Here is a 57,671-nt window from a genome sequence, read left to right as displayed (position 1 = left end):
CCTGCGCTACCTGGCCTCCCGGCTGGCCCAAGGACTGCTCGTCCTGTGGATCGCGTTCACCTTCAGCTTCTTCCTCCTCTATTGGCTGCCCGGCGATCCGGTCATCACGATGCTCGGCGCCGGGGGAGAGCTGCAGAGCTTCGACCCCGCCGAGGTGGCCAGGCTTCGTGCCGAGTTCAACCTCGACCAGCCGCTGCCCATCCAGTACCTGCTCGCCCTCCTGGCCGTCGTTCGCCTTGACTTCGGCACCTCGATCCAGGCCGGCACCCCCGTCACCGAGGCGATCGCCGCCGCCCTGCCCCCGACGCTCGCACTCGCCGCGTTGGCCTTAGGTCTCGCGTTTGCGGTGGGGATCGTCATCGCGGTTGCCGCGACCCTGACCCGCCGCCCGTGGCTGCGCGACACCCTCGCGGCTCTGCCGGGACTGGGAGTGGCGTTGCCGACGTTCTGGGTCGGGCTGATGCTGCTGCAGGTCTTCTCCTTCCGCTTCCCGCTCTTCCCTGCAGTGGGCACCGGTTCCCCGGCCGCGATCGTGCTGCCGGCCGTGACCCTGGCGATCCCGCTGTCGGCGATCATCGCCCAGGTGCTCTTCCGCTCGCTGCAGAACGCGTGGATCCAACCCTTCGTCACGACCTTCCACGCCTCCGGATACACCCGCCTGCGGCTGCTGCTGCGCCAGGCGCTGCCCGTCGCGCTGCTGCCGGCGCTGACGATGGGCGGGGTGCTCTTCGGACAGGCGCTCGCCGGGTCCGTCGTCGTGGAGAACGTGTTCTCCCGCCAGGGCCTCGGCCGCCTCGCACAGACCGCTGTGACCGGGCAGGACATTCCGCTCGTCCAGGGCATCGTCCTCTTCGCCGCTGCAGTGTTCGTCCTCGTCAACCTCATCACCGACCTCCTGTACCCGCTGCTCGATCCGCGGCTGCGGGCCGCTCGCCGGAAGTTCGAATCGACGACTGGGCACACCCTCGCCGAGGCGGCCGACCGTGAGAACGCCACCGCCGGTGTGAACCCGGCGGGCTCGACGGCAGAGTCCGCATCGACGACGACCGAAGGAGGGCGCTCATGAGTCTGGTCACCGAACTGCAGAAGAACGATCAGATCGCACCGACCGGGCCCGGTGCAGACCGGCCCCACGAGGACCGGGTCCCCGGCGGCGGCACGCCCGGTCGGCTGCGTCGACTCACCTCGGCGGTGGGTTCCACCCGCATCGGGATCGTCGAAGTCATCGCGATCATCGTCCTCGGACTCGCCGCACTCGCCGCCGTCTGGCCGACCCTGCTCACCAGCGTCGATCCGCTCACCGGCAACCCGACCGACCGCCTCCTGGCACCCAGTGCCGAGCACGTCTTCGGCACCGATCAGCTCGGCCGCGACGTCTTCGCCCGCACCATCCACGGGTCCGCGCAGACCCTGTCGGCCAGCCTCGCCGCCGTGCTCATCGGGGTCGGCGCGGGCGTCCTCATCGGCCTGCTGTCCGGCTTCTTCACCGGGGTGCTCGACGCGGTCTTCATGCGCACCGTCGATGTCCTCCAGGCCGTGCCCGGCCTGCTGCTGTCGATGGCAGTGATCACCGCGCTCGGCTTCGGCACCCTCAACGTCGCCGTGGCCGTCGGCGTCGCGGCCGTGCCTTCGTTCGCCCGGCTGACCCGTGCTGAGGTGATCCGATGGCGCTCGACGGAGTTCGTCCGCGCCGCCCGCGCCGACGGACTTTCGGCCGCATCGGTCCTCGCCCGGCACATCCTGCCCCAGGTCAGAGGCCCGATCGGGGCACTGCTCGCACTCGAATTCGGGTCCGCTGTGCTCGCCGTCTCCGCCCTGAGCTTCCTCGGCTTCGGCGCCCCGCCGCCGCAGCCGGAATGGGGTCTGCTCGTCTCCGAGGGCCGCGACTTCCTCGCCGCAGCCTGGTGGATGACGACCTTCCCCGGACTCGTCGTCGCTGCGGTGGTGCTCGCGGCCAACCGTCTCTCCCACGCCGTCAACTCCGAGAAGGAATTCCGATGATCAACACCGATCTCCTCGCCTGGCCCGCAGCCGGTGCCGGCACCGAAGTCATCGACGAGGCCGGTCTGGAGACCACCGAGGCCCAGCCGACACCGATCCGGGCCCGGTCGACCCTGTCGCCTCAGGACCCTGAGGTCCTTGAGGTTGCGGGACTGAGCGTCACCTACCCCGGTGCTCCCACCCCGGCGATCGCGGACATCAACCTCAGTCTCGCCCCCGGGGACACGCTCGCGATCGTCGGCGAGTCCGGATCCGGCAAGTCCACGACGGCCGCGGCGCTGACCGGACTCCTCCCGGCTGGGACGAAGGTCCACGCGCACACGCACAGCCACCTCGGCGAGGACCTCACCTCGGCGAAGCCGCGCACCTGGCAGCGGATCCTCGGTACGGGAATCGCGTACGTGCCGCAGGACGCGGGCGCCGGGCTCAACCCGGTGCGCACGATCGCCTCCGCCCTGGCCGAGACCCTGACCGTCAACGGTTATGCGAAACCGCAGATCAGACCCCGCATCGCCGAGGTTCTCACCGCCGTGGGACTCGACCCGCAGACCCACGGACGGCGGTATCCGCACGAGCTCTCCGGCGGGCAGCGGCAGCGCGTGCTCATCGCCAATGCGATCGCCGCCCGGCCGGCGCTCATCATCGCCGACGAACCCACCTCGGCGCTCGACGCGACCGTGGCCAAACAGGTCCTCGACGTGCTGAGCGGCCTCGTCGCCGGTTCGCAGACCGCGCTCGTGCTCATCACCCACGACCTCGGCGTCGCGAAGGAACGCGCCGCAAAGCTGCTGGTCATGCAGGCCGGCCGCATCGTCGAAACCGGGCCCACCGAAGCCGTCCTCGCCGACCCCCAGCATGCCTATACGCAGTCGCTCCTCGCCGCGGCCCCGCACCTCGGGTGGGGGAGACTACGGCCGAGCACCGACGCTGGCGCCACCACGACCCACACCGGCGCCGAGGCGGTCCTGTCCGGCCGTGCGATCGTACGGAACTTCGGTGGGGACCGTCCCGCAGTTCACAGTCTCGACATCAATCTGCGGGCAGGATCGACTGTGGGAATCGTCGGCGAATCCGGGTCGGGGAAGACGACCTCGGCGAGGATCCTGCTCGGCGCCGACCGGGCGGATTCCGGAGTTATCACCCTCCACGGAAAGCCCGTCAGTGACTATCGGCGGAAGGACCTCGGACGGCGCATCCGGTACGTCCACCAGGACTCGAGCGCGGCTCTCGACCCGCACTACACGGTCGAGCGGATCCTCACCGAACCGCTGCGCGGCCACCGCATCGGCACCCGAGCCGACCGGCCGGGACGCGTGCGGGAGCTGCTCGACTCCGTCGCCCTCGATCACAGCCTCCTCAAGCGCACCCCGCGGGAGCTCTCCGGAGGGCAGCGGCAGCGGCTCGCGATCGCCCGTGCGCTGGCCGTCGACCCCGAGGTGATCATCCTCGACGAACCCGTCTCCGCACTCGACGTCGGCGTGCAGGCGCAGATCCTCCAGCTGCTCGTCGACCTGCAGGATCGCCTCGGCGTCGCCTACCTCTTCATCTCCCATGACCTCGCCGTCATCGAGCAGATCGCCGACGAGGTGATCGTGATGAAGGACGGACTTGTCGTCGAATCCGGGCCGACTGCTCGTGTGCTGCACGAGAGCCGTGACGACTACACGCGGGCGCTCATCGACGCAGTGCCGTGCTTCGACGACTCCGCCGTGCGCACAACCTCCACCATCAACCCCACCGAACTGACAGGAGCATCCCATGCCTGAATTCGACAGCAGCATCCCCGGCCAGCCGCGGCAGGTCCACCTCGCCGCGCACTTCCCGGGCGTGAACAACACGACCGTATGGTCCGATCCTGCCTCGGGCAGCCACATCGAATTCGACTCCTTCGCTCATCTCGCACAGACCGCCGAGGCTGGACTCTTCGACTTCTTCTTCCTCGCCGAAGGCCTGCGCCTGCGCGAACACCAGGGAAAGATCTTCGACCTCGACGTCGTCGGTCGTCCGAACACCACGGCCGTGCTGTCCGCGCTCGCCGCCGTCACCAAGCGCATCGGGCTGGCCGGAACCCTGAGCTCGACGTTCAACGAACCCTTCGACATCGCCCGCCGGCTCGCGACGATCGACCACCTCTCGAACGGTCGCGCCGCCTGGAACGTCGTCACGACCTCCAACGCCTTCACAGGCGAGAACTTCCGCCGCGGCGGCTACCTCGACTACGCCGACCGCTACCGCCGCGCCGAAGACTTCATCGACGTGGCTCGGAGACTCTGGGACACCGCCGCCGGTGACGGGTCGTTCACGCATGCCAGCGACTTCTTCGACATCGCCGGACGCTTCCCCGCCGGCCCCCTGCCCGGCGGTCACCCCGTCGTCTTCCAGGCGGGGGACTCGGACTTCGGCCGCGACTTCGCCGTCGGCTCGGCCGACGTCATCTTCACCCGTCACTCCGACCCCGAATCCGGCCGGAAGTTCTACGCGGACGTGAAATCCCGGCTGGCCCGCTACGGACGAACCGAAGACTCCCTGAAGATCTACCCGGGAGTCTCCATCATCCTCGGCGACACCCCCGCCGAGGCGGCCGAACGCTCCCGCGAGGTCGCCTCCCAGCAGGTCAGCGAGGCCGGTGCCATCGCGTTCCTCGAACGCGTCTGGGACCGCGACCTCTCCGCCTTCGACCCGAACGGACCTCTGCCCGATGTGCCGCCGGCCGGCGACTCGATCTCCCAGGGCAGGGTCAAACACATCAAGGACGCGGAAGCGACGATCGCCCGCTGGCGGAAGATCGCCGAGGCCGAGAATCTCACCGCCCGAGAACTCGTCATCCGGGTCTCGACCCGTCACTCCTACGTCGGCACCCCGCACCAGGTCGCGACCGACCTCGCCGAGGCGGTCCGCACGAAGGCCGCCGACGGCTTCATCCTCGTCCCCCACCTCACCCCCGGCGGACTCGACGAGGTCGTTGAGAAGGTCGTGCCCGAACTCCAGGAACTCGGCGTCTATCGCACCGAGTATCCCGAGGGGTCCTTGCGGGAGAACATCGGACTGCCCGCCGCCCGCACCGCCGCCGACTGGGCCGAGGCCCGCCGCGAAGCCCGCAGCACCGCCGCCGCAGAAACCGACACCACAGAGATCGGTGTCGCCGGCACCCCCGACGCTCCGACCCGCGAACTCAAGGAGGTGGGCTGACATGTCGCGTGTCGTCCTGATCTCGGCCAGCCCCGCGGAGAACTCGAAGACCGAGGCACTGCTCGAGTTCATCGCCCGCAGGCTCGGCCAGTACGGCCACCGTACGGAGTTCATCAAACTCCGCCACCTGCCCGCCAGCCCCCTCCTGGCCGGTGACGGCAGTGACGGTCTCATCTCCTCGGCGCGGGCCACGGTCGCCGCGGCCGATGCCGTGGTCGTCGGGTCCCCGGTCTTCAAGGCCACGTACACCGGTCTGCTCAAGGTCTTCGTCGATCTGCTGCCGATGGACGCCCTGCACGGCAAACCTGTGCTGCCGTTGCTCACCGGCGGATCCGCCGCCCACGTCCTCGCCCTCGACTACGGCCTCAAACCGCTGCTGGCCACGCTCGGGGCGAGCTCGATCGGCCGCGGACGCTTCGTCGTCTCGAGCAACGTCCTCCCGGCCACGGACACGACCCCGCCGCGCATCGATGAGTCCGTCGAACGCGATGTCATCGATGCGATCGACCAGTTCGATTCGGAACTGACCGTCCGTGCGCGGTCGTGCTCCCACGCCGAGGCGGCCGCCGCCGAATCCCTCATCACCGCCCCGATCACGACCGAACGGAATCCCTCATGAGCGTCATCATCGCCACCACGCTGACTCCCGATCCGATCTCCGGCCCGGCGACCGCGAAGACCCTTGACGGGCATGCGGACTTCGCGCTCATCCCCGATGACTTCACCGGGCTCGACGCGCTCGAGTTCGCCTCCTGGCTCGGCCCGCTGACCAGTCGGCTCGGGATCGTCCCCGAGGTCCGCGCCACTCACCTCGAGCCCTTCCACCTGGCGACCGCCTCGGCGACGCTTGACTATACGGCCCGCGCACGTGCCGGACTGGCCGTGGGAATCTCATCCACCCCCGCCGAGGCGGTCCTCTTCGGTCGACGCGGCCCCGCCCCGGCACCCGCTGCCTGGGCCGAGGCCGCATCCGTCATCGACGTCATCCGCCGACTCTGGGACTCCTGGGACAACGACGCGATCATCCGCGACGAGGCCACCGACCGGTACATCGATCGCGACCGCCTCCACTACATCGAAGCGCAGGTCCAGGACTCGACGGGAGTCGACTACTCGGTGCTCGGCCCCTCGATCACGCCGCGCCCGCCGCAGGGCCACCCGCCGATCATCGTCCGTGCGGAGGCCGGCAACGAGGCGGCCCGCGGCGCCGCCGACGTCGTTCTCGCCGACGAGGCCGCCGGCACCATCTCGCTCGAGGATCTGCGCACCGAACTCGACCCCGGGGTGCCGGTGCTCACCGTCCTGCCGGCACCGACGAACCGCGCCGAGGTGGCCGAGCTCGTCAGCTCCGTGCGCATCCTCGTCGAACGCGGGGCCTCGGGGGTGCTGCTGACCGCGTCAGCTGAGAATCAACTCGACTTCAGCGTCCGCCTCGTCTCCGAGATCCTGCCCGCCCTGCACGCGGCGGGACTGCGTGACACCCCTGAGGTCGTTGCGGCACTGGGCGGCGGCAACGACGCGAGCGATCTGCGCGGCCGCCTCGGACTCGCCCCGGCCGTGAACCTCTATGCCGATGCGTAAGACGTCGGCTGCGGCGGACCTCACGACCGGCGGTGATGCGTCGACGGCATCCGATTCGGGCGGGCACCGCGCCGACCTCACCTTCATCGGGGCCGGGCCGAAGACCCTGGGCATCCTGCTCGCGATCGCCGCGAACACGGACGCCGGGGCAGGCCTGCGCATCCACCTCGTCGACCCGTATCCGGCCGGAGCCGGGCGGATATGGCGGACCGAACAGTCGCCGCACCTGTGGATGAACTCGCGCACCGAGGACATCACGATCTTCCCGGACGAGTCCTGCCTGCTCGAGAATCCCGGCATCATGGGACCGACCCTGCACGAGTGGATCCACGGGCCCGGTCGGGAGCGCCTGACGCAGGCTGGCCTCGGCGCCGAGGCGGCAGGGCTCGACTCCCAATCGTTCGCCAGCCGCCGGGTCCAGGGACACTACCTGTCGGCTGCCTTCGAGCTCGCTCTCGATCGGCTCGGCACCGAGGTGCACATCCACCGTGCCCGCGCCGAGGCGGTGCGCCGCGGCGAAGGCGACCGCGGCTTCGTGGTCACCACCTCCGACGGTGCGGAGATCGCCACCGACGTCCTCGTCTCGGCTCAGGGGCATCTCGATATGCACACCGCCGAGCTGGATGCGGTCCTGGCCGACCGCGCTGCCGCCTCGGCGGGACATGACCTGTACTACCAGGCTCCCGGATACACGGCCGACCTCGACTTCAGCGGCATCCCTGCCGGCGCAGAGGTGCTCACTCGCGGCTTCGGACTCGCGTTCCTCGACTTGATGGTCATGGTCACCGAGGGTCGCGGCGGTGAGTTCGTCGACGACGGGGAACGGCTTCGCTACCGGCCCTCCGGCACCGAACCGGTGCTGTGGGTGGGATCCTCCCGCGGGGTCTCCTACAGTCCGAAGCTCGGCTACAGTCAGGTCGATGTCCCCGGCGCACCGGCCGTGGAATTGCGGTACTTGGACCGCGTGGCTGAGAGAACCGGCAGCGTGGGAGGGGACCGTCGCGGAAGCGGGCAGCGCCTCGGCGAGAGTTCCCGGTTCATCGAGTTCGATGCGGTGCTCGGTCCGCTGTTCGAACTCGAACTCACCTATGCCCACTACGAACACGTGCTGTGGAAGCGCGGCATCGACGCTCCCGAACTGCTCGAGCGCATCGATGCAACCGCCGAGCGGGTCCGCGCGGGCCGCATCGGTGCGGACGGGGCAGAAGCCACCACCGGCGCCGTCTTCGAGACCATCGCCGAGGCCGCCCGCGACGTCATCACAGACGAGGCCGATCTGTTCGACCTGGACCGCATCAACCGTCCGCTGGCCGATCTGCGCTGCGATGATCTCTCTTCTGCAGAGGCGAGCGTGCGCGACCACATCTCCGGGCAACTCAAGCGCAGTGCCGATGTGCACCACTCTGCCGACCTCGCCGTCTTCACCGCTCTGGTCAAGGCATATGTGCAGATCAGGATGCTCGTCCGCGACGGTCGAGTCAGCAATGGCGATCGCACGGAGTTCGTCGAAGGCAGCTTTCATTCCCTGTTCTCGTTCATCGGCAGCGGCCCGCCGCCGAAGAGAGTCAGACAGATCCTCGCTCTCCACGAAGCCGGTTTCGTTCGGTTCCTCGGTCCCGGGTTGAGCATCGACGCCGCTGCTGCCGGTTTCACCGCCCGCTCCACCGCTTACCCGGAGGCGAAGACCTTCACTCATCTCGTCGATGCGCGCCTGGCTCGGCAGAGTGCGGAGAAGGCAGCCGATCCGGTCCTCGAAACACTGCGGGCGGACGGCCGACTGCTGCTCGAGACCGCGGCTCACGCGAAGCTGCGCACCGACGGTGCCGGTCGCGCGCTCGACGCACATGGTCGGGCACAATGCGATCTGTTCCTGCTCGGTCCCGCGGTCTCCGGATCGACCGCCGAGGCCTTCACCCGACCGCAGACGGGCGCCCCCGTGTTCGCTGACAACGAGCGCATTGCCGGAGCGATCCTCGACGCCGTGGCGGCAGGGTCCGACCGGCGGGAGCTCCTGGCCGGGTGACCGGCGACCGACAGTGGGACTGCTCGATCGTCACAGAGAGCTGCCGCGGTGGGAACGAACGACGGTCACGTCGCGTGCGTACGAGTCGGCGGACCGCCTCGGCGAGGGATGCCGACTTTCTACGTCGAAAAATGACATTCATCGACGACATATGACGCGACGTGACCATCCGAGACGGCGCGTTCGCGCGAGCGCATCTGGGGCACTCACACTGAATCACACCGCAGATGCAGCGGTGCCCATCAGTGAAGGAAGGATCCGCCGTGAGTTCACCCCGTTTCGAACCCACCACACCTGCCGGAATCTCGACCCGATCGGTGCACTCGGGAGCCATGCCCGAGGCACACACCGGTTCGGTCGTGGCCCCGATCTTCCAGACTTCGACCTTCATGATGGACACTCCGGGAGAGACTCGCGCCGGCTTCGACTACGCGCGCACGGGCACGCCTAACCGCAGCGACCTCGAACAGGCTCTGTGCGAATTGGAGGGCGCGTCGTTCGCCGCGGCCGTCAATTCCGGAACCTCGGCCGAGGTGGCCGTGTTCTCTTCTCTGCTGCGTCCCGGGGACGAGGTCATCCTGCCCCGCGACGTCTACGGCGGGACCTTCCGGCTCCTGCAGAATGAATACGTCCGCTGGGGCGTGGTCATCCGCACCGTCGACCTCACGGACACCGCGGCGCTCGCCGCCGCCATCAACGACAACACCGCGATCATCTGGGTCGAGACCCCGAGCAACCCCGGGCTCGACATCATCGATATCGCCGAGGCGGCCCGCCTCGCCCACCGAGCGAACGCGCTCCTGGCCGTGGACTCGACCTTCGCGACCCCGGTGCTCCAGCGTCCGCTCGAGCTCGGCGCCGATATCGTCGTGCACTCGACGACGAAGTTCATCAATGGCCACTCCGATGTCATCGGCGGGGCGGTCCTCACCGGTGACGGGACGAGCTGTCCCCGCGCCGCCGAGGTGGTCGACCGTCTCGAAAACCACCTCGCTTCCGTCGGGCTGGGCATCTCCCCGTTCGACGCGTGGCTGACCAGGCGCGGGATCAAGACCCTTCCGGTGCGGATGAAGGCGCACTGTGCCAACGCGCAGGCGGTGGCCGAATGGCTCGAGACCCGCGACGAGGTGGCCGAAGTGATCTATCCGGGGCTGCCCTCGCACCCGGGGCACGAGGTGGCGAAGCGGCAGATGAGCGGGTTCGGAGGAGTGGTGTCCCTGCGCACCGACACCGAGGAGCGGGCACTGTCCCTGGTGGCGAACACGAAGCTCGTCACTCTGGCCGAATCGCTCGGAGGAGTCGAGTCCCTCATCGACCACCCGGCGACGATGACGCACCTGTCCGTGGCCGGCAGCGAGGTGAGCGTCTCCGGCAGGTTCATCCGCCTGTCCGTCGGGATCGAAGACGTCGAAGACATCCTCGCCGACCTTGCGCAGGCGCTCGACGCCACGTCCGGTGATGCGGGCACGAGTTCTGCCGACGGAGCCGCACATACCGCTCCTGCGGGAAAGCACCACGTCTCGTCTCGAGCGGCTGCGGTCCCCGTATAGCCGACGGCATCACGTACCGGGAGCGACACTTCCTCCCGGTACGTCGGCACACCTCACCCTTCGTGGCAGACCACCTCGTTGCAGCGGGGTGATTCGTCGCGAAGGGTGAGGGACGCTCAGACACGTCGTGCGCAAAGGCGCGGCTGATGCGGTCCGGGGCTCCAGCGCCCACCTGGAAATCCAGTGGGGCCGGTCACAGGGTGTCGGGAAAACCCGACGTGGGGTCGGAGGTCTTCGTGCTGTTCGCGAGCCCGCGGCTCCCGTAGCGTATTTGCTATGAGTGAGAAGACCCCCGAGAACCCGCAGGATCAGGAGCCGCTCGGCCCCGATCCGCAGGAGCCTCAACCCCCACAGCGCGAAGAGTCGATCAGCGCCGAAGCGATCGTCAATGCACCGCCGACCACCGAAGTCGACGCAGCAGCGGTCGACGTACCGACCGCTCGCGAAGCAGGAGAGTTCCGGACGAAACCCGTCGACCTCGACGTGCCGTTCGCGACGGGCTCGACCCGAGTGATGGGAGCCGGCGAACAGGCCCAGCGTCCTGACTACCCGCCGATGAACCCCACCAGGCCGGTCACCTACACTCATCCGACGGCTCCTGCGCAGCCTGGCCCCCGCACCCATCCCTCGGCGCAGGCCGCACCATCCGGGTACGCGCCCTCAAACAACGCGAACTACCCCACCCCGCCCGGCCACGCCCCTCAACCCGGATCGCGCCCAGCACCACAACCCGGCCCCCAGTTCGGTCGGCCCGCGCCGCATGCACAACCCATGCCGACAGCGCAGCCCATGCCGATGCCACAGCCGATGCCGCGTCCGCGGCCGCCTCGGCGGATGAAGCCCAAACGTGACCCTGTTGCGTACGCACCGGTCACCGGCTCACTGCCGCTGAGCCGGGACGAGGTCACCGAGATCCCCGCCGACGGGCCCATCACCTGGCCCAAACGCCCCACCGGAATCATCGGTGTCGCGAACCTCGTGCTCTCCGCCGTCCTCGCCCTGATCTGGGCGTGGATCCCGCTGGGTCTGCTGTTCACCGGAATCGGCGGCATCTTCGCCCTCGGTCTCGGCGTCCTCGCCCTCCTCGTCTGGGTCCTCGTCCAGCAGGGCGCGAACAACGCCGAACGCTACCGGGCCGAACTCATCTACTCCGATAAGATCCCCGTCCCGAAGATCGAAAGCAGCAATCGCGATCCCGGCATCGGCCGCTTCCTCCACAACCGTTGGCTGCAGGTGAAATCCGGTGCGTTCTGGCGCTCGACCGCCCACCACTACATCAAGATGCTCCTCGGCCTGATCGTCGTCGCCGGCACCATCGCCGCAATCTGCGGATCGATCTTCGGCATCTTCGCAGCCATCAACCCCCATGGAGTGAATACCTTCTTCATCGGCGAAACCATCGACGGACCGGCCCGCATCGGTGTGGCCATCGGTTCAGTCATCGTCCTCGCCAGCTCCCTGGCCATCCTGTGGTTCGCCCCGCTGCTCGACCGCGCCCTCGACCGGGCGTTGCTCGCCCCGGCCCGCACCGTGGCGCTGCAGGCCGAGGTCACCGAACTCGATCGGGCTCGCATGGCCGGCCTCGAGGCGGCCGCGGCGGAACGTCTGCGTATCGAACGCGACCTCCACGACGGAGCCCAGCCCCGCCTCGTCGCCCTGACCATGACTTTGGGAATGGCGAAGACGAAGATCGACTCCGATCCGGAGAAGGCGAAGGAACTCGTGGCCGAAGCCCATACCGAAGCCAAGGGCATCGTCAACGAACTCCGCCAGCTGGCCCGCGGAATCCACCCCGCTGTCCTCACCGACCGCGGACTCGACGCCGCCGTCTCCGCCCTGGCCGGACGGTCGACGATCCCCGTCGACGTCGATGTCCGCCTCGAGGGGCGGATCGGACGCGAAGCCGAGGCCGTGTCCTACTTCGTCGTCGCCGAATGCCTGACGAACATCGCCAAGCACTCCGGTGCCACCCGTGCCAGTGTGTTCATCGCCCCGACCGAGACCGGTGTGCAGATCGTCGTCACCGACAACGGCCACGGCGGTGCACGTGTCGACCGCACCGGGCGTCACACCGGGATCGCCGGTCTCATCGACCGGGTCGAAGCCGCTCGTGGCACACTGAACCTGACCAGCCCCGCAGGTGGGCCAACGACTGTAGTTGTGGAGGTGCCATGCGCATCGTAATCGCTGAAGACTCTGCCGTCCTGCGGGCCGGACTCGAAAGGCTGCTCGCCGACGCCGGACACGAAGTCATCGCCGCCGTGCCCGACGCCAATGAACTCCTCGCCGTCGTCCACAACGATCCACCGGACCTCGCCGTCATCGACGTGCGCATGCCCCCGACGTTCACCGATGAAGGCATCCGCGCCGCCGTCCTCATTCGCAAGCAGAACCCGGACGTCAAGGTCCTCGTGTTCAGCCAGTACGTGGAGGAGCAGTACGCGTCCGAACTCATCGCCGAGAACACCGGCGGCTTCGGCTACCTGCTCAAGGACCGAGTCGCCGACGTCGAAGACTTCCTCACCGCCGTCGACGAGGTCGCAGGAGGCGGCACCGTTCTCGACCCGGAGGTCGTGTCCCAGATCCTCGTGCGCACGCGCAAGAAGGACGGACTCTCGACCCTGAGCCCTCGCGAGATCGAAGTCCTCCAGCTCATGGCCGAAGGCAAGTCCAACGCCGCGATCGCCGGCACCCTGTACCTCAGTGCCGGTGCCGTAGAAAAGCACATCTCCTCGGTGTTCACGAAGTTCGGCCTCACCGCCGACACCTCGGAGAATCGCCGAGTCCTCGCCGTCCTCACATTCCTCGGAGCCTAGAATGCCTGCCACAGTGCGCATCAGCGAATCCGCCCGCGTCGGTCTGCGCGCGGTCCTGATCATCCTCGCCGCCGTCGTCCTCCTCGTCCCCGTCATCGTCAGCACCGCCCAAGGTGCTTCCCGCCTCGACTACGGGCGGATCGAATCGTCCGAACCGCTGCCGAAGGCGATGAAGGAACTCAAGATCGGCCTCGACTCCGGTGGTGCTGTCGACATCAAGACCGCCGACGTCGCCGAGGCGACCGTGAAGCTCACCGGCACCGGTCCCCGTGACAGCTCCGCGACCCTTGAGGTCGACAGTCGAGCCGATACCGCCGAGGTGGCCGTGAAGAACGGCGGGAAACTCGAGAACACCAGGTTGACCGTCACCATCCCGACCAGTGAGGCGAAAGACCTTGCGCTGGACTTCGACGGCAACTACGGCCGGTTCGATGTCACCGGCGACTTCGCCGAGATCAACGCCGATACCGGCGGTGGAACCGCGAACGTGACCGGGTCGGCTCAGAAGGTGCGGACCACGAGCGATTGGGGTGCCACCTACCTGGACGGAGACTTCGGGACGGTGTCGGCCAAGACCGGGGTCGGTGCCATCGAAGGCGAGAACCTCACCGTCAGCGACCGCATCGACGTGGTCAGTTCGACGGGAACCGTCGACCTCGACTTCACCAATCAGGCGATGCCCACCGGCGGAATCATCGCGAAGACAGAAGAAGGCTCGATCGATATGCGAGTGCCGAATCTCAAGCTCACCTCAGAAGAGCTGGATAAGGACTTCTTCTACCGGATCAACGCGAAGTCCAATGACGGCTCCGTCGACCTCGCTTCCGATCTGAAGAAGTACGATGTGGCGGACGACCCGAAGGAAGCCAAGGGCAAGATCCTCGTTCCGATCTCGGCCACAGCCGATACTGGTACCGTCACAGTCAACCAGAACTGAGAAACGACCGGCGCACGGGCGGGCTCGACTTCGGGCCCGCCCGTGCTGCGTCTGAGGGGTCGACGATCATGCAGATCACCGTCTATGGAGCCACCGGAACCTTCGGCGCGCAGTTGGTGCCCCAGCTGCGCGAACGCGGACACACTGTCATCGCCGCCCATCGCGGGAGCGGGGTCGACACGGTGACCGGTCAGGGAGTCGCCGAGGCGGCCGAGGGCAGCGACGTCCTCGTCGATTGCGTCAACCGGCTGACGATGAACGCCCAGAAAGCCATCGACTTCTTCTCACGCAGCTCCCGTTCGATCGCCGAGGCGGCCGTCGAGCAGCCCGGCACCTCCGTGGCCGTCCTGTCGATCGCGTTCCGCCCCGAGGCCGCCGAGTCACGGATGATGGGCTACTACCAGGGCAAAGCCATGCAGGAGCGGATATTTCGCCGGCTCGTCCCAGACGAGCAGCTGCTGATGTTCCGGTCGGCTCAGTGGTTCGAACTCGTCGACACGATGACGGTCAGGGCCGGGCCGCTGCGCTTCGTGCCGAAGATGCGCGTGCAGGCCCTGGCTGTCACCGAGGCGGCCCGCATGATGGCCGAAGCCATCGACGCACGCGAGCGCGGCACCATCGAGGTCGCCGGTCCTGAGATCAGCGACTTCGCTGAGATCGCCCGCCGACTTGCCGTGGCACGTGCCCGGAAGGCGGGTGTGAAGCCGTCGAAAGTCGTCGGCATTCCCCTGCCCGGGCCGATGGCCCGCGACGGCCTCATCCCACCGTCACCGAGGATGTCCGATAAGACCGTCGACGAATGGCTGCGCTCGGTCTGAGCCAGCGCCGTACGCCGTCAAGTAAGGGCCGAAAGCACTCACTTTGCCTGCCAATTTTCCACCTAACCGAACTATCCGATATTTCGGACGAAAACTATGTGATCTGGAAGACATACTCTAGTCGCGTGAAATAGCGTCTTCTCAACATGGTCACGTGCGCGTCGACCATCCGGAACTCAGCCCGACCCCTCCGGGAAGGAAGACGATGTCGTTGCCCGACCACTTGACCCTGACTGCCCTCATCCGGTTCGCTCGTGACGGCGACACCCTGACATTTGCCGATACGACGGCGATGACTGCCGCTCACGACTTCGCCATCGAAGCAGTTGACACCGTTCCGATCTACGGCCGCTCGACCGGCGTCGGGGCGAACAAGGCGGTCGAACTCGACGAGAGCAACTCAAGCGATCAGGATCTTCGACTCCTCCGCAGTCACGCTGTCGGCGCCGGCGACCTGGTCGACGATCAGACGGTGCGGATGGCCATGGCCATCCGCACCAACCAGCTGCTGCGCGGCGGGTCCGGAATCTCTGTCGACGTCGTTGCCGCACTACGTGATCTTCTCGACAGCGGGCACCGCCCGATCATTCGCGAGGTAGGATCCCTGGGCACAGGTGACCTCTCCCAGATGGCCGAGCTCGCTCTCACACTCATCGGGGAGAAGCCGACCGCTGACGGCACCTTCCGCGCCCTGTGGACTCCGCATGGCGGGGATGCGCTTCCGTTCATTTCGAGCAACGCCTTCACCCTCGCCTCAGCCGCGCGTGCGGTCGCCGAGGTGGACCGCTTCGTGGATCACTTCGTGCACATCGCGGCAGCGTCCATGAAGGTCACCGGAGCCAATCTCGAACCATTCGCTGCGGCCGTTCAGGCCGCGCGGCCCGAGCCCGGGCAGAAGGAAGCGGCAGCACGCATCCTCGAGGTCATCGGCACAAATTCGTGGGAGGCTCGCAGACTTCAGGACACTTTCGGCTTCCGCGCGATCACCCCCGTTCTGTCCACTCTGCTCACCGCGCGTTCACGATTGGCTGAGGCTGTCGAGGTCGAGATGAACGCGAGCCCGGAGAACCCGCTCATCGACGTCGATTCGGCGTGGATCTATCACAACGGCAACTTCCACTCCCAGCAGCTGATGATCGAACTCGAGGCGACCACACTCGCGCTCTTCGGAGCCGCCCAGCTCTCCTTTGACAGGACGATGCGCCTATCCGAACCTGAGGTCACTGGACTCGAGTCCTTCCTCGCCGATTCCACGCCAGGCAGCAGCGGGATCATGATGGCTGAATACGTGAGCGCCTCGGCTCTCAATGAACTCCGAATCCAGGCGCAACCAGCTTCGCTTGCCAACGTCGTGGTCTCCAGGGGAATGGAGGACCACGCCCCGTTCACGGCCCAGGCCGCTAGACAACTGCGTGCCGGCCTCGAACAGGCGCGGAGAGTCCTCTCCATCGAGCTCCTCGGCGCCGCCCGCGGAGTGAGGATGGACGAGGCTGAGCGCCCCGACACAGGCTCGATCCCCTCGTCGCAGTCGCTGGACTACCTCGCCCTCGCCCCAATCGGTCCCATGATTGCCGATCGCCCGCTCACTGACGACATCGCCGCACTTGAGCGGTTCGTTGCCACCGACCTCGAGACCCTCCGTTCGAAGGACACCGCATCATGACCGCATCCACTCAGCCCACGGCTATCGACGATGTGCCGTTCGGGCGGTTCCACGCCCGCATCACCGCGATGACGTTCGGCGCGAACTTCTCCGACGGATACGCGCTCGGGATCATTGGCGCACTCCTGCCTGTGCTCGGCACCCAATGGGGACTCAACGGGGTCGAATCCGGACTGCTCGGCGCTTCGGCGCTCATCGGACTCTTCTTCGGCAGCGTCATCCTCGGTCGTGTGAGCGACAGGATCGGGCGGCAGAAGGTCTACGTGCTGAATTTCCTGCTCATCGCTGTCGCCTCCGTCCTCCAACTGTGGGCACCAGAGATCTGGACACTGTTCGCCCTCCGCGTGCTCATCGGCTTCGGACTCGGTGCCGACTACGCCGTCGGTCCGACCTTGCTCTCTGAATTTGCGCCGAGGCGGCACCGCGGCATGATGCTCGCCTCACTGACAGTTATGTGGACAGTCGGCTACGTGGCAGCCAACGTGCTCGGCGTCTACTTGGTCGGCGACGGCGACTCCTGGCGCTGGCTGCTCGCTTCGGGAGCGATTCCCGCACTCATCGTGCTCATCGTCCGGATCGGCGCCCCCGAATCCCCGGCCTGGCTCATCAGCAAGGGTCGGATCGACGAGGCGAAGGCGATCGTGCGCAAGTACATCGGCATCGAGATCACCCCTGAGCAGTTCCCGGCAGTGGCCACTGAGGAGGTCAATGCCGAAGACTTCAAGGAGCTGTTCGGCAGTCGAATGCGGCGCAAGACCTGGTTCGGCGTGATCTTCTACAGTGCACTCGTGCTGCCGTATTTCGCGATCTACACCTTCGTGCCGACGATCTTCACCAGCCTCGAGGTTGAGGACGAGGACCTCCAATATCTCATCCTCAACCTCTTCCTTCTCGCCGGCGGCATCGCCGGACTATGGCTCGTCCAGAAATTCCGCAGACGGCCGGCAACGTTCTGGTCGTTCGTCGTCCTAACGGTCTCATTAGTGCTCCTCGGCGTGTTCTCCGGGGCGAACCTCATCCTGTTGATGATCCCTTTCGCGATCTACACGTTCGTTATGTCGGCGGCCTCGAACCTCACCCAGGTCTACCCTCCCGAGCTCTTTCCCACGAGTCTGCGTGCCTCTGGCGTCGGACTGCTCAACGGGCTCAGCCGCATAGCTTCGGCGGTGGGCACCTTCGTCCTCCCGATCATGCTCGAAGGCTGGGGGATCGCAGTGTCGATGTACGTCCTCGCCGCTGTCCTCGCAGTGGGCGCAGTGTTTACGTGGCTGTGGGCTCCGGAGACCGCGAAAGATCACATCGTCTGACTCAGCGCAGAACCCCGAACACGGGGCAGGCGTATCATCCGTTCCGGAGGTTGTCATGGATTGGATGGAATACGGGCTCAACTGGGTCGACGCAGTCAGGATCGTCGTGTCGTGCGTGGCCTTCTACTTCGGGATCATTCTGCTCTTGCGCATCTTCGGCCAGCGCACTCTGGCGAGCCTGTCGAGCTTCGACGTGGCCGCGATCATCGCGATGGGAGCGATCATCGGGCGGTCCATCCTCGGCGATACCCCGACCCTGGCGGCCGGAGTCCTGGGTCTGGCGACCCTGCTGATCCTGCAGGCGCTCAGCGGATTCGGCCGACGCTTCGGATTCGTGCGCAGCGTCGTCAACTCCCCGGCGGTGGTGCTCATGGCCGGTCGCGAGATCCTCACAGACAATCTGTCGAAGAGCCACGTCGACCACGACGAACTCATCGCCAAACTGCGATCTGCCAGCATCCGCAACCGCGATGAGGTGGCATGCGTGATCCTCGAATCGACCGGTCAGATCAGCGTCATCCGACGCGGCGCACCCATCGCCGAGGAGATGCTCACCGGGGTCGTCGGTGCCGACCGAGTGCCCCGCGACGGCTGAGACTCAGTCGAGCCCGAGCACCTTCGCGCCGTTGGTCCACAGCACCGAGCGCATCCAATCATCGCCGAGGCCCAGGGCGGCCAGGCCGGAGATCTGATCGACATAGGGATAGGGGATGTTCGGGAAATCAGAGCCGAGGATGACCTTGTCCTCAAGCCTGGCCAGTCGTTCGCGGTAGGCGGGGGTCACCTCGGCGGGGGTGGAGAAATACCCGGACGCGAACATCGTCGTATCGAGATAGACGTTGTCGAAGCTCTCGGCGAGATCGGCGAACTCATCGTACTCGGGCATGCCCATATGGGCGATGACGAACTTCAGCTGCGGGAATCGCTCGAGGACGTTCGCCACCGCCTGCGGACCGGTGTACGTGCCCGGCAGGGGGGCGGATCCGGCGTGGATGACGATCGGCACGCGGGCCTCCTCGAGAGCCTTCCACGCGGGGTCGAGGACCTCGTCGTCGGGAGAGAACACACCGACCTGGACGTGGACCTTGAACAGCTTCGCACCGGCGGCAAGTGCGGCCGGGACGTAGTCGGCTGATTCGGGTTCGGCATAGAGGGTGCCGCAGTGGATGACGTCGTCGTGGGCGACGGCGAACTCGGCGTTCCATTCGTTGAGCCACGCGGCCATTCCGGGTCTGTGCGGGTAAGTCAGGGCCGGGACCGCGCGCAGGCCGAGATCGCGGACGATATCCAGGCGGGTATCCGTGTCGTACCGGTAGTTGATCGGCCAGTCGCGGCCGTAGTTGTCCGAGGCGTTGTCGAAGTACTCCCACACCTTGTCGAGCACGTTCTGAGGAAGGAAGTGGACGTGGATGTCGGCGAGTCCGGGTAGGCCGAGGGCGCGGACGTAGTCGGGGACTTCGGCATCGGTGCGCGGAGGAGCAGTCATCGTGTCCGGGACCTCGAAAGTCCGACCGATCGTCGTCCCCGGGGCAGGGTTCGCGGTTGGGAGAGTGGGTGCGGTCTGGGAAGCCGAAGGGGTCTGAGTCGCTACGTCATCGGAGTCGTTCATGGCCCCACTCTATGACCTCGCCGCCCAGGTCTTCAGCGCTCGCCCATGCCCGACGCATAGACTGCCCGCATGAGCCTGCGCGATCCGTTCACGATCCCCACTCCGTCCCAGGTCAGACCCGTGGGGAAGGCGCCGTACTGGACTCCGGGGCAGACCGTGACCTGGACGTTCCGTCGATTCGACTTCGACCGCGACCTCGCCGAGGTGGCCCGCCCGATGCGTGTCATCGCTGATGGGCCGTCCGGTTCTGTTCTGTGGTTGGCCGGGGGTACGCCGACGCAGGAGACCCGCATCTTCGGGTGGGAAGACACGAACGCCCACGATGTGCCGTTGAAGGCACGGTTCCGACCGCCGGCCGAGGCGCCGACGAGGATCAACGTCGAGGGCACGTGGCGGGGTCGCGGGGTGCTCAAGATCGTCCCGCCCGAAGCTCCGTTCTCCGTATGGGTGCTGCTCAAAGATGCTGGGGACGGTGCCGATCGTCCGGAGTCCGGCGGCGTGCGGGTCGAGTGGTACATCAATCTTGAGACCACGCATCAACGCACCGATGATGCGCTGTTCACCAGCGACCACATCCTCGATATCACCTTCCCGATCGCGTCAATGCCCCTGCACGCCGAGGACGGACGGCTCGATCCGACCGGCGCCGTGTTCAAGGACGTCGACGAACTCGCCGCGGCGGCGAACTACGGGGCGTGGCCGAAGGAATGGTCGGAGATCATCCGGGACAATGGCAGCCACCTGCTCGACCACCTCGGCGATTTCGGTTGGGCCTTCGATCCCGAATGGGAGACGGCGGCTCGCGATCTGGTGGGGAAGGCTCGACTGGGTGCCGCCTCGGCGTCAGAAAAATCGTTCGATCAGGAACATCGGGCGATCCCGAATGGTTGTTATGACCGACAGCATCGGTGATCGTCGCGGATGCACCTGTCGCCCCAATGAAGCACACAAGCGAAGAATGATCTGCTGCTGAAAGGAACCGTCTCCATGACGACCAACCATCGGATTCGCCTGAACTCGCGCCCCGTGGGCGCTCCCACTGCAGAGAACTACCTGCTCGACGAGGTGCCTGTGCCGACCCCGGGCGAGGGGCAGGTGCTGCTGCGCACCCTTTATCTCTCGCTCGATCCGTACATGCGCGGGCGGATGTCGGACGCGAAGTCCTACGCCAAGCCCGTCGAGGTCGGCGATGTCATGGTCGGCGCCACCGTCTCCGAGGTCGTCGAATCCAATGCCGAGGGCTTCACCGCTGGCGAGATCGTGCTCGGCTACGGCGGTTGGCAGGAGTATTCGGTCGAGTCGACCGGACACCTGCGCAAGATCGACCCGGAGATCGCACCGATCTCCACCCACCTCGGTGTGCTCGGCATGCCCGGGTTCACTGCGTACGCGGGTCTGCTCGAGATCGGTCAGCCCAAGGCCGGCGAGACTGTGGCCGTGGCCGCTGCGACCGGTCCCGTCGGATCCGTCGTCGGCCAGATCGCAAAGATCAAGGGAGCGACCGCCGTCGGCATCGCCGGCGGACCCGACAAGGTCGCTCACCTGCGAGAGCTCGGTTTCGACGTGGCACTCGACCACCGCACGGGGAACCTGCGGCAGGAGCTGAAGGAGGCGGTTCCGCAGGGCATCGACGTCTACTTTGAGAACGTCGGCGGGGAGGTCTTCGACGCTGTGCTGCCGCGGCTCAATACGTTCGCTCGCGTGCCCGTGTGCGGTCTCGTCGCCAACTACAACCTCACCTCGCTGCCCGAGGGGCCGGACCGTTCGGGAGCGCTCATGGGGAACATCCTGACGAAGTCGCTGCTCGTGCGCGGATTCATCCAGACCGAGTTCGCCGAGCGTCTGACCCCGCAGTTCCTTGAGGACATGAGCGGTTGGCTCAAGGAAGGCAAGGTTCGCTTCCGCGAGGATATCCGCCCCGGACTCGAGAAGGCTCCCGAATACTTCAACGACCTGCTCACCGGCGGAAACTTCGGCAAGATGGTCGTCGCCGTGGGCGCCGAGAGCTGAGTCTGTCGGTTCATCCCTGAATCGGAAACGAGGCGGCGGCGTCGGCCAGTTCTGGCCGACGCCGCCTCTTTCTTGCGTTGCAGTTCGCAACGCTGTTCAGCCAGGCAGGTATTCGGTGACGGAGAACGAGTTCCTCACGACCTGACGCAGCTCGTCCAAGCTGCTGGCCGGATCGACTTGTCCGACTGCTCGCGCCTGAATGAGCAGATTGCCGATCGCCGTCGCCTCGACAGGACCGGCGAGCACTCTGAGGCCGGAGTGATTCGCGGTGAGCTGGCAGAGCAGCCAGTTCTGCGAACCACCGCCGACGATGTGGATCGTCTCCACACTCCGTCCCGTCAGCTTCTCGGCCGTCGCAATGGTCTGAGCATAAGCGACGGCAAGCGATTCGAGGATGGACCTGACCACCTCGGCGCGGGTGTGCGGAGGTTCGATGCCGTGCTCACGGCACCAGTCGCGGATGCGGGTGGGCATGTCCCCGGGCGGGGTGAATCGGTCATCGGACGGGTCGAATACGGCGACGGGAGTCTCGATCGCCGCGGCCTCGGCGAGCAGGGTCTCGAGATCCGAGCTGCGCTGAGCATCGGTGGCGTCGTGTTCCCACTGGCGCATCGATTCGCTGAGCAGCCACAGACCGGACACGTTCTTGAGGAACCGGATCGTTCCGTCGACTCCGCCTTCGTTCGTGAAGTTCGCTCGGCGCGCCTCCTCGGTCACGACCGGGTCGTCGATCTCGAGACCGACCAGGGACCAGGTTCCGCTGGAGATATAAGCAGAGTTCTGCCCCTCCATCGGCACGGCCACCACCGCCGAGGCGGTGTCATGGCTGCCCACGGCCGTGACCTGGATCGGTTCGACCGCACCGAGACGTTCAGCCACCGGTGCTCTGAGTTCACCGATGCTCTCACCGGGAGAGACGAGAGCGGGCAGAAGATCGGCCGGCAGTCCGAGCCGTTCCATGAGGTCGGCGTCCCAGTCTCCGTTGCGGACCGACAGAAGCCCGGTCGTCGAGGCGTTCGTGCGTTCGGTACGCATCTGCCCGGTCAGCCAGAATCCGACGAGATCGGGAACGAGCAGTGCCGCGTCGGCGAGGTTGAGGAACCCGGATTCGGCTTCGACCGCGAACTGGAACACGGTGTTGAAGTCGAGGTGCTGGAGGCCGTTGTGGGTGAAGAGCTCATCAGGGGCGACGAGTTCGTGGACGATTTCGACACCGCGCAGATTCCGTCCGTCCCGGTAATGGTGCGGAATCCCGAGCAGTTCTCCGCCGCGGAGCAGCCCATAGTCGACGGCCCACGAATCGATGCCGATGCTCACGAGTCCCGGACTTCTGAGGATGGCTTCCCGGAGGCCCGTACTCAGTTCGGCAAACAGCGACTGGATGTTCCAGTGCATGCTCTCGCCCAAGAACTGCGGCACATTCGCAAACCGTGCCACGGGTTTCATCCGCAGCACACCGTCGGCGACCCCGCCGAGGATGACACGTCCGCTCGTGGCGCCGAGATCGACCGCGGCGAGAGTGAGACCGGCAGCAGATTCAGTGGTATCCATATGTATGAGGATCTCCGTTCGCGTGCGGCTCAGCGCAGGAACGCTGCGGCGACTCCGGCGTCGACGGGCACGTGCAGGCCGGTCGTATGCGAGAAGTCGGAAGTGCACAGCGCATAGACGGCGTTGGCCACGTTCTCCGGGACGACCTCACGGCCGAGGATGGTCCGCTGAGCATAGAACTTGCCCAGGTCCTTCTCCTCCACCCCATAGGTCTTCGCGCGCTGCGCACCCCAACCGCCGGCGAAGATTCCTGAACCGCGCACAACGCCGTCGGGGTTGATGCCGTTGACACGGATTCCGTGTTCGCCGAGCTCAGCCGCGAGCAGACGCACCTGATGAGCTTGATCGGCTTTCGTCGCCGAGTAGGCGATATTGTTCGGTCCAGCGAAGACGGAGTTCTTCGAGGAGATGTAGACGATGTCACCGCCGAGCCCTTGGTCGACGAGGATCCGGGCGGCGTTCTTCGACACGAGGAACGACCCCTTGGCCATCACGTTGTGCTGGAGGTCCCAATCGGCTTCGGTCGTGTCGAACAGCGACTTCGACAGGGACAGCCCGGCATTGTTGACGATGAGATCGAGACCGCCGAAGGCGAGGACCGCCTCGTTCAAGGCCGCCTGCACTCCGGCCTCATCGGAGACATCGGCTGCGACGCCGATGGCGACATCGGTCGGCCCGAGTTCGGTCGCAACCTCCTGTGCTTTGGTCCGGTCGAGATCGGCGATGACGACGCAGGCCCCCTCGGCGACGAGGCGAGTGGCGATCGCCTTGCCGATCCCCGAAGCGGCGCCGGTGACGAACGCGATGCGACCGGCCAGCGGCTTAGGTGCAGGCCTCCGCTGCAGCTTGGCTTCCTCGAGAGCCCAGTATTCGATGCGGAACTTCTCCGCCTCGCTGATGGGAGCGTAGGTCGACAGCGCTTCGGCTCCGCGCATGACGTTGATGGCATTGACGTAGAACTCGCCGGCCACCCGCGCCGTCTGCTTGTCCGCGCCATAGGAGAACATGCCCACCCCAGGAACGAGGATGATCGCCGGATCAGCCCCGCGCATGGCGGGTGATTCAGCATCGGCGTGGCGGTCGTAATAGGCCGCATAATCGGCTCGGTAGGCCTCGTGCAGTGCCGGGAGTGCGGCGATGGTCTCTTCCACCGAGGTGGCCGCCGGCAGATCGATGACCAGCGGCTTCACCTTGGTGCGGAGGAAATGGTCCGGGCAGCTCGTGCCGAGTTCGGCCAGAGCGTTGAGCTTCTCCCCGGCGAGGAATTCGAGCACCGCCGGTTCATCGGTGAAGTGCCCGACCATCGTCCTGTCCGCAGAGGCGAGACCACGCAGGTGCGGAGCCAGGGCCGCGGCCTTGGCCTGACGCTCATCGGCAGGCAGAGCGGCGAAGTCCGTGCGCTCTGCGCCGAAAGGTTCGGGGCGGCCGTGTTCGGCGATATAAGCGGCCGCGGTGTCGATGATCCACCGTGAGTTGGCTTCGGATTCCGCCGAGGTGGCTCCCCAGGCCGTGATCCCGTGACCACCGAGGATGGTGCCGATGGCCTGCGGGTTCTCCGTCTTGATCGCGGCGATATCGAGGCCGAGTTGGAAACCGGGACGGCGCCACGGCACCCAGACGACCTTGTCGCCGAAGATCCTTGTGGCCAGTTCCTCACCGTCTGCCGCAGTGGCGATGGCGATGCCCGAATCCGGGTGGAGGTGGTCGACGTGGGCGGCGTCGACGAGTCCGTGCATGGCGGTGTCGATCGAGGGTGCGGCACCGCCCTTGCCGTGCAGGGTGTAGTCGAAGGCCGCGACCATCTCGTCTTCGCGGTCGACACCGGGATAGGTGTTTTCCATCGACCGCAGCCGGTCGAGGCGGAGGACCGCGAGACCTTCGGGAGTCAGCGTTCCGAGGTCTCCGCCGGAGCCTTTGACCCACATGAGTTCGACGTCTTCGCCGGTCACCGGGTCGATGTCGGTGCCTTTGGCGGAGGTGTTGCCACCGGCAAAGTTCGTATTGCGACGATCGGCGCCGAGCGAGTGCGAGCGGGTGATGAGTTCGTTGACGGTCGGATGGGTCATGGTTCTCCTTGAAAAGGATGGTGCGGGTGTCGAAGTGCGTGATGCAGCGAGGTGGGTCGAGACAGTGGGCGCCGCGATTTCGGGACGCCCACTGTCTCCGAGTTCAGGCGCCCCAGCCGGCTTGGGTGCCGCCGACGCGGTCGACTGCGATCTGCTCCTGGTAGCCGGATTCACGGAGGGCACGGATGGGGTCGGCCGGCAGTCCGCGGGAGACGCGCCAATCAGCGAGGTCGCTGCGAACATCGGTGTAGAACGCATCCATGAAGATGTCGTTGGCGGTGATGACATCGCCTGCTCGCTGAGCCGCAGTGAGCGCCTCGGTGTCGATGAGGAGGGCTCGGGCGGTCATTTCCTGGACATTGAGCACCGAGCGGATCTGTCCTTCGATCTTGTTCTCCACGTTGTGGCACTGGTCGAGCATGAACGCGATATCGGGACTGTTGAGGCCGCCTCCGCGAATCACTTCGTGGATGATTCGGAAGAGCTGGAATGGATCGGCGGCACCGACCATGAGGTCGTCATCGGCGTAGAAGCGGGAATTGAAGTCGAACGAGCCGAGCTTGCCCAGGCGCAGCAGCTGCATGACGATGAATTCGATGTTCGTGCCCGGAGCGTGGTGGCCGGTGTCGAGGCAGACCAGCGCCTTGTCGCCCAGGGCTGCGACCTGGGTGTAGCTAGTGCCCCAGTCGGGGACGTCCGTGTGGTAGAACGAGGGCTCGAAGAACTTGTATTCAAGCACCATCCTCTGTTCCTCGCCGAGGCGGTCGTAGATCTGGGAAAGTGACTCGTGGAGTCGATCTTGCCGACCCCGCATGTCCGCTTGGCCAGGGTAGTTCGAACCTTCGGCCAACCAGATCTTGAGGTCCCGTGATCCAGTGCGATCCATGACGTCGATGCATTCGAGATGAGCGTCGATGGCCTTGGCGCGGATAGCCTCGTCCTCGTGGGTGAGGGCACCGAATTTATAGTCGTCGTCCTGGAATGTGTTCGAGTTGACCGTGCCCAAACGGACTCCGAGTCCGGCAGCGTGGGCAGCCAGCTCATCGAAATCGCAGAGGTCCCACGGAATGTGCAGGGCCACCTGTGGAGCGAGTCCGGTGAGTTCGTGGACCTTTGCAGCATCGGCGATCTTCTCGAACGGGTCCCGCGGAGTGCCCGGGGTGCCGAAGACCTTGAAGCGGGTGCCGGAGTTGCCGAACGCCCAGGAGGGCAGCTCGATCTCCTGCGCGGCGAGCTTATCGGTGATGTCGGAGAAGGTGGGGCGAGTGCTCATGAGAGTTGGTATTCCTTAATGTTGCGGTGGTGCTGGGTGCATTGTGGGACTGAAGAATCAGCGAGTCGCTGGATCCGATGCAGTGGTCACTCGGGGTGAACTTCGGCCCGGGCCGCAGCGAGTTGGTCCTCGAGGTGGAAGACCTCGCGGATTCGTTCCGGTCCTGCGTCGAACGACCCGCCGGCAGCGAAGTACGGAGACATCGACTGCTGCCAAGCAGCGTTGATCTCCGTCAGCTCCATCCCCTTCTGCGCGGCCTCGTAGTCGTCCGTTTCGAGATAGCCGATGACCATGCCGGTCGGATCCGCGAACAGGGAGTAGTTGCGCCACCCGGTGGATTCGAGAGCCTCGAGCATGTCCGGCCATACGGCCCGGTGTGCCGCGACGTACTCATCGAGGCGGGCAGGATCGACCTGCATGCGGAAACACACCCGCTCCATCTCAGCGTTCCCTGACTGAGGTGGAATCGGTCGAACCGGATGTTGCGGTTCCGTCGGTGTGGATATTGCCCGCGACCACCTCGGTGGCGTGATCGGCATCGAGGAGTCGGCCGTAGCGTTCGATCTCGATCTCTTCGAGGGTCTTGTTCTGGGTGTTCGGGGCCCAGATCATGCCGATGAGCAGGGCGGCGACGAGGAGTCCGACGATGAGGAATCCGACGCCGTGGATGCCGGTCTTCTCGAGCATGAGAGGGAACCACAGGGACAGGACGCCGACCATGACGCGCACGATCATGAACATGAAGCCCTGTGCTGAGGCACGGTAGCGGGTGGCGAAGAGCTCGGCTGCCCACAGCCCGTAGAAGGCCTGAGCGCCCAGTCCGGACGAGATGCCCCAGCCGATGGCGAAGACGAGGAGGGAGAACCAACCGGCCGGTCCCCAGATGAGCACGGCCCAGGCGATGACGCCGAGTCCGGCGCCGAAGCCGTAGAGCCAGCGGCGGGAGACCTTGTCGCCGTAGCGCATAAAGCCGAAGAAGGTTGCGGCGCTGGTCAGACCCCAGACGAGGACCTGCAGCAGGTATTGGGAGCGGGCATCGGTGAGTCCGGTGGCCTCGTAGATGCGGGGCTGGAAGATTCCGGCCTGACCGGCCACCGTGTTCCACAGGCCGTAGACGCCGATGAGGAAGAGGAGTGCTGTGATGTTCTTCTTCTTGGTGAACATCTCGAAGATTCCGCGGTAGGTGCCCACGGTGTTCGGGTTGGCCTGCTTCTTCGTCCAGCGACGCGATTCGCTCAGTCCGCGGCGGACCCACCAGGTGATGAAGGCGACGACGAAGAGGTGGGCGAAGATGATGCGGGAGCCAAGCAGACCCATCGGTTCGAGCAGGGCGGCAAGGAGGAAGCCGATCATCGGCCCGATCGACCAGGCCAACTGGGCCACACCGACATGGCCGGCCCTACGGCCGTCGGGGGCTTCCTCGGCGATATAGGTCCATGCGGCGGTGACACCGGCACCGACGGCGATGCCTGTGAGGACGAAGCCGATGAGCAGCGAGGCGAAGTTGAACGCGAAGATCGCGAACAGCGTGCCGAACATGTACAGGAGCAGGTCGTAGGTGTAGATGAACTTCCGGCCGTAGCGGTCACAGAGCGGACCGCCGATGGCTGCACCGATCGCAGCACCGAAGGCGTTGGCACTCAGTGCACTGAGCAGGCCGACGGCCATGCTGTCGAGGCCGAATTCCGTCTGCCACAGGCTGATGCTCGTGGCGATCGCGATGATCGAACCGGCTTCGATGTAGTTCGACATAGCCACGGCGACCGTGGCCTTCCATTTGGACGACGTCGTTGTGTCCTTCATAGGTTCCTCCAGGATGGCTCGGTGATCGCGACTTCGCGAATCCGCCGGGTGAGATGAAGTGATTGAAACGTTTCAATATTGTTGCTCGGAACATTAGCATGTCGTTCGGGTCACATCAAGACCGCCGTTGGCGGTTGTGGAAGTTGGGGTGGGAGCGGCGGCCGGAATGACGGTGCGTCAGGCACAATGAGACATGCCTGCCCGCGAAATTGCGGAGTGCCGCGGAGCGGATAACGGACGGCACAGCGCAGGTGACGTAAGTACAACGGATGACAGAGGGAGACTCATGGCGAAAGTGAGCATGCGCGAAGTCGCCGACCGCGCAGGAGTCTCGGTCGGCACGGTCTCCCATGTCGTCAACGGTTCGTCGAAGGTCGCCGAGGCGACGGCGGCGAAGGTCAACGCCGCAATCGAGGAGCTTGGTTTCGTTCGCAATGCCGCGGCCAGGCAGCTGCGATCTGGGCACAGCAGCAGTTTGGGCCTCGTCGTCCTCGACACCGCGAACCCGTTCTTCGCGTCTGTTGCGCACGGGGCCAGACAAGCCTGTGACGAGGCAGGACTGTCACTGCTCATCGGAGACTCGGGGACCGATGAGGCCCGGGAATCGAAATATGTCGACCTCTTCGCCGAACAGAGAGTGAACGGTCTGCTCGTCACCCCGACTGGCTCAGACCTGTCCGGGCTCGAATCGATTGCGTCCAGAGGCACGCCCGTCATGCTCGTCGACCGTGACTCGGACGGCTACGCCCTGTCGTCAGTGACCGTGGACAATATCGCCGGAGGGCGGTTGGCACTCGACCACATCATCGCCGGTGGCTGCACGAGACCAGCGTTCATCGGCGGACAGCAGTCGCTGCCGCAGGTCGCCGACCGTTTGACCGGAGCGCGAGAACGAGCCGGTCAAGCAGGACTCGAGTTGCCGGTCTTCGACACCGCCGAACTCACCATCCTCGCCGGACGGGACGCGGGGGAGAAGGTCGTCGCACTGCCCGACGATCAGCGGCCCGACGCGGTCTTCTGCGCCAACGATCTGTTGGCGGTCGGATTCATGCAGGCAGTCATCATGTTCAGCGATCTGCGGATCCCCGAGGACATCGCGATCGTCGGCTACGACGATATCGACTATGCGTTCTCAACGATCGTGCCCTTGACTTCCGTGCGGCAGCCGGCGGAACTGCTCGGACGCACGGCGGTGGAGGCACTCCTGCAGGAGAACGCATTGGCCTCGGATGAACATCACGACCGCCAGTTCACCCCGGAACTCGTGGTGCGGGGGTCGACCAGGCCGGTGTGAAGCTCAGTTGAATTGACCAAACACCTCGGCGGGGTCAAGGCCGAAGCTCAGCGCCAGGTTGAGCACGATGCGGGCCTTGCGAGCGTCGAGGATTCCCGCGGAGAAGAGCCCGGAATCGAGCAGGCCGATCTCGCCGCCCGGATAGCCGTAGGTGCGGTGCAGGCTCGCACCCGAACCGGTACGTGAGGCCAGCACCACGGGCATCCTCTCGGCCAGTCGGGCCACGGCGGGCATCAGATCCTCGGGGACGTGACCGCCGCCGACTCCGGAGATCACGGCTCCGGCGAACCCGGACCCGTCGATGAGATCAAGGGTCTCTTCCGGTTCGCCCATCCCCACCTCGGCGAGGGCGACCTTGCTCAGTTGAGACGGACGGGGAAGTCCGGCGAACGGTGATTTCGGAGGCTGGGGTGCGTGCGGGAGATGGAGATCGTCTTCGCTCAGCCATCCGATCGCGCCGAGGATGGGCCCGGAGGAGAACGCGGCCGTCGAGGTGGTGTGCGACTTCGTCACGAACCTCGGATCGTGGACTTCGTCGTTGAAGACCAATGATGACGGCAGATCGCTGACCTTGTCGGACAGAGCAGTGAGCGCGGCGGAACGGACGTTGGCCGGTCCGTCGGCGCCGGGCAAGGTCGGATTGCGCATGGCCCCGGTGACAGAGATATGCGTGCCAGAGTCATTGAGCAGCCAGAGCCCGAACGCGGACTCTTCAAGAGTGTCGGTGCCTTGGGTGAGGACGATTCCATCGGCCTCGGATGAGCGGGCAAGCTCGACGACGTCGAAGAGCATCTCGAGGGTGACATTCGCGCTCGAAACCTGAGCAACCTGAGTGAAATCGGCCTGCAGATCCGGCCAGACCTGATCGAGACCCGCGGCCGCAGCGATCTCTGCCCCACTGAGTGCTGGAGCAACCCCACCTGCGGCATTGGCGGTCGACGCGATGGTCCCGCCGAGAGCGGTCAAGAGCAGGTGAGGGGCGGTGTGGAGTGGGGTCTCAGGCATGATTCGAGTCTAACGTCAGTTCCTACGTCAGTGGCCTTTGCTAGTCTCCACGCATGGACCCCGCCACCGTGCTCCGCTTGGCCAACGACCAAGCCATGCAGTACCCCTCGGTCGAGCTCGACCACCCGTTCGGGCCGGACAATGCCGTGTACAAAGTGCGCGGAAAGATGTTCATGATGGCATACGAGCTGCGGGGAGTTCCGAGTCTCAACCTCAAGATCGATCCCCTCGACGGTGAGGTGCTGCGCGACGCCTATGCGGAGATCTCACCCGGCTATCACATGAACAAGAAGCATTGGATCACCGTCGCAGGGGATGGAGGCGATGACGGCGGCGAACCCGGCGCCGCAACTGCCGGCGCTCGTCTCGATCCCGATCTTCTCCACGACCTCGTGCTCGAGTCCTATTGTCTTGTCGTGGCCAAGATGTCCAAGAAGGACCGACCTGTTGACCCTGACACCTTCGGCGGGAGGAACGACAGCCGTTGACCTCACCCGACTCTCGAATTGGCGCGCACCCGCCTAGGCGCAGAGAATAGTTCCTATGTCCGCCCTGTCATCCGCGCTCGCCTACCGGCGACTGCTCGAATCGAATGCCACCCTGCGCATGCTCCGGGCCGACAACCTCGCTGTCATGGCAGGAACCCTCGACGCTCATCTCGGCAAGCCCGGCACCAGGATGAACACCGAGGATCTGCACGAAAGCATCGACGCCGACCTCGAGGAGCTGCGCGACCACTTCGACCTCTCGCTGCGGACGGCGAAGGCCTACTGTGATGACTGGCGTCGCGCCGAAATCCTCGTCCGCCGTCCCGCCACCGCCGCCAGAGGCGAAACCTACGAACTCTCCGCCGCCGGCTTCGATGCCATCCGCATGCTCGAACAGCTGCGCACCCCACCACAGACCGCCACCGAATCTCGGCTGGTCAGCCTCGCCCAATCCGTGCGACAGTTGGCCATCGACACCGACCCGGACAGCTCCCGCCGCCTCGCCTCCTTGCGCGCCGAACGCGATCGCATCGACGCCGAGATCGCCCGGGTCCGCCGCGGCGATCCGCGCTCCGTCGTCCTCGACAGGCGCCGCGCCAACGAACGCGTCTCCGACATCCTCCAGCAGGCGCAGGGACTGCCCGCCGACTTCGCCCGCGTGCGCGCACGCTTCGAAGAACTCAATCAGGAACTGCGGGTCTCGATCCTTGCCGCCGAGGACTCCCAGTCCCAAGTACTCGACGAAGTGTTCCGCGGCGTCGACCTCATCGAGTCCTCTGACGAAGGTCGGACGTTCTCGGCGTTCTCCGCCCTCGTCCGCGACCCCGAACAGTCCGCGGCCTTCGACGACGACATCGCCGCCATCCTCGACCGGGACTTCTCCGCCACCCTCTCTCTGGCCACCCGCCGTTCCCTGCGCACCCTGATGCGCCAGATGAAGGACGGGTCCCACGAGGTTTCGGACATCCTCACCGAGTTCGCCCGTGGCCTGCGCCGCTACGTCCACTCCCACGAATTCCAACGCGACCGCGTTATGCGCACTCTCCTCCAAGAGGGTCTCGCCGCAGCCGCGCCCGTGTCGCAGGAGGTCAAACCCTACGACGAGATCGGCATCGACCTCGAACTCTCCAGCGTCTCACTCGGCAGCGTCGGCGAGGTCATCCTCCACGACCCCGAGGAGTTCGACGCCGGAGCGGAACTCGGCGAGGCCACGGACTCCGAGATCGACTTCGCCGAACTCATCGCAGTCGCCCGCGAATCCGAAATCGACTTCGCCGAACTCACCGAGAACATCAACTCCGTCGTCACTTCCGCCCACGAAGCCTCCGTCGCGGAGGTGCTCGAAACCTTCCCCGCCACACAGGGACTGGCCAGCGTCGTCGGCCTGTTGTCCCTGGCCAGCACCTATGGCCACGTCGATGTCGGCAACCGCGAAATCCTCACCTGGGCCGGTATCGACGGCATCGTCCGCACCGCCGCGATCCGCCGCCACTACTTCACCGAAGGCATCACCCTATGAGCCCCACCCACCACGACAACGACACAGCCCCCGCCGAGGTGGGGGCCGCCTCGGCGATGGAATCCACCGACTCCGCGGACGACCTCAGCCACAACCCCAGCGGTCTGTGGTCCGGTGACACCGGAACGCTGGGAGAGCGCACCCGCCGAGTGCTGCTCGAACTGCTCAAAGGCCCGTATGTGTCCGGGACGCAGGCCCCGCAGCTGTGGGCAGCCCTCGTCGCGGACGAGAGCCTCGTCCGTTCGCGCCTGCACGATCTGTTCCTCGACCTCGTCATCGACCGGGTCGACGAATTCGCATTCACTCGCAAGATCGTCACCGACGAGATCGACGCGCCCGCCGCGGTACGCAGCGAACGACTCACCTTCCTCGACACGGCAATGCTACTGGTGCTCCGGCAGCTGCTGTTGGCCGCGCCGGGGGAGAAGCGTGTCATCGTCGATCGCGAAGAGGTCTATGAACGACTCGCGATCTACCGCACAGGGGACGAATCGACCTTCCAGCGCAATCTCAACGGCGCGTGGTCGCGGATGAGCAACCGCCTGCGCGTGCTCCACAAAGCCGGTGAAGACCGCTTCGAGATCTCTCCCATGGTGAAGTTCCTCATCGACGAGGACCGTGTGCGCGAGCTCATCGCCGTCTACGAACGCATCGCCGCTGGTGAGACCGATGCCGGTGAGATCCATGACGGCAAGTCTGATGACGGCGGGGACTCCATCGCTGAGGCGGTCGTCGACAATACCGCCACCGACGCATCCGATGCCGATAGCGACATCGACGCCGACACCGAGGAGGACGACGCGTGACCGAGGCACTCTTCCCGCTCGATGCCGCCTTCGTCGCCGACCAGGCGCGTGCTCGCGGAGCGAACCGGCCCGACGTCGGCAGTCAGTGGCGCCTGAGCGAGATCCAGATCGCGAACTGGGGCACCTTCGACGCCGACATCCACCGCATCCCCGTCTCCCACAAGGGCCACCTCATCACCGGGCCCTCGGGCTCGGGCAAGTCCTCCCTCCTCGACGGAATCGCCGCAGTCCTCACCCCGGACAAGTGGCTGCGCTTCAACGTCGCTGCTCAGACCGCGGGCGCTCGCCTCGACCAGCGCAGCCTCGTCAGCTACGTCCGCGGGGCCTGGACTCGCACCGCGGATTCCGAAGAAGACCGGGTGGTCAGCAAGTATCTGCGCCCGCGCGCCACCTGGAGCGGAATCATCCTCCGCTACGACAACGGCAGCGACAAGCCCCTGTCGTTGGCCCGACTCTTCTTCATCAAGGGTTCGGGCACGAAAACGACGGACCTCTCCGACGCTTGTGTCCTCGAGCGCGCGGACCTCGACCTCTCCGACCTGCAGCACTATGCGCGCTCCGGACTCGAGACCCGCAAACTCAAGGCCGACCATCCTGATGCGGTGGTCACCTCGAACGGCCACCACGGGAAGTTCTATGCACGGATGCGCAAGACCTTCGGCATGGCCGACGAGTCCGCACTCCAGCTGCTGCACAAGACACAATCGGCGAAGAGCCTGGACAGCCTCGACCGGCTCTTCCGAGACCATATGCTCGAAAGTCCGGTGACCTTCGACCTCGCCGAGACTGCCGTCGCACAGTTCGGTGACCTCAAGGACGCTCATGACCATGTCGTCGAACTGCGCAAACAGCGCGATCATCTGCTGCAGCTGCGCGAAGCCGCCTCCCGTTTCGAGACTGCCAACGACATCGCGGCGAAGTCGATCGCGCTCAGCGAAGCTCTGCTGCCGTACCAGAAGCGGCGCGAGCTCGATATCCTCCGCGCCGACCTTTCGGCGCTGACCAGGCAGATCGTCGAACTCGAAGTCACCGCCGACCGCGCCAAACGTGACTTCGACGCCGCAGTCGACGAATACGACTTGGCCCGACGGGCCACTTTGGAACTCGGTGGTTCCGAGGCCGAACACCTTCAGCAGCGCATCGACACCGCTGAAACCGAACGCCGCGCCATCGCCGAACGTTGGTCTGGGCTGGCTCGCCAGCTTGAGCAGGCCGGCATCGAGCACGCCCCGACCACGGCCGCCGAATTCGCCGAACTGCAGGCTCAGATCGCCTCCAACCTCGACGACGACACGCAGGTCGCCGGACCCAGCCACGCCGATCACGACCGGTTCTCCCAGGCGCGGGCGAAGGTCCGCGAACTCGAAGGGGAGATCGAATCCCTGCGGCGGTCCGGATCGACCGTGCCGAACAACCTCATGACGATCAGATCCGAGCTCGCCGCCGGCACCGGACTGAGCGAGAAGGCGCTGCCGTTCGCGGCCGAACTCATCGAAGTCGACCCCGACGAGGCCCGGTGGACGGGTGCCATCGAGAGGGTGCTGCGGCCCATGGCACTGACCGTCCTCGTCCGTTCTGAGAACCTCTCGGCCGTGCGCACCTGGGTGGATTCCCACCGCATCCGCGGACGCCTCGTCTTCGAGGAGATCCCGCGTTCAGTGCCGAGCCCCCGCCCCGTGGGCAGTGAGAAGTCGCTGGTCAACAAGGTGAATGTCAGCGACACCGGTTTCGGCGACTGGGTCCGGACCACCTTGTCCGAACGCTTCGACTTCGCCTGTGTCGACCACCCGGACGAACTCGACGACCATCCGCGCGCCGTCACCGTCAAGGGCCAGGTCAAGACCTCACGCACCCGGTACGAGAAGGACGACCGGCGGGCCATCGACGATCGCAGCCAATGGGTCCTCGGCGACCGCGAAGCGAAACTCGAAGCCCTCGTCGAATCCCTCAAGGAGGCTCAGTCGGAACTGGCCGCGGCCGAACAGGTGGTCGCGGCGGCTGACGCCGAAACCGCACAGGCCCACCGTCGCCGCGGCATCCTCGCCGGTATTCGCGAACAGTCCTGGCGCGACGTCGACCGAGACGGAGCGGCCGAGAAGGTCGCGACTCTCGAGCGGCAGCTGGCCGAACTCGAAGATGCCGACGGCGACCTGCAGCAGGCGATCGGCGCCGAACGCGAATCCAAGGCGGTCAAGGACGCGGCCGAGACAGCGAAGAACGAAGCCGACTATGCCCTTCGCCGGGCGAACGAGGAATCGACGGGTCTGCGCTCGAACCTGACCCGGATCGAGGACGACGTCAACTCAGGTCGGGTGGCGGAAGTCGAGGGCCACCTCGGCGAACAATTGGACGAACGGTTCCGGAAGATCCAACGCAGCATCAAGCGGGAGAACCTCGCCGAGGTGGGCCAGCAGGTCTCGCAGGTGCTGCAGGAAGAGAAGGACCGGGCGCAAGCCGATGCAAGTCGGTCGGGGCAGTCCGTGACACGGTTGGCTGCCGAGTTCAAGGCCGCATGGCCATCGGTATCGTCCCAGCTCACGGCGGAAGTCGATGATCGGCGCGCCTACCTGTCGATGCTCGATGAGATCCTCGCGCACGGCTTGCCCGATCATGAGAACCGTTTCCGGGATCTGCTGCAGCAGCGGTCCCGGGATCTCATCGGCGAACTCCTCAACGAGATCCATGCCGCCCCGCGTGAGATCGAGGATCGGGTCGCGCCGATCAACTCCTCCTTGCTGCGGTCGCAGTTCGACGAGGACCGGTACCTGCGGCTGAAGGTCAAGACCCGGCGGTCCGAGACCGTCAACGCCTTCATCGCCGATCTCCGCCTCGTGGCAAGCGGAAGCTGGGGTGAGGACGATATGGAGACTGCGGAGAGGAAGTACGACACCCTCGCCGAGGTGATGCGCCGATTCGCGTCCAGCGAGCACGTCGACAAGGTCTGGAAGACCCAGTGCCTGGACACACGCCTGCACGTGAGCTTCCTCGCCGAGGAGATCGACGATCATGGTCGTGCACATGCCACCTACGATTCGGGTGCGGCGATGTCCGGTGGTCAGCAGCAGAAGCTCGTGATCTTCTGCCTGGCGGCAGCGCTGCGCTATCAGCTCGCCGACCCGGATGAGGCGATCTCGAAGTACGGCACGATCATCCTCGACGAGGCCTTCGACAAAGCGGATACGCGGTATACGCGTATGGCCTTGGACATCTTCATCGAGTTCGGATTCCACATGGTGCTGGCGACTCCGCAGAAGCTGCTGCAGACGATCGAACCCTATGTGGGTGCGGCGACCTCGATCGAGAATCCGAGCAGGCAGAAGACTCTGACCTCGACGATGGTGTGGGACGAGACGGAGCTGGACGGGGCTGGAGCGGAGTCGGTCTCGGAGTCAGTATCGGAGTCGGAGTCAATCGCTGGCGCTGGCGAAGAGTCGAGCAGCGCCGGAGCGGACACGGAAGCTGAGGGATCGGACGGTGCCGGTGGGGCAGATGGGTCTGAGAAGGCGGCCGGCTCCGACAGCATACGTGTGGCCGGTGAAGTCGAGCTTGAGTTCGAGGAGTCGGACGCCCGATGACGATGCTCTCCGTCGCCGAGGCTCGGATGAAGGCACGTGCTCGCCTGAGTTCGTCCATGGCCTCGTGGGCGGCGGAGGCAACAGGTGAGGTGCGTGTTGAGATCGCCCTCAAACCACCGACGGAGAAGCAGGTGCTCTCCGATCAGGCTGCTGCCGCCGACTGGGCCGGCAGTTGGCGGGCGGTCCGGGAGCTTGCGGGGGCGACAGCCGCGGGCGCACCTGCAGAGCTCGAGGTCGATTGGGAAGAACGCAGCTGGGCCCGCGTCGGAAGTCAACGCGTTCCGGTCCGACTGCGACTGATGACCCCTGATGCAGTGGCCGCTTTCGTCGGCGGCGACACCGCTCGAGACTGGCGGAGACTGCGAGACCGTGCCGTCAGCATCCGGCAGCGACTCGGGTCCGAATCGAACAACATCGCGGCGACTCGCGACGCGGACGCGGAGGTCAGCTCGGACGGGGACTCCCTTGCCGCAGCGATACGTTCCCAGTCGAAACGGATCCTCTCCTTGTCCGACGCTGCGTTCGTTACTGTCATCGATGTCGTCGATTGGCTGTGCACCCATCCGCTCGGATCGCTGCGACCCAGACAGCTGCCCATCCGCGGGGTGGACTCGAAATGGTTCGAGACCTACCGCAGCCTCGTCACCGCCCTGCTGGGAGGGATCGGCCACGCCGATGTGGTGACCGTCCTCGACGCCGAACCGCGACTGCGGGTGCGTATCCTCGACGGGACCCTGATCGCCGCTGCGGATTCCGCAGCCACTGGCGACCGTGCTTCGAACAGCGCTCCAGCCGTGTACCTCGACGATGTGACCGCTCCGATCTCCCAATTCGGTCGACTGCCCATATCGCCGAGGCTGGTCTTCGTCTTCGAGAACCTCGAATCCGTGCTCGCCATGCCGGATTGGCCGGGTGCCGTGGCCGTACACGGCTCCGGCTATGCCGTCGACGGGGTCGCTCGATTGGACTGGATCGCCGGTGCGCGCGTGATCTATTGGGGCGACCTCGACTCCCATGGTTTCGCGATCCTCAACCGCCTGCGCAGCCACCTGCCGGAGGTCGAATCCGTGCTCATGGACGAAGCAACTCTGCTCGCGCACCAGGATCTCTGGGTACCGGAACCGAAGCCGAGCATCGGCACTTTCGCGCATCTCTCCGGCACCGAAGCACGTGCCCTCGAACGGATCCGCGCCGAAGGAGGCGTCCGGCTCGAACAGGAACGCATCCCGTGGGAGACGGCTCTGAACCGGCTGCGGACCGCGGCCGAGGGGGCGACCTCGGGTCACCTCGGCGAAGGAACAGGTCGTGGCGTGGGAACGGAGCACCGCCTCGGCGAGGGCCTCGATGATGACCGATAAACCCCGCGGGGGACTGGCCGCGCTGTGCGTTGCCGAACTCGTCTGCTGGGGCCTGCTCTACTACTCTCTGCCGGTGGCGGTCACCCCGATCTCTGACGATATGGGGTGGAGCCACACGATGGTGACGGCGGCGCTGACAGTCGGGCTCATCGTCTCAGCGCTCATGGGACCCAGCGTCGGGCGGATGCTCGACCGGCACGGCCCGCAGCTGATCATGGGCGCGGGCACGGCCATCGGGGTCGTCGCCCTCGGACTCGTCGCGATCGCGCCGAACCTCTTCGTGTTCTTTGCCGCTTGGATCCTCGCCGGGTTCGCCCAGGCAGCGACGCTCTACCCGCCGGCTTTCGCCGTCATCACCCGCTGGTACGGGGCGGAGCGGACGAAGCCCCTGACGACGATCACGCTCGTCGGCGGGCTCGCCTCGACGGTCTTCGCCCCGATCATCGCGTGGCTCATCGACAGCCTCGGCTGGCGGGGAACCTACGGTGTGCTCGCCGGATTGCTCGCCGTCCTCGCGCTGCCGATGCACCTGTTCTTCCTCAACCGCACCTGGACCGACGAGGCGGCCGCATCCACGGTGAAGCCGAGCCGGGCCGAACTGCGCCAAGTCACTCGTCACCCGCGTTTCATCACCCTGCAGATCGCCGTTGCGATCGCCACGTTCACCCTGTTCGCGGTGACGATCAACATCATCCCGCTCGTCATCGAACGCGGTGCCGATTACAGTCTGGCGGCCATCGCCCTCGGCCTCGTCGGCTTCGGCCAGGTGGCGGGACGATTCGGCTACCCGAGTCTGGAACGGCACTCGTCGACGCGGTCGCGGACAGTCATCCTCTTCGCTTCGGGAGCGGTCGGACTGTGGCTGCTCGCCTTGGTCCCCGGCCCGATCTGGCTGCTCATCGGCATCGCCATGCTCGGCGGCGGCGTGCGCGGTTGCATGACATTGCTGCAGGCCACGGCGGTCTCCGACCGGTGGGGAACGAAGAACTTCGGGGCCATCAACGGCGTCTTCGTCGCCCCGATCACCGCGGGCACGGCGCTCGCACCGGTTGCCGGTCCGGCGCTGGCCGGGGTGCTCGGCGGGTACCCGATGATGGCGGTGGCCATGGCCGGGCTGCTCACGCTGGCGACCTTGCTGTCTGCGCGGACGTGAACGCCGCCCCGGTGAGGGGCACACTCTATGGGCAGAGGAACGTGTAGAAAAATCGGCGATCTCTTTACACGTTTCGAAGATACGGAAAATTTCTTGACACATCTTCCGCGCAGTCCTGAGGGCCACCGGGCAAGCACCTCGTCGGAAGATTCCGCGCATGCGAACCCATGGTCAGGGCCGCCTCGGCGAGGATATTCCCGCACTGGAGGGTGAGGAATCGGACAGCCGCCCTGGTGGACTTCGGGGCTAGACTGAAAGCGCGGTCAAGGCCCCACGCGTGGGGCCGCCCCCTGCCGGGGCTGTGAATGCACCCCGGTGCCATGGTTCAACGGAAGGAAGTCAATGCCCACCGTCGCCAGAAACATCGTCGATACCCTCGTCGCGAGCGGAGTCAAGCGCGTCTACGGCATCCCGGGAGACTCGCTCAACGGATTCACCGATGCCCTCCGTGTGAACCCGCAGCTCGAATGGGTCCATGTCCGCCACGAGGAGGCCGCTTCCTTCGCCGCCAGCGGCGAGGCCGCCCTGACCGGTGAGCTCGCGGTCTGCGCCGGCAGCTGCGGGCCCGGCAACCTCCACCTCATCAACGGACTCTTCGACGCCCAGCGTTCGCGGGTTCCCGTCCTGGCCATCGCCGCACAGATCCCCAGCGACGAAATCGGCTCGAACTACTTCCAGGAGACCCACCCGACCGAGCTTTTCCGCGATTGCAGCGTCTACGTCGAGAACGTCTCCTCGGCCGAACAGATGCCCCGCCTGCTGCGCATCGCCATGCGAGAAGCCATCGAGAAGCGCGGCGTGGCCGTGCTCGTCATCCCCGGTGACGTCGGCCTGGCCGACATCGATGCCGCCGCCGAGGAGGTCCGGGCCTACCCGTCGCACATGATCCCCGCGGAGTCCCAGGTCGAAGCCGCGGCCAAGGCGCTCAACAAGGGCAAGAAGACGACGATCCTCGCCGGAGCCGGCACCGAAGGCGCCCATGATGAGCTGCTCGCCATCGCCGAGAAGCTCCAGGCCCCGATCGTCCATACGATGCGCGGCAAGGAATTCGTCGAACCCGACAATCCCTACGACGTAGGCATGACCGGCCTGCTCGGATTCTCCTCCGGCTACGCCGCGCTCAAGGACTGCGACACTCTGCTCATGCTCGGCACCGACCTGCCCTACCAGCAGTTCTATCCCGAGGACGCCACCGTCATCCAAGTCGATGTGCGCGGATCCCAGATCGGGCGGCGCACGAAGGTCGACATTCCGCTCGTGGGAACGGTCGCCGACACCGTTGAGGCACTGCTGCCGAAGATCAAGGCCAACCGCAGCAGCACGCATCTGAAGTCCCTGACCAAGCACTATCAGAAGACCCGCAAGGACCTTGACGAACTGGCCACACCGTCGAAGCGGACGATCCACCCGCAATACCTGACGCGCCTCCTCGACGAGATGGCCGATGACGACGCCGTCTTCATCCCCGACGTCGGATCACCCGTGGTGTGGGCGGCCCGCTACCTGACGATGAACGGCAAGCGCCGCCTCATCGGATCCTTCAGCCACGGATCGATGGCCAACGCCCTGTCCCAGAGCGTCGGCGTGCAGTCGGCGTTCGAGGACCGGCAGACCATCGCGCTCGCCGGTGACGGCGGACTGGCCATGCTGCTCGGTGAGCTCATCACGCTCACGCAGAACAAGCTGCCGGTCAAGACCGTCGTGTACAACAACTCCTCGCTCAACTTCGTCGAGCTCGAGATGAAGGCGGCCGGTTTCGTCACGTTCGGAACGGACCTCGACAACCCCGACTTCTCCACCATCGCCGAGGCGGTCGGGATCAAGGGATTCCGCGTCGAGAAGTCCAAGGACCTGCCGAAGGTTGTCAAAGAATTCCTCGCCTACCCGGGGCCCGCGGTACTCGATGTCGTCACCGAACGCCAGGAGCTGTCGATGCCGCCGTCGATCACAGTCGAGCAGGCCAAGGGCTTCGCTCTCTACGCGATCCGCACGGTGCTCTCGGGCAAGGGCGACGAACTCATCGACCTCGCCCGGACGAACATCCGCCAGCTCTTCTGAGCTGAGTCAGGTCGCGGGCCTGCGCCGCCGGCGCAACCTGCCGCACAGCACGATAAGTGTGCGCAGATTGCCACTTGGGACACCCAAACGGGCAACCTGCGCACACTTATCTTTGGGGAAGCAGGTTCTGCGGTCCGATCGGACTGAGGAAGCTGGGGTCGGCCGACCCGCTCGCCCGAGGAGGCCCCCGCCACTCAACCCTGCTCAGATCTGAGGGTACGGCGCCAGCGCCTGAGCGGTGACGAGGGCTGCGGTCATCGCCTCATGGCCCTTGTCCTCGACCGACCCCTCGAGCCCGGCTCGGTCGAGCCCCTGCTGTTCGGTGTCGCAGGTCAGGACGCCGAATCCGACGGGCTTGCCGGAGTCGATGGCGACCCGGTTGAGGCCGTCGGTGGCGGCTTGGCAGACGTAGTCGAAGTGCGGGGTGCCGCCGCGGATGACCACACCGAGGGCGACGACCGCGTCGAAGTGCGGTGCCAGTCGGGCTGCGGCGACGGGCAGTTCGAAGCTGCCGGGCACACGGATGAGTGTGGCTTCGGCTCCGGTCTCGGCGGCGGCGCGCTGGGCCCCGTCGACGAGCCCGTCCATGATCTGGGTGTGCCAGGAGGCGGCGACGATGGCGACGCGCAGGTCAGCGGCGTCGACGGTGAGTTCTGGTGCTCCGGAATGAGCCATGAGAATGTCCTTTGTTCGAAGACTCCGAAGAGCCTGGTTCGTGTCGGTGTAGGTCGGCTAGAGGGGGCGGGCCTGCTCGGATGTGGAGCCGGAAGCTCGCCGAGGCGGTTGCCGCCGCGTCAGCTGGCGACGGCCCCGGCGGTGCCCGCGCCAGTGCCGGATGTGCCCGTGACCTCCGGCAGCGAGAGCACATGGTGCATGCGTTCGCGCTTCGTGGCCAGGTAGTGCGTGTTCTCCGGCCGCGCCGCGACCTCGAGCGGAACCACAGCGTCGACCGTGATGCCCAGGTTTTCGAGAGCCGAGGTCTTCGCCGGGTTGTTCGTGAGCAGGCGGATGCGAGTCAGCCCGAGCGAGCGCAGGATCGTCGCCGCGGCACGGTAGTCGCGGGCGTCGTCGGTGAACCCGAGGTCCCGGTTCGCATCCACGGTGTCCCGCCCCTGATCCTGCAGAGCGTAAGCGCGCAGCTTGTTGCTCAGCCCGATTCCGCGACCCTCGTGTCCGGTCAGGTAGAGGACCGCCCCACCGTGTTCGGCGATGAGGCCGAGCGCCAGGTCGAGCTGCTCACCGCAGTCACACCGGTGCGAACCGAAGACGTCCCCGGTCAGGCACTCCGAATGCAGCCGCACGAGAGGTGCTGGACCCGCTGAGTCGGAATCCGGGGACCCCGCAAACACGCCGAGGTGGTCATGCCCGTTGATCGTGAACGCGCGGGCCCGCAGGCTGCCGTGCTCCGACGGCAGAGCCACCTCCGCGGTCGCCTCAACCGGTTCGTCCCGGCCGAGCGCACCGGCGAGGTTCACCGAGGCGGCCGCCTCAGTGCGGGAATCGTCCGAAGGCGACGACACGGCAGGGACTGAAGACACGCCCGGGACCGCTGCAACGGCTGCCGGGGAGTCGTTGGACTCATCCGCGTCACGCAGCTCGAGGTAGGCGATGAGCTGTTCGATCGAGACCATGACGAGGTCGTGGGCGTCGGCGAAGTCGCGCACCGCGTCGAAGCGCATCATCGACCCGTCGTCGTGGACCACCTCGGCGATCATCGCCACCGGCTGAGCACCGGCCAGGCGCGCGAACTCGACTCCGGCCTCGGTGTGACCTGGACGTTCGCGGACCCCGCCGTCCTTGGCGATGAGCGGGAAGATGTGGCCAGGCCGCGAGATCGCGGCCGGATCCGGATCGGCGGCGGCCAGGACTCGACCGGTCTCGGCGCGCTCGGCGGCGCTGATGCCCGTGGTCACCCCGACCGCGTCGCAGCTGACCGTGTAGGCGGTGCCCTTCGGGTCCTCGTTGTCGATGACCATCGGCGGCAGACGCAGGGCGGCGGCTCGGTCGGCGGTCACGGGTGCGCAGATGACGCCCGAGGTGTGCCGGACGAAGAAGCCCATCGTCGTGGGGTCGGCGAACTCGGCGGCCATGATGAGGTCGCCCTCGTTCTCCCGGTCCTCATCATCGACGACGAGGATGGGCCGGCCGGCGGCGACGGCTGCGATGGCCGCGTCGATGGGATCGAGGCGGCTGGCGTGAGCGATGGGATCAGTCATGATCGACTCCTTGCTGGGTGCTGTTCGAAGGTGATGAGCCCGCCGAGGCGGGGCTCGAGTGAGTGGGGACCGCGTCGGCGGCGACGCCGCCATCGGTGCGGAAGGACAGGAGGCGCGCGGTGTACTTCGCGAGCACGTCGACCTCGACGTTCACGGCCGCGCCTACCGGCAGCTCGCCGAACGTCGTGTGTGCCAGGGTGGCTGGAATGAGGCCGACCTCCACCCACGCCGAGGGTGCGCTCGGTTCGGACACGGCCGTCAGCGTCAGCGACACACCATTGAGCGCGATCGACCCCTTGATCGCGGTCAGCAGTGCGAGGTCGTTCGGGATCCCGATGCGCAGGGTCGACCAGTCGGGTCGGTCGATGCGGTTGAGGAGTTCGCCGCGTCCGTCGACGTGTCCTTGGACGACATGCCCGTCGAAGCGCCCCGAGGCGGGCGTGCAGCGTTCCAGGTTGACGCGGTCGCCCGTGACCAAGGAGCCGAGCCCGGTCAGGCGCAGGGTCTCGCCCATGACCTCGGCGGTGAATAGGCCGGGACGCTGCTCGGTGGGCTGCCTCGTCGAAGTCAGGCAGACTCCGTTGACGGACAGCGAGCCGCCGAGGTCGAGGTCGGCGACGAGGGGGCCGGCGTCGATGGTGATCGCGGCCGAATCGTTCGTGTGCTCGATGGACTCGACGGTGCCGAGTTCTTCGATGATTCCGGTGAACATGTGACTCCAGATTCTTCAGGCGGTGGTCGGTGGTGGCTGGGGGAGTGCGGCGGCTACGTACCTGGTTCGGGGGAGCCGGTTTCGGCAGTTTCCGGATCCGCAGTTGTGAAGTGCAGCAGGAAGTCCGGGCCGAGCCGTGACACCGCCTGTGTCTCCGTATCGTCGGGGATCAGCTGCAGCGCCTCGGACAGGGTGCCGATGTCCAAGCCGTCGACGCTGCTGCGGCCGGGTCCGATGAGCACCGGAGCCTGATAGCAGAAGACCTCGTCGACGATCCCTGCGGAGAAGAACGCGCCCAGCACCGTCGGCCCGCCTTCGACGAGGAGGTGGCGCACTCCTGAGGCGTACAGTTCGTCCAAGGCCGCACGGACATCGTGGGTGCGCAGCTGCAGAGTGTTCGGATTGAGGGCGAGAAACGATGTGACCGGCAGTTCCGAGGTGCCGAGCACGACGGGCCGCGGCTGGTCGTCGAGTGAGATTCCGTCCGGGCCGCGGGCATTGAGACGCGGATCGTCGGCCACGGCGGTGCCGGTGCCGACGAGGATGGCGTCGACTCGGGCCCGGACCTCGTGAGCGTGTGCGCGAGACTCCGCGGAGGTGATCCACTGACTGGTTCCATCGGCGGCGGCGACGGCCCCGTCGAGGCTCTGTGCGATCTTCGCCGAGACGAACGGGCGGGCCTCGGCCGTCGACCGGACCCAGCGGGCATTGAGTGCGCGGGAGTCCTCTTCGTGCAGTCCCGAACGGACCGTCAACCCCGCCTCGGCGAGGGTCTTTCCGCCGCCCGCGGCCAGGGGATTCGAGTCGGGGGAGGCGAAGACGACGGAGGGGATCGCAGCGTTGATGATCGCCTCGGTGCAGGGGCCGGTCCGGCCGTGATGGGCGCAGGGCTCGAGCGTGACAAACAGTGTCGAGGTGGTCAGATCGATGTCGAGGTCGTGGGCGGTGGTGATCGCGTCCACCTCGGCGTGGGGAGTGCCCGCACCTCCGTGGTGACCGGTGACGATCTGGCCGTCGGCTGTCAGGATTGCCGCGCCCACCAGCGGATTCGCTCCGCGAACACCTTCGCGGGCCGCATTGAGGGCAGCGGTCATCGCCGCGGATTCGAGGTCCGTGAATTCCGCTGCGTCGCCTGGCTGCGCGCCCATGAAAAAACCTCCCGAGCCTTCGCCGGGAGGGAGGATATTGCGGGTGCAACCATCAGGGCGTCTCAGTCGCGTGCGACGGTGCGGTCGATTGCACCAGACACAGCGGCCGAGGCCACCATGCTCCTCCCATCCAGACTCTGACTGTCGGTTTCGGAATTTCACCGAATCAACCGCCTGCACGAATGCGAGCGGCTCGCGGACTATGACCGCCGGTACGGAATTTCACCGTCCCCGGAACATGTGAGGCCAGAGTAGCATGACCATCACCGAGGCGGCCGTGAGGTCCGTCACATGGTGACATCTGGGCGGGGTGGGAGCGGTTTTCCGTGCGGATGGGGTGGAGTGTCTCCGTGGTCCGGGCGGGCCGGCGTTCGCGAGCGACGCGAAGGCGCTCGCGGTGACCATGATTTGCCGAATTGCATAACCTGGGTATATAAATAAGTTATGGATGATGTGGATTCGGCTGAACTCGTGTCGCGGCTCGTTGTCGTCTCGTCGCGCCTGACCAGAGCGTTTCGACGAGTGATCGGCAATGAGAACTCGCTGGCGGCGCTGCGTGCGCTCGCAGTCGTCGAGCAGTATCAGCCCGTGCGGGTGGGCCATTTCGCGCAAGGATATCTGAGCTCTCAGCCCGCGGCGACGAAACTCCTCGCCAAACTCGAAGAAGCCGGACTCGTCGTGCGCGAACCCAGTCCCACGGACGGCCGGGCGTCGCAGTTCTCTCTCACCGAAGCCGGACGGGCGAGGCTGGCGGAGAACCGGTCGATCATGATCGAGCAGATGCAGCCCTACTTCGAGTCGCTGAGCGTCGAGGAGAGGCAGAGCGTCGATCGTGCGCTCGGACTGGTCTCGGACTTCCTCAAGGACCGCCACCCGGTCGACGGCGTCGACGAACCCGCCGACGAATCGGACTCCGATTCGGCCGCGGGCTAGCCGCAGCACACACCTCAGTTTTTCAACCACGCTTCCGAAGCGGACTTCGGAGCGGAACGCACCATAGGAAAGGGGACGCGACCAGCAGATGAGAGCGTCAGCAGACAACGAAACAACAGGGGACGAAACACCCGGCGATTCCGGGGCGGGAGCGTCGATCCTTCGCCAGCCGCGTGCCGTCTGGGCGGTCGCGTTCGCCGCGGTCATCGCCTTCATGGGCATCGGCCTGGTCGATCCGATCCTGCCGGCCATCTCGGCCGAGCTCGACGCCACCCCCGCCCAATCGATGCTGCTGTTCACCAGCTACCTGTTCATCACCGGCGGAATGATGTTCTTCACGAGCTTCCTGTCATCCCGCATCGGTGCGAAGACCACGCTGCTCATCGGTCTCGTGCTCATCGTCGCGTTCGCGGCTCTGGCTGGGTTCTCCGGTTCCGTCGACCAGATCATCGGCTTCCGTGCCGGTTGGGGTCTGGGCAACGCGCTGTTCATCTCCACCGCTCTGTCGACGATCGTCGGTGCTGCGTCCGGTGGTGCTGAGAAGGCGATCATCCTCTACGAGGCGGCTCTCGGCGTCGGCATCGCCACCGGCCCGCTGCTCGGCGGACTGCTGGGCGGCATCTCCTGGCGCGGACCGTTCTTCGGCACCGCAGTCCTCATGGCCATCGGCTTCATCGCCATCGTTGTGCTGCTGCCGGGAGGCACGAGCTCGAACGGGGCCTCGGCGGAGCCGATCAAACTCAGCGCCACATTCCGTGCACTGGCCCGTCCGGGTGTCGCCATCCTCGGCGTCTCCGCTCTGCTCTACAACTTCGGATTCTTCATCCTGCTGGCCTACAGCCCGTTCCCCGTCGAGGCTGCCGCCGCGAAGCTGGGCATGGAGGACTTCGGCGCCATGGGCCTCGGCTACGTCTTCTTCGGTTGGGGCATCTGCGTGGCGATCACCTCGGTGTTCGGCGCTCCGGTGCTGACCAAGCGGATCGGGCGTCGTCGCAGCCTCATCGTCACCCTGGTCGCACTGGCCGTGCTGCTGGGCGTGATGTCCTTCCTCGTCGAATCGCTGGCCGGGATCATCGTCTGCATCATCGTGGCCGGCATGCTTCTTGGCGTGCTCAACACGGTGTTCACCGAATCGGCGATGGAGGTCAGCGACCTGCCTCGTCCGGTCGCCTCGGGGACCTATTCGGGTGTGCGTTTCATCGGCGGTGCCGTGGCGCCGATCGTCGCAGGTGCGGTGTCGGAATCGATCAGTGCGGGATCTCCGTACCTCTTCGGTGCGGGGGCCGTGCTGCTGTCGGTCGTCGTCATCTCGCTCGGCTGGAAGAAGCTGCGTCGCGTCGACGGGCATATCGATGAGTCATCGGTCGACGAGGCTTATGCCCTCACCGGAGGCGACGCCTGAGGCGAACTCGCCTGCAGGCAGTGCTGATCGTCGACGAGGTCGAGCCTTTTCGAAGCGGCAGCGGCTCGCGGATCACGGCGTCCGAGGAATCATTCCTCGGGCGCCGTTTCCGTGTCCGGACTATGACAAATGAGTGAATCATGCGCTGTGTTGCAGATCTGAAACCGGTTCGACACATGATCGATGGAATGCCTGGTGCAGAATAGAGTGCGCGCTTCCTGAAGATCGGCTGAGCATTTTCGGCCCATCGACGTCGGAGCGCGATCGGAAACGTCACCTACAAATGAAGGTCATCATGTCCTACGACGCGAATGCAGCATACAACTCCGGCGCACCCGGTCAAGGAGCTCCCGGTGCCGCCGGCCAGGGCTATGGAGGGCAGGGCTTCGGTGGAGCGCCACGCGGTGCCGCCAGCCCCGATGACCTCTCACTGCCGCTCTACGGCGCTTCCTTCGGCCAGGCTGTCAAGCGCTTCTTCAAGAACTACGCGAAGTTCAGCGGGCGGGCCTCGCGCAGCGAGTTCTGGTGGGCGACGCTGTTCTGCGTTCTCGTTGCGCTGGTGCCCTACATTCTTGTCATCATCGGAGCGGTGATGATGGCGGCGTCTGCTTCTGCCGATCCCTACGGGGGCGGGGCGCCCTCGGGCGGTGGCATTGCACTGATGGGCATCGGAGGGGTCCTTCTCGGCGTGTTTGTCCTGGCCACGATCGTGCCGTCGATCGCTGTCTCCTGGCGCCGCCTCCACGATGCAGGCTTCTCCGGCCTCTTCTACCTGCTTACCCTGACCTCTATCGGCGGAATCGTTGTGCTCGTTATGGAGATCATGCCGCCCAAGCCCGAGGGTCAGCGCTTCGACGTCTGATTTCGAGGTCTGACTGCGGCGCCTGTGCTCGGGCGGAGCATCACGTCTAGTTGCTGACACGTAACACAGCTGCGCAACCATAACGCCCCGTCAGCGTCATCTCGCACCATTGCAATGGTGCGAGAAGCCACTGGCGGGGCGTTGTGCTGTTGGGAGGGCGCATTGCGAAGACCCCGCCGAGGAGGTCCGAGCGATCAGCGACTGCGGAGGGTTCTGACGAATGACGTGACCATGGTGACGAAGACGATCGCCCAGACGGTCAGTGCGATCCAGTACCAGTGGAGCCCGATCCATTCGATCGCCGGCACATGATCCGACCGGCCCAGGTAGATGCTCGCCACGGCGTACATGCCGGCTGGGAACACCATGCTCCACAGCCCGGCCGAATAGGTCATCGGCACCCGGTGGACGGCATGCCTCCAGGCTCCTGCGGCGACGAGTGCCGGGACGAGCCACGTGGCGATCGCCCACAGCAGCGCCGAGGAGGCGCCGACCAGTACACGTGTCGCTTCGAGCAGGGGAGCGTCGCCGAGATCGAGAATCCGGGAACCCGCAACGATCGTGATTGCCAGTGCCCCCATCGTCACCCAATACGGAGCATCGAGGTCCTTGGGCCCGAACCGATGCCGAAGCACGCGCACGCCGATCGCAATCACGCAGACGACGTAGAGCGCCAGTCCAACCGCCCACATGACCACCGCCGCGAGCGCGAGGAATGCGACCAGACCGGGCTCGAGATATGCGGTGTTCGGAAGCTCGATCCCCAGGCTCGCGGCGACCACCGCCACTGACTGAGCGGCCACCGCCCACACAAGCCACGTGCCGTTCACCCCTGCAGATACCGGCCGTGTGCTCGACCCGAGGATCGCGGTGAAGGGAATCCCGTACCCGAGCACCAGCCAGAGCAGACCGCCGAGAGCGAAGAAGGCGAGGGCCAGCGGGATCAAGCCGAAACCGACGAGCCCCGTCGCCAGGACATTCGTGCCTGCCACAGCGGTGAAGAACCCGAACGCCCGGGAGGGATCATGCAGGTCGGCGCGAACAGCTTCTGGATATCGGAGGATCCGCACCACGGTGAGTACGGTGAAGGACACATACAGAGCGACGGCGATCCAGAACAGACTCACTGACAGCGAGTGCAGCTCTTTGAGCTCGGCACCGATCGACACGATGCCGGTCGCCATCACCGAGGCGAAACATCCGGGAGCCAGCGTCGAAGGGCTCAGCCCCCACCGTCTGTGCAGTCCGGTGAGGTTGCGATCGGCCGTGCTCATCCGCTCCTCATTCTCGTCGTCGTGTGTCGAGGGACATCGACGTCTTCGATAGTACGACCCCACCCCTGAAACCGCGTTGCAGTCCCGCCCTCCTGAACCGTTCCGCGGTCACCATCGAAAGGCCGCCCGAAGAGCCACCCGAGAGTCCGCCCGATGGCCTCTGTCCAGCGAATCGATGTGCAATTCGTGACATCTGGGTCTTCTCGAGTCACTCTCGCGTCATTTTCATGAGAGAATTCACTGGTGTTACCAATGGGTAACTTCGCGTGGAGTCGCCCGCTCCACACCCTCACGTGCCGGTGGTGGCGTAGTCTGCAGTCACCTGCGCGGTGCAGAATTATCCGGCACTGACCGGATCGACGAGGGCACAGACGATTGGGAGCGATGGCTATGGAGAGCACAACGGACACTCTCGCCGAGGACACCGACATCGACGCGCCAGCGGTCGCGCTGCACGGTTGGTCGCTGTCCGGCAAACAGGGCGATGTGTTCACCGATATCGACCTCGAGGTGCCGACCGGTGCCGTCGCTGTCGTCCGTGGTCCCGCCGGCAGCGGGAAGACCTCTCTCCTCCTGTCCTTGGCTGGAAGGATGCGGGTCTCCGCGGGGGAGGGCCGCCTCGGCGATATCGATATCCGCAAGCAGGCCCGCACCGTGCGCGGGCAGGTTGCGGTCGGACATATCGGCGGGCTGACGGACCTTGAGGACGATTTCACGGTTGCGCAGCACGTCGCCGAACGACAGATCATGCTCCAGCCCTGGTACAAGCCGTGGGCGTCGAAATCGACCCTGCGTGAGGTCATCGGTCTCATCCGGGACACCTTCACCACGGCTACGGAGATCATTGACGAACTCCCGCCGGGGACGTTCTCGAAGCAGGACGCCCAGCGCGCGGACTTCCTCATCGACGATGACGGAGAGGTATTCGTCTCCGAGCTGAGTGAGCTGCAGAAATTCTTCCTCGAATTCGGGCTGGCGAGCCTCAGCCGCCCACCCGTCGTCGTCATCGACAACATCGACTACCTGCGCGAATCCGCCGACCGAGCCCGTGCTTGGGCCGGGATCCTCATCTATCAGCAGTTGCGCAGATCACGGGATCCCGAGGATCCGCTCACGGTCATCGTCTCCTGCGAGGACTCGAGTGAACTCGACATCGCCACCAGATCGCTCGGCTTCCGCGCGGAGCCGTCGCTGGTCGAACTCGAACTGCCGCCCCACCCTCCCGCTCATCGCGGGTCCAAACACTGAACTGCCTGCCCCACGTATACGAATCCGAGGAGATTCCCGAATGTTCTCCCTGCCCTGGTTAGAACTCTCACGATTCAAACGCCACACGATCACGCGCTTGGCGATGATCGTCATCATCGTCATCCCGTCGATCTACGGCGGGCTGTACCTGGCCTCGAACTGGAACCCGACCGAGCACCTCGACAAGCTGCAGGCGGCAATCGTCAACGAGGATACCGGCGCGGAGAAGCCCGACTCGGACGGAGAGAAGCTCAACGCCGGTCAGGAACTCGTCGACGAGATCACGCCGAAGGGCGAGGGCGGATTCGACTGGCAGGAGACCAGCCAGAAAGAAGCCGACGAGGGACTGGCCGAAGGGAAGTACTTCGCGGTCCTCGAGATCCCCTCGGACTTCTCCGAGATGCTCGTGTCGACCGGAGGCGACGATCCGGAGCAGGCAGGGCTGCGGCTGCGCACCGACGACGCCCACAACTTCATCGTCGGACAGGTGGCCGGGACCATCCTCTCCGAGATCAAGGGCGGACTGAGCAAGACGACGACCGCCGAGTACGTCAACCAGGTCTATCTCGGATTCAACGACATCCATTCGGAGACGGAGAAAGCTGCAAACGGTGCGTCCGACCTGCACGACGGAGCAGGCCAACTCCACGACGGCACCGGAGAGCTCGTCGACGGGACGACGAAGCTCGACAAAGGAATCGGAACGTTGCAGACCGGGCTCATCGACCTCGACGACGGTGCGGGCGAGCTGAAGAAGGGCAGCGGCGACCTCGCCGACGGAGCCGATACCCTGGCGAAATCCACCACCGAGGCGAAGAACGGCTCGAAGAAACTCGCCGACGGTGCCGGGCAGGTCGCCGACGGCACCTCAGAGCTGCGCGATACCGCCGATGAGGCGACGAAGAAAGCCGAGGACGTCAAACGCAAGGCCGATGATGTCGTCGACGGAGCGCGACCGAAGCTCGAGCGCGCCGAAGGGGACTTCGACGATGCCCGCACCACCGTGCGCGGGGACATGGACGACCGGATCAAGCAGCTGCAGGAGGACTATCCGGACGACCCGAACGTCAAGAAACTCGCCGAGGATGCCAACGGCCTCGGCGAGGACCTCGATTCCGCGCACAAGCGCGCCTCCGACGCCAAGGATGAAGCCAAGAGCCTCGAGGACAAGCTGACCGACGCGGTCGACGGCGTGATGGACAAGATCCGCACGGCCGATAAGAAGATCGGTCAGCTCGACGACGGAGCGCAGAAGGTCGCGACCGGTGCCGATGACCTCCACTCCGGACTGATCAAGCTCGACGCCGGAGCGGGCAAGCTCGCCACGGGTGCCGGTGACCTGCATGACGGGGCCGTCCAGCTCAAGGACGGCACGGCGAAGGCCAAGGACGGAGCCGGTGATCTCAAGGACGGATCGGAGCAGCTCGTCGACGGGTCAACCGAACTCGATAAGGGTGCGGGCAAGCTTGATGACGGCTCCGGAGAACTCGCCGACGGGTTGGAGAAAGGACTCGAACAGATCCCGACCTACGACAAGAAGGACCGGGAGAACCGTTCGGATGTCGTGGCGGTTCCCGTCGATGCAGACAAGGTCAAGGACAACGCCGTCGATGCCTATGGCGAAGGACTGTCTGCGTTCTTCGTCTCCCTGGCTCTGTGGATCGGCGGAATGATCACCTACATGGTGCTCAACGCCATCCCATACCGAGCACTGTTCTCATCGGCCACCTCGTCGCGCATCGCATGGGCCGGCTACGTTCCCGGGCTGCTGTTCGGCATCGCCCAAGTCGCGGTCCTCTATGCGATCCTCGCCTTCACCTTGGACTTCTCGGCCGGCTCGTGGTTGTGGACGCTGCTGTTCTCGATGCTCGTGGCGGCCTGTTTCCACTCCGTGCACCAATTGTGTGTCGCGGCCTTGGGTGGTGTCGGCAGGCTGATTGCCCTGGTTCTGCTGATGCTGCAGATCGCATCGGCAGGCGGAACCTATCCGGTGGAGACGGCGCCGAAGATCTTCCAGATCATCTCGCCGTTCCTGCCGATGACGCACGCGGTCAGCGGTCTGCGCACACTGGTTGCCGGTGGTGACATGTTCATCGCCGCGCAGGCGGCCGTGGTCCTGCTGCTGATGACCGCAATCTGTCTGGTCGCCACAAGCGTGGTCTGCAGCCGCAAGCGTATGGTCACGCTCACTCAGCTCCACCCGAGTCTGCAGCTGTAGGCCGGGCCGGTTGCAGGGTCGTGCCTTGGGGTGCGGGCTGCAGAGTTGTTGCGGGACACAGGGCTGCTGCGGACTTACAGGCCTGATCGCAGCGCGGGCGTGGCCCGTTGCCGATGCCAGACGCTGTCGGCGCATTTGTTTGGTCGATCCACGGTGTTCTGGAGGTCGAAACCCTCTGTGTCAGGCTGGTTGTGAGCCACTCCGGATAAGAGAGGAACCGGAGCATCATGGCCATCACCCCTGGATACACTGTCGAAGAGATCCGAAACTTCGTCTACCAACACGAGAAGATCCCACACGGGTATAAGTCCCTGTGGTTAGCGGAGCAAGAGTTCAGCCGCCATCAATTCAGGAAATGGCGACTAGCGACATTCAACGGTGACCTCGACCGTGGCCTGATCCCACGGTCACGGGCAGGCAAAGTCCCCTACAACCCGAGGCAACTGATGCAATCATCAATCGAAGAAAACCAAGCCAAACGCATCGCCGAACTCGAAGAACGCAATGCTCAACTCGAGGCAGCGAACGAAGCCTTGGGAAAAGCTATCGGGCTCTTGCACGATCGGAACGCACAAGAGCCCGACGTAACCCCGACGACGCCGAAGCCGAGCAATTCCTGACCATCGAGAACTCCCTGGTCATCGATCTGACTGACGTTCTGTCCTCACAGCGGAAAGCATTGGCGCTGGTGGGCCTGGCCCGATCGGTGTGGCACTACCGGGTCAATCCTCGTCCCCGACTATCTGACCCGATAGAGCAGAAGGAGCGGGACTACTCGATGAGGATCGGTGCTGCCGACCGGCAGATCATCGAGGAGTGGATCCAGGCCGGTTGGCTGCAGGGCCGGTCAGTGGATGCGTCGTTTGCTTCAGCGTGGGACGAGGGTGTGATGTTGGCATCCAGGCGCACATGGTGGCGTATTGCTGAGGCGATCGTGGATCAGTCGCAGCGGCCCCGGGTCCCGTCCCGGGGTGAGACAAGGACGCCCCGAGTAGCACCTGTGCTGGTGGCTACCCGGCCGGGGCAGGTGTGGAGTTGGGACATCACGGATGTGAAGTCGATCTGGAGTCGGGTGACGTACAAGGCATACTCGATCATCGATATCTTCTCCCGCAAGATCGTCGGTTACCGGGTCGAGTCCCGCGAAGTCGATGATTTGGCTGTTGAGATGTTTGAGGCCGCGATCGCCGAGCACGGTGTGCCAGAGTTTGTGCATGCTGATTCGGGAGCGGCGATGAAGTCGAATGCGTTGAAGAACGCACTCGAGGCACTCGGGGTGGAGTTATCGCATAACCGACCGTATGTGTCTAATGACAACCCGTATTCGGAATCGGAGTTTCGGACGATGAAGTATCGCCCGGACTATCCGAAGACGTTTGAATCACTCGAGGCGGCTAGAGCCCACATCGATGCCTATGTCGTCTGGTACAACACGGAGCACCGGCATTCAGGGATCGCGTTGTTCACCCCGAATCAGGTCCATGACGGGTCGTGGGAAGAAGCGTGGAACGCCCGGGTGAAGGCGAATGATGAGTATTACGCCAGGCATCCCGAGCGTTTCCATGCGCCACCGCAGGTGCCGAAGCCGGCCGGTGTGGTCGGTATCAATTACGAACCAGTACTAGTTGAAGTCCAAGAAATCACTGCTGAAGCAGCGTGAGTGACTCCAAACAGCTTGACACCCCGCGTTTCGCTGGGCGAAACGCCGTGGATCGACCAAACAATCCAGCGAAATCCAGTTGGGAGGTGATCAAGCAACCATCGCCGAGGTGTTTGGGGGGTCTCCCGGGCGCAAACTGCGCGTGTCAGCAGAGTAAGGAGCGGTGCCGCCTCTGGCGTTGCGGGCGTAGGCGGCGGCTCAGTCGTCGAGGTAGCGCAGGTATCGCTGCGGGTCGTGGAGGAAACGGCGCCAGTGATCGACCATGTCGAGGTCCTCCCACGCGGATTCGCGCAAGCCCCAGTCGCCGACCTCGACGATCTTCGCTTCTGTGGCTCGGGCGAGGATGGGGGAGTGGGTGGCCATGACGGTCTGCAGGCCATTGCGCTGGCGTTCGCGGATGAGCTGGAGAAGAGTGAGCGAGGCTGTGAACGACAGCGCGCTCTCCGGCTCGTCGAGGATCCATAGCCCGAGGTCCATGAAGCGGCTTGTGAGCATGTCGACGAACATCTCGCCGTGCGAGCGCTGCGCATAGTGATAGCCGCGCACCGAACCGACGCTCATGAGATAGGCCATGTTCTCGTGCATCGTTTCGGCGCGAAGGAAGAAGCCGCTGCGATTCGTTGTCGCTCCGCGCACGATCTGCAGGTGTTCACTCAGCTCGGGAGGCGCCTCGACGTGATCGCGCACCTCCCAATCTGAGCCGCCGCCGTGCGGGAGGTCAAGAGCCGTGGCGATGGCCTCGATGATGGTCGACTTGCCCGAGCCGTTCTCGCCGACGAAGACGGTCGTCCGATCGAATTTGAAGCCGGACAGAACGTCGCGAACGGCCGGCAGATCACGCAGCCAGGGACTCAGCTTCGGAGGAGACAGGGCAGGCTCGGCCACAGAACGCAGTGGCAGGTCGATGCGGGGATCCATGTCTGCGACGGTACCGATCGGCACTGACATCGGCGACGACGTCGGTCGCCTCGGCGCAACGTCCTATCCCAGCGCCAGCCGCGCGGCCAGCAGCACGAGCACGACGGCGATGATGACGTCGAGGACCTGCCAGACTCGCGGCCGCCCCAAGTAACGGGAGAGCCCACGGGCGCCGTAGCCGATGACGAGGAACCAGCTGATCGAGCCGAGCATTGCCCCGAATGTGAACGGCCACACCCCGTCCGAACCCTGCTGATTCGCGAGATTGCCGAGCATGACGACGGTGTCGATGTAGACGCCGGGGTTGAGGAACGTCAGCGCCAGAGTGGTGACGATGATGGACTTGAGAGACCGTTGATGAGTGTCCGCCTTCAGCCCGGTGGCTTCTCGCGCCGATTTCAGGCTCGTCCACGCGAACCACAGCAGGTAGGCCACGCCCAGCCAGCGCAGGACTTCGAGCGCCCACGGCGCGAGCAGAACGATCGCCCCGATCCCCACCGTGCCCGCTGCGATGAGCAGCACGTCGGCGACGATGCAGATGGTGACGACGACGCCGAGGTGCTCGCGCCGGATCCCCTGCCGCAGCAGGAGTGCGTTCTGCGGGCCGACGGCGATGATGAGGGACCAGCCGGTGAGGAGTCCGGTGACGAGATGAGTGAACACGGACTCAACAGTAGAGACCGATAGTTCAGAAGAAAAACAACAGAATATGGATCTGATGCACAATTGCTTCATGAACATCGATCACGTCAAGGCGCTCGCCGCCGCTGTCGACGAAGGCACCGTCGAAGGGGCGGCCTTCGTTCTCGGCATCACCGCCTCGGCGGCGAGCCAGCGCATCCGCACGCTCGAGTCCCGCCTCGGGCAGGTGCTCATCCGACGATCGAATCCGATCACCGTCACCGAGGCGGGGCAGGCGATCCTCCGTTATGCTCGGCAGGTTGAGCTGCTCGAGTCCGAGGCGCTCGACCGGCTGCACGGCATCGACGCCGACTCCCTCGGGGCGGGCGGATCCGGTGACCGGGGTCGTGAGCCTACGGTGCTCCGGGTGGGGGTGAATGCCGATTCGATGGCGACGTGGTTCCGCCCGATCTTCGCCGAGGCGGCCGGCTGGGACGATGTCGTCGTCCGCATCGAGATGGTCGATCAGGACAAGGCGCTGCCGCTCTTGGCCTCGGGAGAAGTGCTCGGCACGATCACCTCGACCGCGACCGGCGGATACGGGACAACGGTCGCCGAGCTCGGGACGATGCGCTACACCGCCGTGGCCGAACGCTTCCTGTTCGATCGGCATTCCACCGGCACCGAGGCGGATCTAACCAGACTGCCGATGGTGAATTTCGGACAGGATGATGATCTGCAGTTCGAGTTCCTCAGGCGCTGCGGAGTCGAAGGTCGGCCCCCGAGGTCGGTCGTGCCGGGCTCAGCGGAGTTCGCGGCCGCCGTGGAGGCAGGCCTCGGGTGGGGGATGGTGCCGATTATGCAGCTCGACGGTCTCGAGGCCGACCTCGTCGAGATCGGCGCGGAGCCGCATATCGACGTGCCGCTGTACTGGCACCACTGGACTCTGGCCTCGGACAAGCTCTCCCGACTGACCGACGCACTGCGTCGCGCGGCCGCCGTCATG

General features: G+C 65.6%; 47 protein-coding genes and 1 riboswitch (2 of these 48 running past the window's edge). Of the genes, 33 read left to right on the top strand and 14 right to left on the bottom strand.

Features of this window, described 5'->3' with window-relative positions; translation table 11 throughout:
- From ACOZ9V_RS16970 to ACOZ9V_RS16900, 15 genes are all read left to right on the top strand, one after another.
- Positions 1-1,066 carry the 3' portion of an ABC transporter permease gene (locus ACOZ9V_RS16970; RefSeq protein ID WP_434591976.1) on the top strand. The gene continues 5 nt to the left of window position 1, outside the view, so only the last 1,066 of its 1,071 coding nucleotides appear in the window; its start codon lies off the left edge, out of view; it ends in the stop codon at positions 1,064-1,066.
- Complete coding sequence (locus ACOZ9V_RS16965) at positions 1,063-2,001, top strand: ABC transporter permease (RefSeq protein WP_434591973.1); 939 nt, start codon at positions 1,063-1,065, stop codon at positions 1,999-2,001. Before ACOZ9V_RS16970 ends, ACOZ9V_RS16965 begins: the two co-directional genes overlap by 4 nt.
- On the top strand, positions 1,998-3,767 hold the full coding sequence (locus ACOZ9V_RS16960) for a dipeptide ABC transporter ATP-binding protein (RefSeq protein ID WP_434591970.1): 1,770 nt from the start codon (positions 1,998-2,000) through the stop codon (positions 3,765-3,767). The genes ACOZ9V_RS16965 and ACOZ9V_RS16960 overlap by 4 nt, the downstream gene beginning before the upstream one ends.
- Positions 3,760-5,190: an NtaA/DmoA family FMN-dependent monooxygenase gene (locus tag ACOZ9V_RS16955; RefSeq protein WP_434591967.1), complete on the top strand. Its 1,431-nt coding sequence runs from the start codon at positions 3,760-3,762 to the stop codon at positions 5,188-5,190. Before ACOZ9V_RS16960 ends, ACOZ9V_RS16955 begins: the two co-directional genes overlap by 8 nt.
- Position 5,191: 1 nt before the next feature.
- Positions 5,192-5,809 (top strand): NADPH-dependent FMN reductase, encoded by a 618-nt coding sequence (gene ssuE, locus ACOZ9V_RS16950; RefSeq protein ID WP_181272428.1) that lies wholly within the window; start codon positions 5,192-5,194, stop codon positions 5,807-5,809.
- The gene (locus ACOZ9V_RS16945; RefSeq protein WP_434591964.1) at positions 5,806-6,771 is read left to right on the top strand and encodes an LLM class flavin-dependent oxidoreductase; all 966 of its coding nucleotides are present in this window, start codon (positions 5,806-5,808) and stop codon (positions 6,769-6,771) included. The genes ssuE and ACOZ9V_RS16945 overlap by 4 nt, the downstream gene beginning before the upstream one ends.
- Positions 6,764-8,794 carry an FAD/NAD(P)-binding protein gene (locus ACOZ9V_RS16940; protein WP_434591961.1) on the top strand — a complete coding sequence of 677 codons (2,031 nt, stop codon included), beginning with the start codon at positions 6,764-6,766 and terminating at the stop codon, positions 8,792-8,794. The genes ACOZ9V_RS16945 and ACOZ9V_RS16940 overlap by 8 nt, the downstream gene beginning before the upstream one ends.
- A 263-nt stretch (positions 8,795-9,057) precedes the next feature.
- Positions 9,058-10,344: a trans-sulfuration enzyme family protein gene (locus ACOZ9V_RS16935; protein ID WP_268236679.1), complete on the top strand. Its 1,287-nt coding sequence runs from the start codon at positions 9,058-9,060 to the stop codon at positions 10,342-10,344.
- A 276-nt stretch (positions 10,345-10,620) separates the two neighbouring features.
- On the top strand, positions 10,621-12,528 hold the full coding sequence (locus tag ACOZ9V_RS16930; RefSeq protein ID WP_181272424.1) for a sensor histidine kinase: 1,908 nt from the start codon (positions 10,621-10,623) through the stop codon (positions 12,526-12,528).
- Positions 12,516-13,160 (top strand): response regulator transcription factor, encoded by a 645-nt coding sequence (locus ACOZ9V_RS16925; protein ID WP_139909223.1) that lies wholly within the window; start codon positions 12,516-12,518, stop codon positions 13,158-13,160. Before ACOZ9V_RS16930 ends, ACOZ9V_RS16925 begins: the two co-directional genes overlap by 13 nt.
- A 1-nt stretch (position 13,161) precedes the next feature.
- Positions 13,162-14,097 (top strand): hypothetical protein, encoded by a 936-nt coding sequence (locus ACOZ9V_RS16920; RefSeq protein ID WP_434591957.1) that lies wholly within the window; start codon positions 13,162-13,164, stop codon positions 14,095-14,097.
- Positions 14,098-14,165: 68 nt separating this feature from the next.
- Positions 14,166-14,915, top strand: coding sequence for an SDR family oxidoreductase (locus ACOZ9V_RS16915; RefSeq protein WP_434591954.1), 750 nt, complete (start codon positions 14,166-14,168; stop codon positions 14,913-14,915).
- A 205-nt stretch (positions 14,916-15,120) separates the two neighbouring features.
- Complete coding sequence (locus ACOZ9V_RS16910) at positions 15,121-16,578, top strand: aromatic amino acid ammonia-lyase (protein ID WP_139909220.1); 1,458 nt, start codon at positions 15,121-15,123, stop codon at positions 16,576-16,578.
- Positions 16,575-17,885 (top strand): MFS transporter, encoded by a 1,311-nt coding sequence (locus ACOZ9V_RS16905; RefSeq protein ID WP_139909219.1) that lies wholly within the window; start codon positions 16,575-16,577, stop codon positions 17,883-17,885. Before ACOZ9V_RS16910 ends, ACOZ9V_RS16905 begins: the two co-directional genes overlap by 4 nt.
- Positions 17,886-17,940: 55 nt before the next feature.
- On the top strand, positions 17,941-18,480 hold the full coding sequence (locus ACOZ9V_RS16900; protein WP_434591950.1) for a DUF421 domain-containing protein: 540 nt from the start codon (positions 17,941-17,943) through the stop codon (positions 18,478-18,480).
- Between the two features lie 3 nt (positions 18,481-18,483).
- On the opposite strand, the gene ACOZ9V_RS16895 is transcribed toward ACOZ9V_RS16900, so the two are convergent.
- Complete coding sequence (locus ACOZ9V_RS16895) at positions 18,484-19,494, bottom strand: amidohydrolase family protein (protein ID WP_434591947.1); 1,011 nt, start codon at positions 19,492-19,494, stop codon at positions 18,484-18,486.
- A gap of 69 nt (positions 19,495-19,563) precedes the next feature.
- Here ACOZ9V_RS16895 and ACOZ9V_RS16890 point away from each other — a divergent pair, with 69 nt between their 5' ends.
- Complete coding sequence (locus ACOZ9V_RS16890) at positions 19,564-20,406, top strand: DUF402 domain-containing protein (RefSeq protein WP_434591944.1); 843 nt, start codon at positions 19,564-19,566, stop codon at positions 20,404-20,406.
- A 75-nt stretch (positions 20,407-20,481) separates the two neighbouring features.
- Positions 20,482-21,504 carry an MDR family NADP-dependent oxidoreductase gene (locus tag ACOZ9V_RS16885; RefSeq protein WP_139909216.1) on the top strand — a complete coding sequence of 341 codons (1,023 nt, stop codon included), beginning with the start codon at positions 20,482-20,484 and terminating at the stop codon, positions 21,502-21,504.
- 96 nt (positions 21,505-21,600) lie between these two features.
- On the opposite strand, the gene ACOZ9V_RS16880 is transcribed toward ACOZ9V_RS16885, so the two are convergent.
- The 5 genes from ACOZ9V_RS16880 to ACOZ9V_RS16860 all read right to left on the bottom strand — a co-directional run bounded on the left by ACOZ9V_RS16880 (position 21,601) and on the right by ACOZ9V_RS16860 (position 28,197).
- Positions 21,601-23,055: a rhamnulokinase gene (locus ACOZ9V_RS16880; RefSeq protein WP_434591940.1), complete on the bottom strand. Its 1,455-nt coding sequence runs from the start codon at positions 23,053-23,055 to the stop codon at positions 21,601-21,603.
- Positions 23,056-23,084: 29 nt separating this feature from the next.
- Positions 23,085-25,121, bottom strand: coding sequence for a bifunctional aldolase/short-chain dehydrogenase (locus ACOZ9V_RS16875; RefSeq protein ID WP_434591937.1), 2,037 nt, complete (start codon positions 25,119-25,121; stop codon positions 23,085-23,087).
- 103 nt (positions 25,122-25,224) lie between these two features.
- Positions 25,225-26,394: an L-rhamnose isomerase gene (gene rhaI, locus ACOZ9V_RS16870; protein WP_139909213.1), complete on the bottom strand. Its 1,170-nt coding sequence runs from the start codon at positions 26,392-26,394 to the stop codon at positions 25,225-25,227.
- A gap of 86 nt (positions 26,395-26,480) precedes the next feature.
- Complete coding sequence (locus ACOZ9V_RS16865; RefSeq protein ID WP_139469116.1) at positions 26,481-26,834, bottom strand: L-rhamnose mutarotase; 354 nt, start codon at positions 26,832-26,834, stop codon at positions 26,481-26,483.
- A 1-nt stretch (position 26,835) separates the two neighbouring features.
- Positions 26,836-28,197, bottom strand: a complete 1,362-nt coding sequence (locus tag ACOZ9V_RS16860; RefSeq protein ID WP_181272411.1) for an MFS transporter — start codon at positions 28,195-28,197, stop codon at positions 26,836-26,838.
- 286 nt (positions 28,198-28,483) lie between these two features.
- Between ACOZ9V_RS16860 and ACOZ9V_RS16855 the strand changes: the two genes are divergently transcribed.
- The gene (locus ACOZ9V_RS16855) at positions 28,484-29,491 is read left to right on the top strand and encodes a LacI family DNA-binding transcriptional regulator (RefSeq protein ID WP_434591933.1); all 1,008 of its coding nucleotides are present in this window, start codon (positions 28,484-28,486) and stop codon (positions 29,489-29,491) included.
- Between the two features lie 3 nt (positions 29,492-29,494).
- Here ACOZ9V_RS16855 and ACOZ9V_RS16850 read toward each other — a convergent pair whose 3' ends face one another.
- Positions 29,495-30,496 carry an asparaginase gene (locus ACOZ9V_RS16850; protein WP_434591930.1) on the bottom strand — a complete coding sequence of 334 codons (1,002 nt, stop codon included), beginning with the start codon at positions 30,494-30,496 and terminating at the stop codon, positions 29,495-29,497.
- Positions 30,497-30,549: 53 nt separating this feature from the next.
- Here ACOZ9V_RS16850 and ACOZ9V_RS16845 point away from each other — a divergent pair, with 53 nt between their 5' ends.
- The 7 genes from ACOZ9V_RS16845 (at position 30,550) to poxB (ending at position 41,453) form a co-directional block, all read left to right on the top strand.
- Entirely contained in the window at positions 30,550-30,984 is a 435-nt protein-coding gene (locus tag ACOZ9V_RS16845) for an MmcQ/YjbR family DNA-binding protein (protein ID WP_434591928.1), read from the top strand.
- A 55-nt stretch (positions 30,985-31,039) separates the two neighbouring features.
- Positions 31,040-32,503, top strand: coding sequence for a DUF3375 domain-containing protein (locus ACOZ9V_RS16840; RefSeq protein WP_434591925.1), 1,464 nt, complete (start codon positions 31,040-31,042; stop codon positions 32,501-32,503).
- A complete protein-coding gene (locus tag ACOZ9V_RS16835; protein ID WP_434591922.1) occupies positions 32,500-33,309 on the top strand; it encodes a DUF4194 domain-containing protein in 810 nt (269 codons plus the stop codon). Before ACOZ9V_RS16840 ends, ACOZ9V_RS16835 begins: the two co-directional genes overlap by 4 nt.
- Positions 33,306-36,884 (top strand): ATP-binding protein, encoded by a 3,579-nt coding sequence (locus tag ACOZ9V_RS16830; protein ID WP_434591919.1) that lies wholly within the window; start codon positions 33,306-33,308, stop codon positions 36,882-36,884. Before ACOZ9V_RS16835 ends, ACOZ9V_RS16830 begins: the two co-directional genes overlap by 4 nt.
- On the top strand, positions 36,881-38,242 hold the full coding sequence (locus tag ACOZ9V_RS16825) for a Wadjet anti-phage system protein JetD domain-containing protein (RefSeq protein WP_434591917.1): 1,362 nt from the start codon (positions 36,881-36,883) through the stop codon (positions 38,240-38,242). Before ACOZ9V_RS16830 ends, ACOZ9V_RS16825 begins: the two co-directional genes overlap by 4 nt.
- Positions 38,232-39,395 (top strand): MFS transporter, encoded by a 1,164-nt coding sequence (locus ACOZ9V_RS16820; protein WP_434591914.1) that lies wholly within the window; start codon positions 38,232-38,234, stop codon positions 39,393-39,395. The genes ACOZ9V_RS16825 and ACOZ9V_RS16820 overlap by 11 nt, the downstream gene beginning before the upstream one ends.
- Positions 39,396-39,737: 342 nt before the next feature.
- Positions 39,738-41,453, top strand: a complete 1,716-nt coding sequence (gene poxB / locus ACOZ9V_RS16815; RefSeq protein WP_434591911.1) for a ubiquinone-dependent pyruvate dehydrogenase — start codon at positions 39,738-39,740, stop codon at positions 41,451-41,453.
- A 204-nt stretch (positions 41,454-41,657) separates the two neighbouring features.
- On the opposite strand, the gene ribH is transcribed toward poxB, so the two are convergent.
- From ribH to ribD, 4 genes are all read right to left on the bottom strand, one after another.
- The gene (gene ribH, locus ACOZ9V_RS16810; protein WP_434591908.1) at positions 41,658-42,128 is read right to left on the bottom strand and encodes a 6,7-dimethyl-8-ribityllumazine synthase; all 471 of its coding nucleotides are present in this window, start codon (positions 42,126-42,128) and stop codon (positions 41,658-41,660) included.
- Between the two features lie 119 nt (positions 42,129-42,247).
- The gene (ribA, locus tag ACOZ9V_RS16805) at positions 42,248-43,669 is read right to left on the bottom strand and encodes a GTP cyclohydrolase II (RefSeq protein ID WP_434591905.1); all 1,422 of its coding nucleotides are present in this window, start codon (positions 43,667-43,669) and stop codon (positions 42,248-42,250) included.
- Positions 43,662-44,381: a riboflavin synthase gene (locus ACOZ9V_RS16800; RefSeq protein ID WP_434591903.1), complete on the bottom strand. Its 720-nt coding sequence runs from the start codon at positions 44,379-44,381 to the stop codon at positions 43,662-43,664. Before ACOZ9V_RS16800 ends, ribA begins: the two co-directional genes overlap by 8 nt.
- A 53-nt stretch (positions 44,382-44,434) precedes the next feature.
- Positions 44,435-45,529 (bottom strand): bifunctional diaminohydroxyphosphoribosylaminopyrimidine deaminase/5-amino-6-(5-phosphoribosylamino)uracil reductase RibD, encoded by a 1,095-nt coding sequence (ribD, locus tag ACOZ9V_RS16795; RefSeq protein ID WP_434591900.1) that lies wholly within the window; start codon positions 45,527-45,529, stop codon positions 44,435-44,437.
- Positions 45,530-45,643: 114 nt separating this feature from the next.
- Positions 45,644-45,772, bottom strand: a riboswitch (FMN riboswitch).
- A gap of 201 nt (positions 45,773-45,973) precedes the next feature.
- On the opposite strand from ribD, the gene ACOZ9V_RS16790 reads away from it, so the two are divergent.
- The 3 genes from ACOZ9V_RS16790 (at position 45,974) to ACOZ9V_RS16780 (ending at position 48,726) form a co-directional block, all read left to right on the top strand.
- Positions 45,974-46,462, top strand: a complete 489-nt coding sequence (locus ACOZ9V_RS16790) for a MarR family winged helix-turn-helix transcriptional regulator (protein WP_139467898.1) — start codon at positions 45,974-45,976, stop codon at positions 46,460-46,462.
- Between the two features lie 88 nt (positions 46,463-46,550).
- Complete coding sequence (locus tag ACOZ9V_RS16785) at positions 46,551-47,864, top strand: MFS transporter (RefSeq protein ID WP_139467899.1); 1,314 nt, start codon at positions 46,551-46,553, stop codon at positions 47,862-47,864.
- A gap of 295 nt (positions 47,865-48,159) precedes the next feature.
- Positions 48,160-48,726, top strand: coding sequence for a DUF805 domain-containing protein (locus tag ACOZ9V_RS16780; protein WP_172171800.1), 567 nt, complete (start codon positions 48,160-48,162; stop codon positions 48,724-48,726).
- Positions 48,727-48,920: 194 nt separating this feature from the next.
- Here the strand turns inward: ACOZ9V_RS16780 and ACOZ9V_RS16775 are convergent, their stop codons facing one another.
- On the bottom strand, positions 48,921-50,000 hold the full coding sequence (locus ACOZ9V_RS16775) for a tellurite resistance/C4-dicarboxylate transporter family protein (RefSeq protein ID WP_434591897.1): 1,080 nt from the start codon (positions 49,998-50,000) through the stop codon (positions 48,921-48,923).
- A gap of 390 nt (positions 50,001-50,390) precedes the next feature.
- Between ACOZ9V_RS16775 and ACOZ9V_RS16770 the strand changes: the two genes are divergently transcribed.
- The 4 genes from ACOZ9V_RS16770 to ACOZ9V_RS16755 all read left to right on the top strand — a co-directional run bounded on the left by ACOZ9V_RS16770 (position 50,391) and on the right by ACOZ9V_RS16755 (position 55,126).
- Entirely contained in the window at positions 50,391-51,248 is an 858-nt protein-coding gene (locus ACOZ9V_RS16770; RefSeq protein ID WP_434591895.1) for an ATP-binding cassette domain-containing protein, read from the top strand.
- 40 nt (positions 51,249-51,288) lie between these two features.
- A complete protein-coding gene (locus ACOZ9V_RS16765; RefSeq protein WP_434591893.1) occupies positions 51,289-53,466 on the top strand; it encodes a YhgE/Pip family protein in 2,178 nt (725 codons plus the stop codon).
- A 227-nt stretch (positions 53,467-53,693) separates the two neighbouring features.
- Positions 53,694-54,086 carry a hypothetical protein gene (locus ACOZ9V_RS16760; protein WP_410709019.1) on the top strand — a complete coding sequence of 131 codons (393 nt, stop codon included), beginning with the start codon at positions 53,694-53,696 and terminating at the stop codon, positions 54,084-54,086.
- Positions 54,087-54,244: 158 nt separating this feature from the next.
- Positions 54,245-55,126 carry a transposase gene (locus ACOZ9V_RS16755; RefSeq protein ID WP_434591891.1) on the top strand — a complete coding sequence of 294 codons (882 nt, stop codon included), beginning with the start codon at positions 54,245-54,247 and terminating at the stop codon, positions 55,124-55,126.
- A 198-nt stretch (positions 55,127-55,324) separates the two neighbouring features.
- Here ACOZ9V_RS16755 and ACOZ9V_RS16750 read toward each other — a convergent pair whose 3' ends face one another.
- Both ACOZ9V_RS16750 and ACOZ9V_RS16745 read right to left on the bottom strand, forming a co-directional pair.
- Complete coding sequence (locus tag ACOZ9V_RS16750; protein WP_434591889.1) at positions 55,325-56,044, bottom strand: AAA family ATPase; 720 nt, start codon at positions 56,042-56,044, stop codon at positions 55,325-55,327.
- Positions 56,045-56,107: 63 nt separating this feature from the next.
- Positions 56,108-56,707: a LysE/ArgO family amino acid transporter gene (locus ACOZ9V_RS16745; protein ID WP_181272219.1), complete on the bottom strand. Its 600-nt coding sequence runs from the start codon at positions 56,705-56,707 to the stop codon at positions 56,108-56,110.
- A 70-nt stretch (positions 56,708-56,777) separates the two neighbouring features.
- Here ACOZ9V_RS16745 and ACOZ9V_RS16740 point away from each other — a divergent pair, with 70 nt between their 5' ends.
- A protein-coding gene (locus ACOZ9V_RS16740; protein ID WP_434591887.1) for an ArgP/LysG family DNA-binding transcriptional regulator crosses the window boundary here: on the top strand, positions 56,778-57,671 show its 5' portion. 6 nt of this gene lie beyond the right edge of the window; only the first 894 of its 900 coding nucleotides appear in the window; its start codon is at positions 56,778-56,780; the stop codon falls past the right edge of the window.

Origin of the sequence: Brevibacterium sp. 1718 (assembly GCF_051131255.1) — a bacterium.
GTDB lineage: Bacteria > Actinomycetota > Actinomycetes > Actinomycetales > Brevibacteriaceae > Brevibacterium > Brevibacterium sediminis.
This window is presented reverse-complemented; position numbering and strand designations above follow the sequence as displayed.

What these genes read in the sequence shown, in the direction of transcription:
- ACOZ9V_RS16840 (WP_434591925.1), top strand. Translation starts at nt 31,040, where the DNA reads ATGTCCGCCCTGTCATCCGCGCTCGCCTACCGGCGACTGCTCGAATCG.
- ribA (WP_434591905.1), bottom strand. Translation starts at nt 43,669, where the DNA reads ATGACTGATCCCATCGCTCACGCCAGCCGCCTCGATCCCATCGACGCG.
- ACOZ9V_RS16890 (WP_434591944.1), top strand. Translation starts at nt 19,564, where the DNA reads ATGAGCCTGCGCGATCCGTTCACGATCCCCACTCCGTCCCAGGTCAGA.
- ACOZ9V_RS16750 (WP_434591889.1), bottom strand. Translation starts at nt 56,044, where the DNA reads ATGGATCCCCGCATCGACCTGCCACTGCGTTCTGTGGCCGAGCCTGCC.
- ACOZ9V_RS16770 (WP_434591895.1), top strand. Translation starts at nt 50,391, where the DNA reads ATGGAGAGCACAACGGACACTCTCGCCGAGGACACCGACATCGACGCG.
- ACOZ9V_RS16910 (WP_139909220.1), top strand. Translation starts at nt 15,121, where the DNA reads ATGTCGTTGCCCGACCACTTGACCCTGACTGCCCTCATCCGGTTCGCT.
- ribH (WP_434591908.1), bottom strand. Translation starts at nt 42,128, where the DNA reads ATGGCTCATTCCGGAGCACCAGAACTCACCGTCGACGCCGCTGACCTG.
- ACOZ9V_RS16965 (WP_434591973.1), top strand. Translation starts at nt 1,063, where the DNA reads ATGAGTCTGGTCACCGAACTGCAGAAGAACGATCAGATCGCACCGACC.
- ACOZ9V_RS16945 (WP_434591964.1), top strand. Translation starts at nt 5,806, where the DNA reads ATGAGCGTCATCATCGCCACCACGCTGACTCCCGATCCGATCTCCGGC.
- ACOZ9V_RS16920 (WP_434591957.1), top strand. Translation starts at nt 13,162, where the DNA reads ATGCCTGCCACAGTGCGCATCAGCGAATCCGCCCGCGTCGGTCTGCGC.
- ribD (WP_434591900.1), bottom strand. Translation starts at nt 45,529, where the DNA reads ATGGGCGCGCAGCCAGGCGACGCAGCGGAATTCACGGACCTCGAATCC.
- ACOZ9V_RS16825 (WP_434591917.1), top strand. Translation starts at nt 36,881, where the DNA reads ATGACGATGCTCTCCGTCGCCGAGGCTCGGATGAAGGCACGTGCTCGC.
- ACOZ9V_RS16930 (WP_181272424.1), top strand. Translation starts at nt 10,621, where the DNA reads ATGAGTGAGAAGACCCCCGAGAACCCGCAGGATCAGGAGCCGCTCGGC.
- ACOZ9V_RS16855 (WP_434591933.1), top strand. Translation starts at nt 28,484, where the DNA reads ATGGCGAAAGTGAGCATGCGCGAAGTCGCCGACCGCGCAGGAGTCTCG.
- ACOZ9V_RS16925 (WP_139909223.1), top strand. Translation starts at nt 12,516, where the DNA reads ATGCGCATCGTAATCGCTGAAGACTCTGCCGTCCTGCGGGCCGGACTC.
- ACOZ9V_RS16880 (WP_434591940.1), bottom strand. Translation starts at nt 23,055, where the DNA reads ATGGATACCACTGAATCTGCTGCCGGTCTCACTCTCGCCGCGGTCGAT.
- ACOZ9V_RS16845 (WP_434591928.1), top strand. Translation starts at nt 30,550, where the DNA reads ATGGACCCCGCCACCGTGCTCCGCTTGGCCAACGACCAAGCCATGCAG.
- ACOZ9V_RS16790 (WP_139467898.1), top strand. Translation starts at nt 45,974, where the DNA reads ATGGATGATGTGGATTCGGCTGAACTCGTGTCGCGGCTCGTTGTCGTC.
- ACOZ9V_RS16960 (WP_434591970.1), top strand. Translation starts at nt 1,998, where the DNA reads ATGATCAACACCGATCTCCTCGCCTGGCCCGCAGCCGGTGCCGGCACC.
- ACOZ9V_RS16860 (WP_181272411.1), bottom strand. Translation starts at nt 28,197, where the DNA reads ATGAAGGACACAACGACGTCGTCCAAATGGAAGGCCACGGTCGCCGTG.
- ACOZ9V_RS16775 (WP_434591897.1), bottom strand. Translation starts at nt 50,000, where the DNA reads ATGAGCACGGCCGATCGCAACCTCACCGGACTGCACAGACGGTGGGGG.
- ACOZ9V_RS16875 (WP_434591937.1), bottom strand. Translation starts at nt 25,121, where the DNA reads ATGACCCATCCGACCGTCAACGAACTCATCACCCGCTCGCACTCGCTC.
- ACOZ9V_RS16885 (WP_139909216.1), top strand. Translation starts at nt 20,482, where the DNA reads ATGACGACCAACCATCGGATTCGCCTGAACTCGCGCCCCGTGGGCGCT.
- ACOZ9V_RS16760 (WP_410709019.1), top strand. Translation starts at nt 53,694, where the DNA reads ATGGCCATCACCCCTGGATACACTGTCGAAGAGATCCGAAACTTCGTC.
- ACOZ9V_RS16800 (WP_434591903.1), bottom strand. Translation starts at nt 44,381, where the DNA reads ATGTTCACCGGAATCATCGAAGAACTCGGCACCGTCGAGTCCATCGAG.
- rhaI (WP_139909213.1), bottom strand. Translation starts at nt 26,394, where the DNA reads ATGAGCACTCGCCCCACCTTCTCCGACATCACCGATAAGCTCGCCGCG.
- ACOZ9V_RS16955 (WP_434591967.1), top strand. Translation starts at nt 3,760, where the DNA reads ATGCCTGAATTCGACAGCAGCATCCCCGGCCAGCCGCGGCAGGTCCAC.
- ACOZ9V_RS16850 (WP_434591930.1), bottom strand. Translation starts at nt 30,496, where the DNA reads ATGCCTGAGACCCCACTCCACACCGCCCCTCACCTGCTCTTGACCGCT.
- ACOZ9V_RS16765 (WP_434591893.1), top strand. Translation starts at nt 51,289, where the DNA reads ATGTTCTCCCTGCCCTGGTTAGAACTCTCACGATTCAAACGCCACACG.
- ACOZ9V_RS16755 (WP_434591891.1), top strand. Translation starts at nt 54,245, where the DNA reads ATGAGGATCGGTGCTGCCGACCGGCAGATCATCGAGGAGTGGATCCAG.
- ACOZ9V_RS16940 (WP_434591961.1), top strand. Translation starts at nt 6,764, where the DNA reads ATGCGTAAGACGTCGGCTGCGGCGGACCTCACGACCGGCGGTGATGCG.
- ACOZ9V_RS16865 (WP_139469116.1), bottom strand. Translation starts at nt 26,834, where the DNA reads ATGGAGCGGGTGTGTTTCCGCATGCAGGTCGATCCTGCCCGCCTCGAT.
- ssuE (WP_181272428.1), top strand. Translation starts at nt 5,192, where the DNA reads ATGTCGCGTGTCGTCCTGATCTCGGCCAGCCCCGCGGAGAACTCGAAG.
- ACOZ9V_RS16780 (WP_172171800.1), top strand. Translation starts at nt 48,160, where the DNA reads ATGTCCTACGACGCGAATGCAGCATACAACTCCGGCGCACCCGGTCAA.
- ACOZ9V_RS16915 (WP_434591954.1), top strand. Translation starts at nt 14,166, where the DNA reads ATGCAGATCACCGTCTATGGAGCCACCGGAACCTTCGGCGCGCAGTTG.
- ACOZ9V_RS16820 (WP_434591914.1), top strand. Translation starts at nt 38,232, where the DNA reads ATGACCGATAAACCCCGCGGGGGACTGGCCGCGCTGTGCGTTGCCGAA.
- ACOZ9V_RS16905 (WP_139909219.1), top strand. Translation starts at nt 16,575, where the DNA reads ATGACCGCATCCACTCAGCCCACGGCTATCGACGATGTGCCGTTCGGG.
- ACOZ9V_RS16835 (WP_434591922.1), top strand. Translation starts at nt 32,500, where the DNA reads ATGAGCCCCACCCACCACGACAACGACACAGCCCCCGCCGAGGTGGGG.
- ACOZ9V_RS16895 (WP_434591947.1), bottom strand. Translation starts at nt 19,494, where the DNA reads ATGAACGACTCCGATGACGTAGCGACTCAGACCCCTTCGGCTTCCCAG.
- ACOZ9V_RS16900 (WP_434591950.1), top strand. Translation starts at nt 17,941, where the DNA reads ATGGATTGGATGGAATACGGGCTCAACTGGGTCGACGCAGTCAGGATC.
- ACOZ9V_RS16785 (WP_139467899.1), top strand. Translation starts at nt 46,551, where the DNA reads ATGAGAGCGTCAGCAGACAACGAAACAACAGGGGACGAAACACCCGGC.
- poxB (WP_434591911.1), top strand. Translation starts at nt 39,738, where the DNA reads ATGCCCACCGTCGCCAGAAACATCGTCGATACCCTCGTCGCGAGCGGA.